This is a genomic window from Streptomyces sp. CoH27 (assembly GCF_020181035.1).
GTDB lineage: Bacteria > Actinomycetota > Actinomycetes > Streptomycetales > Streptomycetaceae > Streptomyces > Streptomyces camelliae.
In genome coordinates, this window is the sequence record NZ_JAIQYY010000007.1 from 102,337 (window position 1) to 157,076 (window position 54,740).

Sequence of the window (54,740 nt, forward strand, 5' to 3'; positions counted from 1 at the left end):
GCCGGTTCACGCTTGAAGCGCCCGTGTCATGGGCACGCACCTCCTACCGGCATCGGCTGCCGGGTCGTACGGACTGGTCGTACGGATTGAGGAGGGCGTCATGGACCGTCGTATCCGGGTGCGTGTCAGCCGGCGTCCCGCCGCTCCGCGTCGCGAGCAGGAGATCGACCGCAGGACCCCGTCCGGGCGGATCCTGCCGTACTGACCCGGCCTGATCCGAGGCGGGGACTCAGGATGCGTGGGCCGTGCGGGCCCTGTGTGCCTCCTGGGTCGCCTGTGCCGCCTGGGTCGCTTCCGGGAGCGGGTCCGCGCGGCGGGCCAGGGCGAGCAGGGCGTGTACGGTGCGCTCGGCCGGGCCCAGGCGGGGATGCCACCGGGCGACGATGCTCACCGGGCGGAGCGGCTCGGCCGGCCGCAGCTCGACCAGCTCGCCTTCCCCCAGCTCCCGCGCGACCGTCAGCTGCGGCAGCACGGTGATGTCGTGCCCGTGGCCGAGCAGGCGCAGCAGAGCCGCCATCGAGCCCTGGAGCAGGGTCTGCTGAGCGCCCGCCAGCATGTCCCGGCCGAACCGGTCCACCAGCATCTCCGAGGTGCAGCCGCGCTCGGCCACCAGGAAGTCGTAGCGCAGGAGCTGGTCGGGCGTCACCCTGTCCTCGTGGGCCAGCGGATGGCCGGGCGCCGTCACCAGCAGGGTCCGGTCATGGCCGACGACCGCGCTCGGGCCGGCCGCGCGGCTGCCGTTGTCGTACTCGAAGACCAGGTCCAACTCACCCGCGCCGAAGGCCCGTTCCAGCGCCTCGCGCGGCGCCACCGTCAGCTCGATGTCCGCGCCGGAGTCCGGGCCGCCCGCGCCGTACTCCAGCGCCGCCAGCACCTCCGGCATCCACGCATGGGCCAGCGACTCCTGCGCGCCGATCCTGAGCCGGGTCCGGTCACCGCGGGCCGCCCGCCGCATCCGCTCCTCCAGCTCCAGCGACTCCCGCGCGTACGGCAGCAGCCGCGCACCGGCCTCCGTGAGCACCGCGCCGGTACCCGCCCGCACCAGTACACTCACGCCCAAGTCGGCTTCCAGACGCTTGAGTTGGGCACTCACGCTGGACTGGGCGTAGCCCAGGGCGTGGGCCGCGGCGGAGATGCCGCCGTTGTCTGCGACGGCTACGAAGGCTCGGAGGTAGCGGGAGTCCACGCAGGGAAGGGTAAGCCGTGGGCGCCGTGGGGGGCTTGTCGTCCTCCGGGCGCGGGCTTCCTCGACCGGGCGCGGGCTTCCTCGACCGGGTGCGGGCTTCCTCGACCGGTCCATCGGACTTTCCGATGCCCCCATCGAACCTACGGCGTCGCCGGGCCGCCCGCCCCCGGGCCACGCTGCCCGCATGACCACAGTCGACTCCGCATGCCGGCCGTCCGCGCCGGCCGACACCGCCGTCCGCCCCGCCTCCCGGCTCGCCTTCGCCGGGATCGCCACCGGGAATCTGCTCGTCCTGCTGGACACCACGATCCTCAATGTCGCCGTGCCCGACATCCAGACCTCGCTGCGGCCCGGTGCCGCCGCGCTGCCCTGGACCGTGGACGCCTACACCGTCGTCTTCGCCGGGCTGCTGCTGGCCGGCGGGGTGTTCGCCGACCGGTGGGGTGCGCGGCGCGTGTACGCCCTGGCGCTCGGGCTGTTCGCCGCGCTGTCCGTGGCCTGTGCGCTCGCGCCCGGTGCGGGTGCGCTGATCGCCGGGCGGGCGCTGCTCGGGGCCGCGGGGGCCGGGCTGGTGCCCGCCTCCCTGGCGCTGCTCATCCATCTGTATCCCGACCCCGCCCGCCGTACCCGCGCCATCGGCTCCTGGTCCGCGGTCGCCGGGCTCGGGGCCGCCGCCGGACCCGTGCTCGGCGGCGCGCTGGTCGAACTCGGCGGCTGGCGGCTGGTGTTCCTCGTCAACCCGCCCCTCGCCCTCGGCGCGCTGCTCCTCGCCCGCCGGCTGCCCGCGCCGCCCGTACGGGCCGCCCGCGCCCTGGACCGGCCGGGACTCGCGCTGTCCACCGCCGGACTGGGCCTGCTCACCTTCGGGCTGGTCGAGGCCGGGACCGAGGGCTGGGCAGCGGCCGTCGCCCTGCTGCCGCTCGCCGCCGCGCTCGCCTGCTTCGCCGCCGTGGCCGTCGTGGAGCGCCGGGCCGCCGCCCCCGTGCTGCCGCCCGCGCTGCTCGCCCTGCCGCGGGTACGGTCCGCGATGGTCGCCGCCGCGGTGTCCTGCTTCGCCTACTTCGGCGGCATGTACCTGCTCGCCCTGTGGCTCCAGCGCACCTACGACCTGACCCCCCTGCGCGCCGGACTGGCCTCGCTGCCGCTGGCCTTCCCGGTGTGCGTGATGCCGTTCTTCACCGGGCGGCTCGTGGCCCGCCACGGCCCCCGTCCCGTCCTGCTGACCGGCATGACCGCCACCGTCGTCGCCGGTGTGCTGCTCGCCTGTGCGATGGGCCGGCCGTCGCTGCCGCTGATCGTCACCGCCGAGCTGGCGCTCGCCGCGGCCGGCACGCTCTCCATTCCCGGTGCCGCCGCCGCGGTCGCCGTCGCGGCACCGCCCGAGTACGCGGCGACCAGCCAGGGCGCGCTCAACGGCATCCGGCAGGCCGGGTCGGCGCTGGGGGTCGCGGTGCTGGGCACGTTGGGATCCCTCAGCGGGGCCGGGTATCTGCTGGCGGGGGTGGGGGCGGTCGCCGTGGTGCTGGTGGCCGGGGCCAGGGAACGATGACCGGGGCTCACCACGCCGGTCGTACCGGGGGAGTACGTGGCTCAGGCTGCCAGCGGGTTCAGCATCAGCGGTTCGATCCGGCCCTCCAGCATTTCGCCGAGGCCCTGGGCGGCGCAGATGTCGGGCCGCTCGGCGATGTGCACCGGCATCCCGGTGGCCTGCCGGAGCATCTGGTCGAAGCCGGGCAGCAGCGCCGAGCCGCCGACCATCATGATCCCGCGGTCGGCGAGGTCGGCCACCAGGTCGGGCGGGCAGGAGCGCAGCACCATGCCGATGCCGTCCAGGACGGCGGTCAGCGGGGTCTGGATCGCGTCCCGTACGGCCGCGGTGTCGACCTGGACGCTGCGCGCGAGCCCGGTGGCCACGTCCCGCCCGTGGATCTCGGTCCGGGCCGGACCCTGCGAGGTCAGCCCGTTGCCGGACAGCGCCAGTTGCAGCGGCCGTACCGACTGGCTGGGGAGCATCAGCTCGTGCTCGTGCCGCAGGTGCTGCACGATCGCGTGGTCCACGGCCTCGCCGCCCACCGGGATCCGCTCGGCGGTGACGATCGAGCCGAGGGAGAGGACCGCGACCTGGGTGGCCGCCGCCCCGCACACCATGATCATGGTGGCCTCGGGGCGTTCGACCGGCAGCCCGCACCCCACGGCGGCGGCGATCAGCGTGTCCACCAGCTCGACCTTGCGCGCCCCCAGCCCGACCAGCGTCTCGATGGTCGCCCGCTGGGCCAGCGGGTCGGCGTCGTGCGGGGTGCAGGCCGCCGCGCGCAGCCGGAGGTTGCGGCGCAGCGTCCGGCGCATCTTGTCGCCGAGCAGTTGGCGCAGCATGCGCTGGGCCATCTCGATGTCGACGACCGTGCCCCCGGCGATGGGCCGTACGACTCTGATGTAGCTCGGCGTGCGGCCCGTCATCTTCTCCGCGAGCTCGCCGACGGCGATCAGCGCCCCGGTACGGGTGTTTATGGCGGCGGCCGAGGGCTGGTCGACGACGAGACCGGCGCCCTTCACGTAGACGCGGGTGCGGGCCGCGCCCAGGTCGACGGCGAAGTGGCAGCGACGCAACTGCTCCAGACTGACGGTCACGGGGAACCTCCCGGGTGCACGGGCCTTGGGGCGCCCGGCCGGTTGGCGGGCCTCTCACACTGCATCCTGTGCGGGCGGCGAGGGCGGGCGCCTGCTGGAGGGGGCCGGGTGGGGTGCCGCTGAATGGGGGTTCTTCCCGGCGTCTGGCGCGTCACAGGCTCTGTGCGGCGCGCAGGAGAGGTAAAAGGCCGAGGCTCGTCAGCGAACCGGGCGGCCGGTGGCCCTCGCCGTCCACGTGGACGAACGGCACCCCGGCGGCGCGGGCGGCCTCGCGTTCGGCGTACAGCAGCGACCGCCTGCCAGGGAGCGCCTCTCATGAGCTGGACACGGGCTCCGGAACGCTCGCCTCCGCGGCCGGCTCGGCGGCGGCCGCAGGCTGCTTCGACCACCCCAGCCGCACCACCAACTGCCCCTCGGCCGCCCCCTTGGCGATGATCGCGCCGGCCTCCGCGGTCAGCTTCACGCCGAACTCCAGCTCCACCGAGTCGGGCCGCAGAGTGCCGTCGCGGAACACCCGCAGCGCGGACTGGGCCGCCGCGCGTACACCGTCCAGGGCGCCTTCGAAGGTGCGGGACGCCTGCGCCACCGGACCGTCACCACGGCCGACGGGACGCGCCCCGCCGCCGCTCTCGACGCTCTCGACAACGACCGCGATGCCGTCCTCCGTGGTGAACTCCACCAGTCTGCCCATGAGTTCATCGCCCCCGTGTCGGTGATGTGCGGCCGCTTCCATTCTGGCCGAAGGCACCTGACGATGTCTCGGGATGCCGCGACCGCAGGGGAGGAGGCGTGGCTGATCACAGGACCAGTCGGACGCGGAGCGGCCATCGCGGTCGAGGGCTTCCGTCCGAGGTTCCTCGCCAGGACCACGATGGCCGGTAAGGCCGCCGACGCCACGCATCGGAGAAGCTGCCGGGGTCCGTGACCAGGGTCAGGATCGCGCGCGCCGAGCGGCGCTCAGGCATCGGCCACCAGCGCGCGCTTCATGATCTTGCCCATGTCGTTGCGGGGGAGGGCGTCCAGGTAGCGGACCACGCGGGGGCGCTTGTGCGGGGCCAGGCGGTGGGCCACGTGATCGGCCAACTCCTCGGCGGCGGGCGGGGTTTCGGGGTCGGCCGGGACGATCCAGGCCACGATCCGCTCGCCCAGGTCGGCGTCCGGCTCGCCGGTGACGGCGGCCTCCCGCACCCCTGGATGCTCCAGCAGCGCGTTCTCGATCTCGCCGGCCCCGATCTTGTACCCGCCGCTCTTGATCAGATCGGTGGCCTTGCGCCCCACGATCCGCACGTACCCGTCGCTCTCGCGCACGGCCATGTCACCGGTCCGGAACCAGCCGTCGGCGGTGAAGGCGGCGGCGGTGGCGTCGGGCCGGTTCAGGTACTCGGTGAACAGGTTCGGGCCGCGCACCTGGATCTCGCCGACGCTCTCCCCGTCGTATGCGGCGATCGGCGTCCCGTCCTCCTCCACGAGCCGCAGCTCGACGCCGGGCAGCGGCACGCCGACGGTGCCGGCCCTGGCCTCGCCGTCGGCCCGGACGCTGGTGTTCATGAGGGTCTCGGTCATGCCGTACCGCTCGATGACCCGGCGCCCGGTCGCCGCCGCGATCCGCTCGTGGTCGTGCACGGGCAGCGCGGCCGAGCCCGACACCAGCAGCCGGGCCCGGCCGAGCGCCTTGGCCAGCTCGGGGTCGTCGGGCAGGGCCTCGGCGATGCGGTGGTACATCGTCGGCACGCCGAACAGCATGGTCGCGCCGGCGGTCAGCTCCCGGGCGACCCCCTCGGTGCTGAACCGCCCCAGGTGCCGGACGCCACCGCCGCGCCGCAGCGGGCCGAGGATGCCCAGCACGAGCCCGTGCACATGGAACAGGGGCAGCCCGTGCACCAGCACATCGTCCTCGGTCCACTGCCAGGCGTCGGCGAGGGCGTCGAGCGTGGTCGCGAGGGCCCGGCGGGACAGGACGGCGCCCTTGGGCGGGCCGGTGGTGCCGGAGGTGTAGACGATCAGGGCGGGGTCCGCGTCGGCGACCTCGGTGTCGGGGGCGGTCCCGGTGGCGGACGCGTCCACATCGATCCGGGTCAAGTGACCGAGCCCGGCCGGGAGTTCGGCACCCGGCGCGGCCAGTACCAGCGTGGGCGCGCTGTCGGAGACGATGTGCGCGAGCTCCTTCTCGCCCGACCTCGGGTTCAGCGGCACGGCGGCCGCCCCGGCGAGCAGCACGCCCGTCACGGCGACGGCGGTCTCCAGCTCCGGGGTGGCCCACACGGCGACCCGGCCGGCTCCGCGCACCCGCCCGGCGAGCGCACCGGCGGCCCCCGCGAGAGCGCCGTACGTCAAAGACCGCTCACCGAACCGCAGGGCGACGCCCCGCTCGCCCGGACCGTCCGCCAGGGCGGGAAAGAGGGAGGACACGCGGAGCACTCCTTACTGTCGGCACCTTTCCTACCCTAGGTACCGGATGGCCAGGGTTGTTAGCCTCACCGGGACCGAACCGTCGTCACGACAGGGAGTCCCGCCGTGCCCCGCATCGCACTCGCCACCTACGACCCCGGGGCCGAGCCGCACCGGGACGACGATCTGCCGGTGCTGGTGCGGGCGCTGCTGGAGCGCGGGATCGAGGCCGAGGCCCAGTACTGGGACGACCCGTGGGCCGACTGGGGCGGGTACGACCTGGTCCTCATACGGTCCACGTGGGACTACAGCTGGCGGGCCGCCGAGTTCGCGGACTGGGTGGAGCGGGTCGGGCGGGTGACCCGGCTCGCCAATCCGGCGGACGTGGTCCGGTGGAGCATGGACAAGCGGTACCTGGGAGAGCTGGCGGCGGCCGGTGTGCCCACCGTGCCCACGTCCTACATAGCGCCCGGTGAGGCCGCCGAGCTGCCCGACGGGCACGAGTACGTGATCAAGCCGACCTCGGGCGCGGGGGCGCGGTTCGCCGCCCGGTACACGCCCGGCGAGCACGACACCGCCGTACGGCAGCTCGCACGGATGCACGCCGAGGGTTTCACGGCGATGGTGCAGCCGTACGTGCGGGGCATCGAGGTCAGCGGGGAACGGGCGCTCCAGTTCTTCGGCGGCCGGCTGCTGCACGCCAGCCGCAAGGGCGCCGTCCTCGCGCCGGGCACGCCGTACGACGCGGAGAAGGTGGCCCATCCCGACCTGACGCGCTGGCAGCCGACGGCGGACGAACTCGCCGTCGCGGAACGGGCGTTGGCGGCCGTACCCGGCGCGCCCGAGCTGCTGTACGCGCGCGTGGACCTCGTGGACGGAGAGGACGGGACGCCCCGGCTGATGGAGCTGGAACTGGTGGAGCCGAATCTGTTCCTGTGGCTGCATCCCGGGTCACTGGAACACGTGGTGAAGGCGGTCCTGGTGGCCGCCGGCGAAGGCGTCACCGGCTGACCGTCTGCCGGCACGCCTCCGCATACGCCCGCACCAGCGGCCGGTGCTCGTCGTCCCGCCGCCAGGCCAGCACATAGCGGCTGGGGCCGATGCCCCGGACCGGACGGGTGACGACCCCGCCCAGGGTGATCAGCGGGGCGTTGCCCTCGGCCACCAGGCAGACCCCGAGACCCGCGACCAGCGCCTCGTACGTCTCCTCCGCCCCGGCGATCTCCGCGCCGATCCGGGGCGGCCGGCCGGCGCGGGCGTCCAGAGCGAGCCAGTGGTCCCGCAGCCGGCCCGCGCTCGCCGGGAGGGCCAGAAACGGCTCGTCCAGGACGTCCGTGAAGTCCAGCTCCGGGCGGGCGGCCAGCGGGTGCGTCTCCGGGAGGGCCAGCAGGCGGGGCTCCTCGGCGACCACCGTCCAGTCGTAGCGCTCCTCGTCCGGCAGCGGCAGCCAGACGAAGGCGACGTCCGTCTCGCCGTCCGCCAGGCCCGCCGTCGGATCGTCCCAGGTCAGCTGCCGCAGCCGGACCGTGACCTCGGGGTGTGCGGCGGTGAAGCGGGAGCGGACGGCCGGCAGCAGCCCACCCCGGCCCGGACTGGTGCTCATGCCCACCACGAGCGTGCTGCGCTGGGCCGCCTTGGCCGCCTCCACGGCCGCCGCGCCCGCCTCCCATGCCGACAGTACGTTCCGTGCGTGGGGCAGCAATGCCTCGCCCGCCGCCGTCGGCGCCACCCCGTGCCGGTCGCGCCGGAACAGCTCCGCCCCCAACTGCCGCTCCAGCGCCCGGATCTGCTTGCTCAGCGCGGGCTGTGAGACGTAGAGCTTCTCGGCCGCGCGCGTGAAGTGCAGCTCCTCGGCGACCGCGACGAAGTAGCGCAGATCGCGGGCATGGACGTCGATCGTCATAGCCGTTGGTTATCACCAAGGGTCTTGGACGGGCAACGGCACGGCGCGGCAGGGTGGTTCGTGTCAGGAAACCAGGAACCGCGGGGAGTTGCGATGAACAAGGTGTGGCTGGTGACCGGGGCGACCAGTGGCTTCGGGCGGGAGATCACCGAGGCGGCCGTCGCCGCCGGCGATGTGGTGGTCGGCGCGGCCCGGCGCCCGGAGGCCCTGGAGGATCTGGTGGCCGCTCATCCCGACCAGGTGGAGGCGCTCCGGCTGGACGTGACCGACACCGCCGCGATCGAGGAGGCCGTGCGGGACGTCGTGGCCCGGTACGGCCGGATCGACGTGCTGGTCAACAACGCGGGCCGTACGCATGTGGGCGCGGTCGAGGAGACCACGGAGCAGGAGCTGCGCGAGCTGTTCGACCTGCATGTCTTCGGTCCCACGGCGCTCGTGCGGGCGGTGCTGCCGCACATGCGGGAGCGGCGCTCGGGCGCGATCGTGCAGTTGAGCAGCATGGGCGGCCAGATGTCCTTCGCGGGCTTCGGCGCGTACAGCGGGACGAAGTTCGCCCTGGAGGGCATCTCCGAGGCGCTCGCGGACGAGGTCGCGGAGTACGGGATCAAGGTGCTGATCGTGGAGCCGGGCGCGTTCCGGACCTCGCTGTTCCAGGCCGGCCGGGCCGGGAGCAGCGACGACAGCGGGGTGTACGCGAAGGTCGGCGAGACGCGGGCGGCCGTGGCCGGCGGTCACGGCGGCCAGCCCGGCGACCCCGCCAAGGCCGCCGCCCTCATCCTGGCCGCGCTGGAGGCGGAGCGGACCCCGCTGCGGCTGCCGCTCGGCGACGACGGGGTGAGCGCGGTCCTCGCCCACCTCGACCAGGTACGGGAGGACGTCACGGCCTGGGAGAAGCGGACCCGGGCGACGGGCTTCGACGACTGAGCTACCTGCCTGCGATTGCCGTCCGCTGGAGCAGCCCCCACGTGAACTCGGCGACCACCTCGTGCCGTACGCCCTCCCGGTCCGGCGCGGTGAAGGCGAGTCCCCAGCGGGTGGGGGCCGTGCCCTCCAGCGGGCGGGCCGGGGCGAAGGCGCGGGCGGCCTCGTCCACCGTGCAGGACCAGGGGGCGAGGTCGTCCAGGGTCTCCAGCGTGGGCGCGGGGGCGCCCGGGGCGCGTACCAGCCACTCGTTCCACACCGCCCCGTCCGGCCCGACCAGCGCCTCGAAGCGCAGGTCGGGCCAGAGGGGCAGGGCCCAGCGGCGGGCTTCGCAGTCGACGTCGCCGAGGCGGCGGGGGAGCACCGACTCGGGCTCGCCGAGGACGGAGCGATACCGGGCGGCGGCGGAGCGGGAGCGGGGGGAGCGGACCATCGCCTGCCACCGCTTGTTGGCCTCCCGCATGTCCGCGAGGGACGCCCCGAGCCGCCGGCGCGCGTCCTCGACCAGATCCGGATTGTGGTCGGCCATGCGGCGCAGCAGCACCAGCTGGAAGTCGACGTACATGCCCTTCATGGTGCCCGGCGTGCTCCGGACCATTGCCCGTACACCTCCCCGTGATTAGCCTGTGTTCGTCATGCCGATCGCCTGTTGATATCTCGAACAACTGAGGGATGTCGACCGGGCGCTTAGACCCAAGGGAGGGGGCCGGACGTGGGACGCCTCGTGCCTGCCGTGACCCGGGCTCTGGACATTCTGGAGCTGTTCCTCGACGGAGACGGGACGCTCTCCGCCCCCGACATCGTGCGCAAGCTCCAGCTGCCGCGCACCACCGTGCACGAGCTGGTCACCACGCTCGCCGCACGCTCGTACATCGTGCCCGTTCAGGGACAGCCCGGACGCTACCGGCTCGGTGTACGCCCGTACCAGCTCGGCAGCCGTTACGCCGAGCACCTCGATCTCGCCGCCGAGGGGCAGCAGGTGGCCCGCTCGGTCGCCGAGACCTGCGACGAGACGGTGCATGTGGCGATCCTGGAGGGCACCGACGTCATCTACATCGCCAAGGTCGACTCCACGCACGCGGTGCGCATGGTGTCCGCCGCCGGCCGACGGCTGCCGGCCCACTGCACGTCGGTCGGCAAGATGCTGCTGGCCTCGCTGCCGCAGCACGAGCTGACGGCGCGGATCCCGGACGACGCCGAGCTGGCCGCGATGACGCCGAACAGCATCACCGACCCGGCCGCGCTGCGCGAGGCGCTGGCGGAGATCCGGCAGCGGGGGCTCGCGGTGGAGAACCGCGAGTCCAACCCGGACGTGAGCTGCGTGGCGGCCCCGGTGCGCGACCGCACCGGCCAGGTGGTCGCCGCCCTGTCCATCTCCGTGCCGATGATCCGCTGGAGCGACGAGCGCCGGGCGGAGCTGGAGCAGCTGGCGGCGAAGGGCGCGGCGGACCTGTCCGAGCGGCTGGGCCACCGGAGCGCGGAATGAGCGCCGGGTACGAGGTCGCGGTGCGGGCGGAGGCGACCCTCGGCGAAGGCCCCACGTGGGACCCGGCGACGGGCCGCCTCCTCTGGCTGGACATCCTGGGCATGCGCCTGCACACCTACGACCCGGTCACGGGCCGCCGTACGACGCGCACGACGGAGCAGCACGTGGGCGCGGCCAAGCCGCGAGCGGGCGGCGGTCTGGTGCTGAACCTCCGGGACGGCGTGGCCCTGCTGGACCCCGACGACAGCTTCCGCTGGCTGCACCACGAGCCGGTCCCGGGGCGCCGCGCGAACGACGCCGCGGTGGCACCGGACGGGTCGCTGTGGGCGGGCACGATGCGGTACGACGAGGCGGCGGGCGGCGGCACGCTGAGCCGGCTGACCGGCGACGGTACGGCGGAGACGATCCTCCCCGACGTCACCGTCAGCAACGGCACGGGCTGGAGCCCGGACGGCCGCCTGATGTACTACGTGGACACCCCGACCCGCCGCGTCGACGTCTTCGACTACGACGGCGGGCGCGCGACCGGCCGCCGCCCGCTGGTGGAGATCGAGGAGGGCGCGGGCTATCCGGACGGCCTGACGGTCGACGCGGAGGGCTGTGTGTGGGTGGCGCTGTGGGACGGGGGAGCGGTGCGGCGGTACACGCCGGACGGCCGCCTGGACCGGGTGATCACCCTGCCGGCTCCGCGTACGACAGCGTGCGCCTTCGGGGGCGCCGCTCTGACCGACCTGTACGTCACGACAGCCCGGGTCGGCCTGGAGTCCCCGGCCCCCCTGTCGGGTTCGCTCCTGGTCATTCCGGACGTGGGTCGGGGCCTGCCCCAACCGGCGTTCCAGGGCTGATCCGCGCCCCCGCCCCCGTCCGCACCGCCTCGATCTCCTCCGGCCTGCGCAGGGCTCGCGAGATCGGGGCGATGTCGCGGAGCAGGCTCGTGGGGTCGGTGCCCGTGGCCGGCTCGGCCGGGTCCGGGGTGCGGCGCTTGCTGTCGATCGCGTCCAGGACGGCCACCGCCGACGCCAACGCCCGCGCTCGCTCCGGGGGATGCCCGAGGGCGAGCGCGGCGTCGTACGCCCTGCGGTCCAGGTCGGCATCGAGGTGGCGGGCCAGCGGAAGCAGGACGTCCCGGACGAACGTCTCACGGCGGGTCAGGCGCAGTTCCGGTGTGGCGCGGAGCATGAAGGGGACGCTGTCGCCGCTCGCGGTGCGCATCAGCCGGTAGAGCGGGCGGAGTTCGCGGTGCGCGAGGCGGACGAGCCAGCGGTCGTGGAGGTACTGGCCGGCGTGCGGGAGGATGAAGCCGGTCGCGACGAGGATCGCGGTGACGGCGGCGACCGGCGGCGCGAGATCCGTGCTCAGCCAGTCCAGATCGTGCCCGGTCCAGCGCGCGCCGACGGCCGTCAGCTTGGCCCCGCTGAAGACCAGGTTGAGCCCGTACCCGGCGCCCAGCAGCCGCAGCCCCCAGCGCAGCCACGCGTCCAGCCCCGCGGAGTGCGCCCAGTTCCAGATCAGCCGGGAGGAGATCAGGCAGGCGGCGGCGTGCGCGAAGAGGTACAGCAGGATCTCCTCGCGCATGAACGGCGTACCGGCGTAGTACGTGTCGAGGTCCCGTACCCGCTCCACCGGCGCGTCGGCGAGCAGGAACAGCACCCACAGCGCCACGATCACCCCGGCGTACACCGAGACCACCCGGCGCACCGCCCGCCGGGTGGCGGCCGAGCGATCGGACAGGCCGTTGCGCCAGGTCACGATCAGCAGCAGGCCGGCCGCGGACATCGCGGTGATCAGCGAGTAGCACCAGGGCGCCGAGATGTTGGGCACCCCGGTCAGCCGGTTGACGCGGTGGATCGTGGACGGTGTGCAGAACACGAACACGGCGCAGGCGAGCAGCAGCAGCCCGCCGACCGAGCGCAGCAGCGGGTCCCGCCACAGCCGGATGATCGTGGGCAGCTTGATCACCAGCGCGGCGGTGAGCACGGCGGTGGGGATCCAGAAGGAGATGTAGAACTCGCTGAGGAATCCCGAGGGGTCGAACGCCGGCTGACTCACCGCGCGGCGTCCTCATCTCCAGGCGCTCGGTTCGCCTCCGGGGCGCGCCCCTTCGGCTCACTCGCTCGCTCACGTCCGCGGTAGCCGAGGACCCGCTGGACGGCGTCCGGCGGGGCAGGGCGGGTGCCGGCGGTGCCGGTGAGCCGGCCGCGGAACAGGGTGGCCAGACGGTGGCCGAAGTCGTCCGCCTCGGCCTCGTCGGCCTCGCGGGAGCCGTTGCGGGCGGCCACCGTGAGCGCCGCCTCCCGCCAGCCGGGCTCGTCGGCGAGGGCACGGGCCGCCGCGTCGCCGGCCAGGTGGTGGTGCCGGTGCCCGGCGTGCAGATGCCACAGCTCATGGCCCAGGATCACCAGTTGCTGCACGGACTCGGCGCGCTCCTCCACGATCACCAGATCGAAGTCGGCGAACTCCACCCACAGGCCGGTGACGTCGAGCTCGTCCGGGAAGCGTTCGAAGCGCAGCTCCACCGGGCGTCCGCCGCGCCGCGCGCTCATCGCCTCGCACAGGGCCCGGCACAACTGCCGTACCCCCTCCGGCGTCTCGGGCCGGGTGCGGACGGCGGCGGCCAGGCCGCGGGCCAGCAACCGCATCTCCGAGCCCGACCGGGAGCGGCGCAGCCATGCCGTCAGGGGGGCCAGGCGTGCCAGCCGCTCGCGCGCGCCCGCGTTGCCCATCGCCTCCCCTTTCCCGCCGGTGTGTGGCCGGTCACGAGCGTACGCGCCTGGATGTGTTCGCGTCATGCGATCCGACGTGTGTGGTTCAAGCCAGAACGACCCTATGAGCTTGTGTCCAAACCATTGACGCGGAAGCGCTTGGAATCTACGGTCCCGTTCGAAGTTACGAGCACTTGTCGAAATGCCGAACGATCTGCGAGGGGCCGAGCAAACTCTGGACAGCTGGGGCGGGGAATGGGACGACCTGGCCTGAATCGCAGGCAACTTCTCACAGCGGCCGGGGGCTTGAACGTGGCCGGAAGCTTCGGCTTCGCCGCACCCTGGCGTCCCGCGGCCGTTACCTGAACCTACCTAGGGGCGCGGGGAACTGCGCGACAAGCCACAACGCACCCGCACCCGCCGACGAAACACAAGCCTCCCACCCCGAAAGGCGAACATGCGCACCGCCCGCTTCACCCTCGACCCCGCTTTCACCATCGGCGAGGTCAACGCCCGTATCTTCGGATCCTTCGTCGAACACCTGGGCCGCTGCGTCTACACCGGCGTCTTCGAGCCCGACCACCCCACGGCGGACGAAGCCGGACTGCGCACCGACGTACTGGAGCTGGTCCGCGAACTCGGCGTCACCGCCATCCGTTACCCCGGCGGCAACTTCGTCTCCGGCTACAAGTGGGAGGACTCCGTCGGCCCCGCCGAGGACCGCCCCCGCCGCCTCGACCTCGCCTGGCACTCGACGGAGTCGAATCGCTTCGGCCTCTCCGAGTACATCGCGTTCCTGAAGAAGGTCGGCCCGCAGGCCGAGCCGATGATGGCCGTGAACCTCGGGACGAGAGGCGTCGCAGAGGCCCTGGAGCTCCAGGAGTACGCCAACCACCCCGTCGGCACGGCCCTCTCGGAGCTCCGCGCGACCCACGGCGACAAGGAACCCTTCGGGATCAAGCTGTGGTGCCTCGGCAACGAGATGGACGGGCCCTGGCAGACCGGGCACAAGACCGCCCACGAGTACGGCCGGCTCGCCGCCGAGACCGCGCGGGCCATGCGCCAGCAGGACCCCGGCGTCGAACTGGTCGCCTGCGGCTCCTCCAGCCAGTCCATGCCGACCTTCGCCGAGTGGGAGGCGACGGTCCTGGCGGAGGCCTACGACCTGGTCGACTACATCTCGCTGCACGCCTACTACGAGCCCACAGACGGCGACATCGACTCCTTCCTCGCCTCGGCCGTCGACATGGAGTCCTTCATCGAGAACGTGGTCGCGACCGCCGACCACGTGGGCGCGCGGCTCAAGTCCAAGAAGAAGATCAACCTCTCCTTCGACGAGTGGAACGTCTGGTACCTCTCCCGCTGGGAGGAGCACGCCAAGACGTTCGAGCAGTCCGACTGGCCCGAGGCCCCCCGGCTGCTGGAGGACAACTACAGCGTCACCGACGCCGTCGTCTTCGGCTCGCTCCTCATCGCGCTGCTCCGGCACGCCGACCGCGTCACCGTCGCGTGCCTCGCCCAGCTCGTCAACGTGATCGCGCCGATCATGACCGAGCCGGGCGGCCCGGCCTGGCGGCAGACGACCTTCTTCCCGTTCGCGCAGGCCTCGAAGTACGGCCGGGGCGAGGTGCTCGACGTGCGGGTGGACTCGCCGACGTACGAGACGAAGAAGTACGGCGAGACGGACCTGCTGCACGCCACGGCCGTCCGCGCGGCCGACGGCACGGTCACCGTGTTCGCCGTGAACCGCAGCCGCACCGACGCCCTGCCCCTCGAAGTCGCCCTGAACGGGCTGGAGTTGACGACCGTCACCGAGCACACCGCGCTCGCGGACGCCGACCCCGACGCCCGCAACACCCTGTCGGAGCCCGAGCGGGTCGTCCCGCACCCGGTGGCGGGCACCGCCGTGGCGGACGGCACCCTCACCGCCGTACTGGAGCCGCTGTCCTGGAACGTGATCAGGCTGGCGTGATCAGACGGAGGTGACCGGCAGCCCGCCGGACGTCCGGCCGAGCAGGGTCAGACGTACGTCCCCGGGGCCCGACAGCGTGGTGAACTCCGACAGGACCGCCAGCGCGAGGGTGTTGGTGCCCCGGGTGCGCAGGACGCCGTTCGGCAGGACGAAGGTGTGCTGCGGGCCGACGTTGTTGATGTACTGGCCCATGTTCCAGCCGTTGAGGAAGATCTGGGCGCGGTACGCCCGGTACCGGTCGTCCTCCAGGGTCAGGCCGATCGACGCGTCGACGTCGGCCGGCACGGACAGCCGGAAGCTGGTCCGGTACCAGGTCACGCCCTGGTACCGGGCCGCCCTCGGGAAGCTCACCGGCTCCCAGCCGTGGTCCGTCCGGTGGCCGGGCAGATGCCAGCCCTCCCGCTCGCCGAACAGACCGCCGTTGTTCATCGCCCCGCGCACGGGGTCCGCGGGCCCCTCGCCCTGGATCCGCCAGCTCACCTTCGGGGACGTCCCCTTGAAGGAGGCCGACACGAGCCCCCGCGCGGCCTTGTGCGTGTCCCGCGCACCGCCGTCCTCGTCGTGCTGCATGCGCCGGACGAGCACGGACAGCACATGCCGGCCGGGCGAACGCAGTGCCTCCCGCACCGGGAAGGCGGCCGTGGCGGACCAACTCCCCCGTCGGGCGGTCGAGTTCTTGTCCGGGACCGGCATCCGGTGGGTGCCCAGCGGCTCCCCGTCCAGCCAGGCCATCAACAGCCCCTGCGTGCCGCTGCTGTAGGCGAGGGAGATCTCCTCCAGGCCGGTGGAGTCGCTGAAGGTGCCCCGGTACCAGACGTCCCCGTAGTGGAAGCCGTAGTCGTCCGCGAAGAGCACCGGGCCGCCGGCGGGGACGGGAGTCGTGCTGGACGACGTCCTCCTGTCGGCGACCTGCCAGCGGGAGTCGTCGAAGCTGGGCCCCACCTCGGGGTTCTCCCGCCGCATCCGCCAGCCGCCCAGCGCGGGCAGCCGCACCTCGGGCACGGCCGGTTGCAGACCGGTGGTCATCAGGCTGCCGGCCAGGGTCACCCGGGTGGGCAGGGTGCGCCCGTTCCACACCAGTGTGTCGGTCCCGCGCGGCCCCCAGACCTCGATGGCCGTCGTGTCGATGACGTCACCGGTCAAGTGGACCGCCGACCCCCGCACTTCGGCGTGGCGCAGCAGCGCCGGGCCGTAGACCAGCAGGGTCCCGGACGGCGTGTCGTACGGGAAGAGGCGTACGGAGGTGTCGTCGTCGCCGAAGAGGAGGACCAGCGGGGTGTCGCTGCCGCCCTTCTGCACCAGGACGCGGGTCAGCCCGCCGCTGCCGAGGGGGCTGGTCACGCGCAGCTCGTCGGCCTCGTCGTAGACCCAGGCGGCCTCCGGGTCCAGGCGCGTGACGGACGGCTCCTCCGGAGTCTTCAGCACCAGCTCGGCCATGTCGTCCGTGCGGCCCGTGAACAGGGCGACGTCCTGTCGCCCGGCGGTCACACAGAAGACCGGCTGGGCGGTGGAGTACTTCAGCGTCCGCTCGCCGAGCTTCAGCCCGGTCGTCAGCAGCCGGGCGTCCTTGCCGGGCACGGTGATCCGCAGCCGGCCGGCGTCCGTGGGCAGCTCGCTGGTGACCGGGTCCGTGCCGTCGTTGCGGGCGACGTAGACATGGGCGCCGGTGTCCGCGTTGGTCAGGTGGTAGACCTTCAGCCCCTCGGCGTGCACGTCCTCCGCCCGGTCCAGCTTGGCGAAGTCCGGTACGCGCTGGAAGAGATGGCCGAGCTGGTGCATCGGCGCGATCTTCGCGGTGACGTTACGGGCCTCGTCGATGGCGGCGCCGTAGTCGTACGACGTGTAGACGACGGGCGCGGGCAGCCAGCCCCAGGAGGTCCCGCCGAAGGTCATGTAGACGTTGTGGAGCGTGAGTCCGTTGGCGAGGTTGGTCAGATAGAACCGCCGCTCGTACGCCGCGTCCCGCGTCCGCCGTGCCTCGCCGTACCCCTTGCCGTCGAACGAGGCCCCGCCCCACGGGTCGAACCAGCCGCCGCCGAACTCGGGCACGAACCCGGGCGTGGACGGCGAGGCCCCGGCCCCGCCCTTGGCGCCACCCGGCCCGAAGGTCCCCCAGTCCGGAGGGGTGCCGGTGGGCGACGGATACCCGTCGAACCCGTACAGCCAGCCGCCCTTCTCCCCACCGGTGTCGAACGACCCGGGCACCCAGTCCCCGTTCCGCCCCTTGTCGTTGTGGAAGAGCGGTACGTCGATGCCGTCGGCCCGGACCTTCTTGAACAGGTGGGACATGTACCGCCGCCCGGTGACGTCGTCCGCGTGGGCGTCGTACTCGTTCTCGATCTGGTAGAGCAGGATCGTGCCGTTGCCCTGGGTGAACAGGTGCCTGCGGGCGATCCGGTCGACCTGCGTGAGCCACTCGTCGACGTACGACAGATAGGCCGGATCGTCGGTGCGTGCCGTGCCCTTCGTGGCCGTCAGCCAGCCGGGGAAGCCGCCGCCGTCGACCTCGGCGTTGATGTACGGCCCGGGGCGCAGGACGACGTACAGCCCGGTCTCGGCGGCCATCCGCAGGAAGAGATCGAGGTCCCGGACGCCGGTGAAGTCGTAGGTGCCCGGCGCGGGGGAGTGGTAGTTCCAGGCGACGTAGATGCTGACGGCGTTGTAGCCGTGGGCCCGCATCTTCTGGAGGATGTCCCGCCACAAGGAGGGACTGGGCAGCCGGAAGGGATGGAACTCCCCGGACCAGAGCACCACCCGCCTGCCGTCCACGAGCAGCGAGTACCGGTCGTACCCGATGGTGTGCTGCTCGCCGTCGGCCCGGGGCGGCAGGGGTGCCGGGCCGGTCGGCACACTGGCGCGCGCCGCGAACGCCGAGGGCGCGCCGGCGCCGCCGCTGCCGCCCAGGCCGAGCCCGAGCGCGGCAGAGCCGGCCAGGGCACTGAAAGTACGTCTGCTGAGCGCCAAGGTGGATCCTCCCGGGCGGCGATCTTACGGGGCGCGGGTGCAGGCCAGTCTCCCCGGAGCGACACACGACAATGGACCCATGAGGATCTCGGCGCGGGCGGACTACGCGGTACGGGCAGTACTGGAACTGGCCGTACGGCAGGGTAACGGCCCCGTGAAGGCAGAGGAAATCGCCGCCGTGCAGGACATCCCGCACAAGTTCCTGGAGGGCATCCTGGGCGACTGCCGGCGTGCCGGGATCGTGGAGAGCAGGCGGGGCGGAGGCGGCGGCTACCAACTGGCGCGGGACGCGGCCGCGATCACGGTGGCGGACGTCGTCCGGGGCGTGGACGGCCCGATCGTGTCGGTACGCGGCGAACGCCCGACCGACCTGTCCTACACGGGCACGGCCCAGTCCCTGCTCCCGCTCTGGATCGCCCTGCGCGCGAACGTCCGCCGCATCCTGGAGGGCGTGACGATCGCGGACCTCGCGGCGGACACGCTGCCGGAGCCGGTCCGGGCGCTGGCGGCGGAACCGGCGGCGTGGGAGAACCCTTAGGCTGCTTGGCATCGTTTCTGATGGCTTGCTTCCCGGCCTCCTAGAGATGCGGCTCAGCTGGCCATGAACCGGTCGAGTTCGCGTGACTTCTGGCGCAGGGCAGCTGCCCATGCCTCCTGATCGGGAGCCGGAGGTGCTGGGACTTGGACGTCTCTGAGTTCGTCACCCGTAGCGCCGTCGCTCGACTTCCAGGCCACCTCAATACCAGCCCTCTCAGCGAGGACCAGCACCGTGGCGACGAACCCTTCGGATAGGGCGATCATGACAGCATGGCGGGTGCTGCGGTGCCGCGCCAGCAGGGCGTCGACGAACGCTTTGAATCCGGTGGGGTCGATCCGGCACTCGTCGGCTTCCATGGGGCCGATTCCGGATGGCAGCCCCAGTTCGGCTTCGTGGAGGGCGACTTGGCGCAGGAATAGCCGAGAGGCGCCGTTGGACGGGTTCCACAGGGTCTGGTCGCCCATGTCGTAGTACTGGCTCACCGGGGCATCTCCCTGCTGATCACGGGGACAGGCTAGTCCGCGGGCGGTCTCGCCGCAGGGCCTCATGAAGCGATGACGGCGACCTGGGCCTGTCGCCCGGCATCGTCTCGGCGCTCCTGGGCACGCGCGCGACGCCGGACGGCCGCCTGGTCGCCGGCGGGCCCGGGGGGCGCCGAGCGCGTCTACGAGGCGTCGGACAGCATCATGGACCCGCGCTACGTAGGCCTGCGGCCTGCTCACCTGATCCGCGCGGTCACCGGGTCCCCCCTCGGTTACGACCCCGAGCGTGCGACGGGCGTGGTGCTGCACATGATGAGCGCCGCCGCCGAGGACGGGAAGTTCGGCGCGGTGTGCATCGGGGCGGACCGGGCCGAGGCGGCGGCGTTGCTGCGGGGGCTGCGGGAGCTGGTGGACGAGCTGGTGCGCGTGAAAAGCCGGATGTGAATGGCCGGAGTTCGCCCTGCCGGGCCGGAGCGTGGCTTCCTACGATGCTCACGCCTCCCGTCCTTCACAGGTCCCACACAGTTTCTTCAAAGCTGAACGAGCGGTACGCACTGCACGACGGACGGACCGGAGGCGCACCCCCCACTCGACGACATGGGAGAAACCATGGCTGGTGGACTCCTCCTGAGCGGCGCCGTAGCCGCTCTGCTCACCACGGCGCTGCCTGCCCAACACACGCCCGCATCGGGCGTGTTCGACAACCCGCCCCCGGACAAGATCGTCATCGACGTCGCCACGGTGAACGGCTCCGGCTGCCCCGAGGGCACCGCTGCGGTCGCCGTCTCGCCGGACAACACCGCCTTCACGGTGACCTACAGCAACTACCTGGCGCAGGCCGGCGGCAACTCCGACCCCACGGCCTTCCGCAGGAACTGCCAGCTCAACCTGATCGTCCACGTCCCCCAGGGCTTCACCTACGCCATCGCCAGCGCCGACTACCGCGGCTTCCTCTCTCTCCAACCCGGCGCGAGCGCCACCCAGAAGGCCTCGTACTACTTCCAGGGCTCCCCGACCACGGTGCCCAAGAGCCACCCCTTCAGCGCCCCCTTCAACGACAACTGGGAGGCCACCGACAGCACGGACTGGGCCCAACTGGTCTGGGCCCCCTGCGGGGTGCTGCGCAACTTCAACATCAACACCGAACTGAGAGTCAACGCCGGGACGCAGAACCCGGACAAGGTCAGCTTCATGACGATGGACTCGACGGACGGCAGCATCAGCACGGTGTACCACATGGCGTGGAAGGAGTGTCCGGCCACGTGAGGTAGGCGATCAGTGGCCGTGGGGCCGTCCGCTTCTCGGCCAGTGTCGTGCCTCCGCGAGGTGAGTCAAGGGCGCATCCACTCCGCTGCGCCGCGTTCCGCGTCGGCTGCGCCGATGGCCCTCCGGGCCACCCTTGACACACCTCGCTCCAGCACGGGTGAGAAGCGAGCGGGCAGCCCGGGGGAAGTGCCGGTGGGTGGATGGTGCGCCGGGGAGCCTCGTCCACCACCTCACCCCGACCGACTGCCCAAGCAGCCCATGGCCCAAATCATCCAAATGCCGCCCAAGAGGCCTCGATTGGGCCTGCCCTACGGTCACTTCCCGGTGTGCGTGACGAAGGCCGACCAGGCGGTGGGGGAGAGGGTGAGGCGGGGGCCGGTCTTGGCTTTGGAGTCGCGGATGTGGATGGTGGTGGGGCAGGTGGCTATCTCTACGCAGTCGCCGTCACCACTGGTGCTGTACGTCGACTTGCGCCAGTTCAGGGCGACTTCGACGCAGTCACCAGAGCCACTGCTGCTGTAGCTGCTCTTGAACCAGGCCAGTTCGGAGGTGTTCATAGGTCCCCTCGCATCCGTCGCAGCAGGCTCACCGAGTCCTGAAGCGGCAGAGCCTGTGAGCGCATCCTGGCATACCGGCCGTAGAGCTTGCTGACCACCTTTGCGTCAGAGAGGAGCATCCCGCACTCCGGCGCTTCCAAGTAGGCGAACCACTTGTTATTCGGGTCCTCAAGCAGCTGCATGGGACCGTGCAGCCCAGCGTGCGACTCCCGCGCCAACGGCATGATCTGGATCTCGACGTTCCGCAATTGCTCGATCTCCAGCAGGTGGTCTATGGCATCCCGCGTGACGTCCAATCCGCCGGTACGGCGTAGAAGCACCTGCTCCTCGATGATGAAGCTGAAGGCGGTGTTCGGCCGATCCCGCAACGCTCGCTGACGGTTGGCCCGAGCGGCCCAGTTGGCCTCGATCTGTTCGTCGGCCAGGATCGGCAGTTCGTCCAGGAACAGCTGACGTGCGTACGCCTCTGTCTGCAACAGCCCCGGAATCATCCGGCACTCGTACGTGTAGAGACTGACCGCTTGCTTCTCCAGGGCGGCCCACCGCCGGAACCAGGAAGCCAGCCCCGGCTCCCGCTCCAGGTGCTCCGCCGCCTTCCTCAGCGCCCCCGTGTTCCCCAGCGCAGCCTCCGCCGGTTCGATGAAGTCGGGATCCGGCATCCGCCTGCCCAACTCGATGGACGCGATGGTGTGCTTGGAGTAGCCCACCAGGTCCCCGAGTTCCTCCCTGCTCAGCCCGTGATACTCCCGGAGGGCTTGCAGAACCGCTCCGAACGTCCGCAAACTGCCCGACGACTCCGGCTCAGCGCCGTTTCCCGTACCCATGGAGCCTAGAGTCACGGGCAGTCACAAGTACTGTCCAGTCCGTAACCGCGTACGCTCGCGCAGCGTACGCGGCCCGGCGCTGGTGAAGTGCCCTCCCCGCCCGCCACATTGGGCCCATGGCCGCACCACCCCCCTTCGCTCAGCGCTTCAGCTCAACTCCCCGAGGCGCCCGCCTGGCCAGGCATCTTGCCCTCTCTCAGCTCGCTGAATGGGGTATCCCGTACGGCTCCGAGACCGCCGAAGCCATCGCTGTGATCGTCGCCGAGCTGGCCGCCAACGCCGTCACCCACGGTCGCGTACCCGGGCGGGACTTCGAACTGCGGCTGGCTCTGGTGACCGGGAGTGTGCGCGTCGAGGTGACGGACACCCACGCCGAGAGGCCGCCCGCGCCCAGAGGCGTACCGACACCCGCCCCTCTCGCCGAAGGCGGCCGCGGGCTCGTGCTGGTGGACGCACTCGCCGACCGCTGGGAGGTCGTGGACCGCGACCCGCCCGGGAAGACCGTGCGGGCCGAGGTCGACGTGCCGCGCTGGCTGGCGGTGACGCGGTCCCAAGTGCCCAGTGGAACATATGAGTTGTTGTGAGAAACGTTGACTCGTAAACTCTTCGATTCTACGTCGGTGTCAACCTGCTGAACTGGTCGACGGGTTGGCCGGTGGCCTACTGAGCGGCCGCCGTGACCGCCGCGACGAGAGCGTCCCCGGTGTAGGTCTGCCCGCCGAGGCCCCAGCCTCCGTCCAGGGCGTTGAGGATGTTCACCCAGGTGTCGCGGCGGTCATGGGCCGGGACCGTGAGGGCGTCGACGATGTCGGTCGCGGCGGCGATGAACGCGGTGCGTGACTCCAGTGACGGCAGGCCGATGTCGGGCAGCTTGAGCTCGACCATCACCAGCGGCCGGTTCACCCCGCCCCCGTAGATGTGCTCCGGCTCCAGGACATGGACCGTGCCGCCGACGACCGACGTGAAGAAGGTGTTGCCCTTGAGGCCGCTGGCCTCGATGAGGGCGTCGGTCAGGCGGGGCAGGATCTCGCGCTCGCCCTCGGCGGTCAGGACGCCTCGGGGTGCGGTGACGGTGATGGGCATGGGTGGACCCTTCTCTCGTTGCATGACCAGCGATTCGCTAGGACGTACGTACTAGTGCGCTGCCAGCTTGGGGTAGGATGCCCGTACTAGTCAACCCTGCAGGTCTGGAGGTCGGTGATGCCGGGTGACACCCGTGGCCGGATGATCGAGGCGACCATCGAGGCCCTGGAGCGGCGCGGGGTGGCCGGGATGTCGTTCACCGAGGTACTGCGCGCCAGCGGCGCCGCACGCGGCGCGATCTACCATCACTTCCCGGACGGCAAGGCCCAGTTGGTCGCGGAGGCGGCCGCGCTCAAGGGTGAGCAGGTGGACGACCGGCTGGCCGCGCTGCCCGCCGACGACCCGGCGACCGTGGTCTCCGCCTTCCTGGACCTGGTACGGCCCGTCCTGGAGCTGTCCGCCTGCGGCGGAGGCTGTGCCGTCGCGGCCGTCACCGTCGGCACGGAGCCCGGTGACGACACGGCCCTGCGGGCGGTGGCGGCGACGGCGTTCACCTCCTGGATCGACCGGCTCGCCGGCCGTCTTGTCACGGCGGGCCTGTCGTCCGCCGCGGCGGCCGACCTCGCCACCACCTTGATCACGCTGCTTGAGGGCGCCCATGTGCTGTGCCGCGCCACGGGCACGCTCGACCCCTTCGATTCGGTCGTGCGTACGGCGGCGGGCCTGACTGCGCAGTACGGCTGAGCGCCCCGCGGCGAGGAGTCCTCCCTTGCTCATGCCAGCCTTGTGTCCTTGACCGCCAGCTCCCGGTCGCCCTGCCGGTAGCCCACGGTGCGAACGCCCAGCGCGGCCTTGAGCTGTCGGGCGGGCACGACCTGGGGAGTGGGGGCGGCGGCCCGTCCCGGCTTCGGCAGGGGGTAGGCGGTGGTGGTGGCGGAGTGGAAGGTGATGTTGCCCTCCGTCTTGGTGAACAGCTGGTGGACGTGTCCGTTGAGACAGGTCACCGAGGAGAAGCGGCGCAGGAGCGCGATCACCTTCAGCGCGTCGTCCGTGCTCCAGCCCCACCGGGGGTACATGGCGAACAACGGGATGTGGCTGAAGACCACGACCGGGGTGTCCGATGGCAGTCCCGCCAGGTCCTTGCGTACGAAGTCGATCTGCTCGGTGCCGAGATGGCCCAGCTTCTCCAGATGCAGCGTGTTGACCAGGGCGATGAAGTGCACTCCGTGGGTGTCGAAGCTGTACCAGCCGTCGCCGAGCGTGCCCTTGCCGAAGATCTGCCGGTATGCGCGGCCCGTGTCGCCGATGGAGTCGTGCTCGCCGGGCACGGTGAAGACGCGGTCCGTCTGGAGCCCGGTCATCATCTGCCTGACCTGGTCGAACTGGGCGGCCGTGGACAGGTGCGTCAAGTCGCCGCTGTGCATGACGAAGTCGGGCCGGAAGCCGAGGGCGTTGACCTGGCCGATCGCTTCGGTGAACGAGCCGGCCACGTCCAGGTTCGCCGGCCCGTGGAAGCCGATGTGGCTGTCGGAGACCTGTACGAACCGCAGGGCGCCGCTGGTTTCCGCGGCGGCCTCGGCGGTGGTGCCCCGGGGGCCGGCGATGTGGCTCATCACCTCTCCGCCGGCCACGGTCAGCACGACGGCCCCACCGAACCACCCTGCGTGCCTGATGAGTTGACGCCGTGTCATGTCGTGAGGGTCGCGGTACCCGGTCATCGGGTCACCTCCACCTTGGCCGTCATGAAGGGATGGATGGTGCAGAGATAGGCGTAGGTGCCCGGCTCGGTGAACCGGTAGCTGTAGGTGGCGTGGGTGGCCAGAGCGGGCGAGTGCAGCGGCCCGCCCGAGCCGGCGCTGGTGACGGTGTGGGCGTCGGTGTCCTGGTTGGTCCAGGTCACCGACGTGCCCGCGGTGACCTTCAGTGTGGTCGGGGAGAACGCGAAGTTCTTGATCGCCACGGCGTCTGCGGTCACCGGCGCATCGGCTGCGCCCGTCTTCGGCGAGCTCGTGGGCGTGCTCATGCTCATATCCGGCATCGGCGAGGCGCCGGGCATCCCGGCCACCTGACGCTGGCCGGGACCGGGCGTGATGGCACCGGCCGCGGTGGAGTGCGGGGACTGGCCGCACGCGCTCAGGACCCCCAGGGCGGCTGCCGTCGTGGCTGCGAGCCCGGCCGCGACGCGTGATCGCCGGCCGGCATGGCCAAAGTTCGGGTACATGGTGTTCGTTCCTCGTGTGTCGAAGCTCTTGTCCGACTCCACGGGTGACGGTTTCGACCGGTTCAGTCGATATGCGACTTTCTCTGCCTCGTCGCACGTGATACGACAAATATGCGTTCATGGGTAATGATCGACTTATGCCCTGGAGTGCCCGTAAACGTGGTCAAACAGCCGATACGGATCGCTCCGCGCGCCGTGTCTCTGGTGAAGGGACCATTTCGGCCACGGACGAGGAGCTGATCCGCGCCCTGTACGCCGAGCACGCGGGTCCCCTGTTCCACTACGCGCTGCGTCTGACGTCAGGAGACCGGCAGTGGGCCGAGGATGTCGTACAGGAGACGCTGCTGCGGGCGTGGCAGCACCCGGCCGCGTTCGAACCCCGACGCGGACCTGCCCGGGCGTGGCTGTTCACGGTCGCCCGGCACCTGGTCATCGACGCCCACCGGGCCCGGCGGGCCAGGCCGGCGGAGACCGGTGGCGAGGCTCTGGAGCGGGTCGCCGAGCAGACGGTGGGCGAGGACCAGATCGAGCAGGCGCTGCAGAGCTGGGCGGTGGCCGACGCCCTGCGGACGCTGTCCCCGGACCATCGCGCCGTACTGATCGAGACGTACTACCGGGGTCGCACCATGGCGGAGGCCGCGGGCGCGCTGGGCGTCCCGCTGGGCACGGTCAAGTCGCGGACGTACTACGCCCTGCACGCCCTCCGGCTCGCGCTGCAGGAGCGAGGCATCGAGCCATGACCGAGGCATGGAGGAGGTGCCGGCCATGAGCACGGACCATGACGCCCTGCGGATGGCGCTGGGAGCGTACGTCCTGGGCGCGCTGTCCCCGGCCGAAACGGAACAGGTACGCGCTCACCTGGAGACATGCGACGCATGCCGGGCGGAGTACGAGCAGCTGGCCGGACTGCCGGCGCTGCTCGCGATGGTCACGGCGACCGAAGCGGCAGGCCGGGCGGTGCCCGCCGACAACGAGGACCTGGCCGACGGCTTGGTGCGGCGGGCGGCCGAGAGTGCGCGGGGCGCATCGCAGGCACCGTCCGGCAGGTCCGCGACGCCTCAGGCTCCCGAGGCAGGGCTGATCGAGAGGATGCTCCAGCAGGCCGCGGCCAGGCGCCGCAGGACCTGGCGGTGGCAGCTGGCCGGCGCGGCCGCCTCCCTGATGCTGGTCGCGGCGGCGGCCGTCGGCGGAACCTGGCTGGCGGTCGGCACCTCCGTGACCAGTCAGGGCAAGCAGCCCGGACCTGTCACGCCGACTCCGTCGCGCACCTTCTCCGGGAGCGACACCACCACCGGTGTCACCGCCTCCGTGAAGGTCTTCCCCTCGGCCTGGGGCAGTGTCCTGGAGGTCTCGGCCCATGGTGCGCCGGCCGGCATCGTCTGCCGATTGCGGGCGATCGGTCCCGGTGGGACCAAGGCGGACGCGGCCACCTGGCGGGCCGGCACGTATCCGGCCGGTACGAAGATTCCAGGGGCGATCCCCATGCGTCCGGGAGCCGTCGAGCGCTTCGAGATCGTCAACGCCGGGACCGGCCAGAAGCTGGTCACGATCCGGGCGTGAGGCCGGTCGGAAGCGGAAGAATCGGGAAAAAGGTGCGAAACGCTCGAACCATATGCCACTCGTCGTGCGTATAACCAGATGAGCGCTCACACGCAGGTTCCGCACCCACACAGAAGAGCCAGAAGACCATGTTTGTGACCGATTCCGAGTGCACCAGCTCACGGCCCTGCTCCCATCGGGCGACGCTGACCCTGCCCGCGCAGGAGGCGCATGTGTCCGCCGCGCGTCACTTCACCGCGGATCTGCTGGAGTGCTGGAGCGTTCCCGAGCGCGAGCGTGACTCCGCCGTTCTCATCGTCGACGAACTCACCGCCAACGCCGCCCAGTACGGCCGCGAGTGCATGACGTTGGTACTCGTCCTCGACCACGGCGCCTTGTCCATCGTGGTCAGTGACTCGGGAACCGCGGTGGAGCATGGTGCGCACGACGTCGCCCCGGACGAACACGGCCGCGGCACCGGCATCGTCAGGTACCTCGCGCAGTCGACCGAGATCCGCCAGACGCGCAGCGGCCGGGAAGTCCGCGCCTGCCTCCGCTGCCCGGCCTGACCGGCCCCGGAAGACCGCCGTCCGGTCAGGCGACCCACAGCCCCCGCCGGCTAGGCCCCCGCCGCGTTCGGCCAGCTCTGCGCGTTCGGCCAGCCCGTCGCCGGCGCCGGGGTCAGGCCGGCCGGCGGGGCCGTCATGCCGCGTACCTGGGCCGCCGTGAGGCCGCCGCGCGCCGGGACGCCGGGCGGGGTGGGAGCTACGGCGGCCGCGGGGGCCGGTACGGGTACCGGCACCGGAGCGGGTACGGGGGTGGGCGCCGGTGCCGGCAGGGGGGTGGGCGGTGGCAGGGGAGCCGGGACCGGGACCGGGGCCGGGGCCGGCTGGGGGACGGGCATCGGGGCCACCGGCTGCTGCAGCGGGGCCATGGGCTGCGGTACCGGTGCCGGCTGGGCCACCGCCGGTGCCGGCTGGGGCGCTGTAGGCAGCGGCTGGGCCGCCGCCACCGCCGGTATCGGGACCGGAGCCGGCACCGGAGCAGGGGCCGGCTGAGGCGCCGCGGGCAGGGGCAGGGGCAGGGGCTGGGCTGCCGCCGGCATCGGCATCCCGGCGCCGGGTGGGGGTACGGCGGCGGGGAGCGGCATGCCGGTGCCGGCGGCCGGAACGGGGGCGGGCACAGCGGCGGCACCGGCTCGCGCGACGGAAGCCGCACCGGCGGCCATGGCCTGGGCCTGAGCGGCAAGGCCCGGTACGCCGCCTCCGTTGGTCTCGCTGACCAGCCGGTCCACGGCCGCCGTACCCGAGCTGTAGCTGGTCCCTGTGCTCAGCTCGGGCACGGCGGCTCCCCTCCTGGTCCCGTAGAGCACCTGCTCCAGGCCGGACACCAGGCGACGCACGTCGACCTGGGGGCGCACCACGAGTCTCAGGAAGCGGCTGGAGGAGCCGATCTTGTTGCCGCACTCGCGGACCAGGATCCGGTGCTCGGCGAGCATCCGGTCCCGGACCACCGTGCCCTCGGCTCCTACGGGCAGTCGTACGAAGAGGAAGTTCGCCTGGGAGGGGTACACCGTCAGCCCGGGCAGGGCGGACAGGTGGCTGGACATCTCCAGGCGGTCCCTGCGGATCTGCTGGAGGCTCTGCGCGTACTCCGCACCGTGCCGGCGCAGCATGAACACCACATGCTCGGCGAAGGAGTTGAGATTCCACTTCGGGAGCATCGAGCGGACCCGGCCGGCCAGGGCCGGGTTGGCCACCAGGTAGCCGAAGCGGACGCCGTGCAGGCCGAAGTTCTTGCCGAGGCTGCGCAGGACGATGACGTTCGGGCGGAGCACGGCCTCCTGGACGACGCTCGGGTCGGTCTCGGCGTCGGCGAACTCCAGGAAGGACTCGTCCACGACCACCAGGTCCAGGTCCGCCATCGCGTCCATGAACTGGACCACCTGCTGCTTGCGCAGATAGCCGCCGTCGGGGTTGTTCGGATTGCAGATCACCGCCACGCGCGTGCCCCTCGCGCGGATGAAGTCGGCGTACTGGGCGAGGTCCAGCGCGAAGCCGGCCGCCTCCTGGAGCGGGAACATGTCGACCCGCTTGCCGGTCTCCATCGGCTGGTCCGTCCAGCGGCCGAAGGTCGGCACCGGGATCGCCACGGACTGGCTGACCAGCAGATGGTCGATCCAGGTGATCAGTTCCGTCGAGCCGTTGCCCATCGCCACGCACTGCGGCGGGAGCTGGAGCAGGCTGCACAGCTCGCCGGTGATGGTGTCGGCGCTGCTCGGGTAGTACGTGATGATCTCGCGCAGCCGGGCCGCCAGCTCGTCGAACATGGCCGGGGTCGGGAAGTACGGGTTGCACGGGACGCAGAAGTCCACCGGACCCGTCCCGTCCCCGCCCTCCCGGGTCAGCGCCGCCATCGAAGGGCTGTGCGCGGCCGTGCCGCGGAACAGCGAGGTGACGTTGCCGGCCAAGAGAACCTCCGTTCAAGGCGGCCCGTGCGGGGGAGCACGGGCCGCCCATGAGTACGGAGACTCAGGCGCCGGCGTTCAATTCATGTGACCGGCACGTGGTTTCACGCGCTGAACTTGTGGATCGTCGTCGTCCGGTACGTCTGGCCCGGCCGCAGCACCGTCGAGGGGAACTTCGGCTCGTTCGGGGAGTCCGGGAAGTGCTGGGTCTCCAGGGCCAGACCGTCGCCCTGCCGGTAGGTGTGGCCGGAGGGGCCGACGAGGGTGCCGTCGAGGAAGTTGCCCGAGTAGAACTGCACACCGGGCTGGTCGGTGAGGATCTTCAAGGTGCGGCCGGACTTCGGGTCGTGCAGCGTGACCACGTGCTCGGGCTCGGCGGTCACGCCCTTGTCGAGCACGAAGTTGTGGTCGTAGCCCTTGGCGGTGACCAGCTGCGGGTGGCCGATGCGGATGTCCCGGCCGATCGGCTTGGGGTGCGTGAAGTCGAAGGGGGTGCCCTTGACCTTCGCCAGTTCACCGGTGGGGATCAGGCCCGAGTCGGTCGGGGTGAACCGGCCGGCCGCGAGCCAGAGTTCGTGGCCGTAGATGCTGCCGCTGCCCTCGCCGGCGAGGTTGTAGTACGTGTGGTTGGTGAGGTTGACGACCGTCGGCTTGTCGGTGGTGGCCTCGTAGTCGATCCGCCAGTCGCCGTGCCGGGTGAGGGTGAAGGTGACCTTCGTCTTCAGCGTGCCGGGGTAGCCCATCTCGCCGTCGACGCTGGTGTAGTACAGGTGCAGGCCGACGTCGGAGCCGGCGACGAAGGGCTCGATGTGCCACACCTTGGTGTTGAAGCCCAGCTTGCCGCCGTGCAGGCTGTTCACGCCGTCGTTCACGGACAGCTGGTACTTCTTGCCGTCGAGGGTGAACTGGCCCTTGGCGATGCGGTTGCCGTAGCGGCCGATGGTGGCGCCGAAGAAGGTGGTGCCCTTCACGTAGGCGTCGAGGGTGTCGTAGCCGAGCGAGACGTTCGCGTAGCGGCCGTGCCGGTCCGGGATCTCCAGGGACTGGATGATGCCGCCGTACGACAGCACCTTCAGGCGCGTGCCGCCGTTCTCCAGCGACCAGCGGTAGACCTTCGTGCCGTCGGCGAGCGTGCCGAAGTACTCCTTCACCGGCTTCCTGCCTCCGGACGAACCCGTCGAGCCTGTGGCGGCCTGGGCCGTGCCCGAGCCGAGGGTGGTGGCGGCGATGCCCGCTGCCGCGGCGCCTGCGATGACCGTGCGTCTGTTCAGTTCCATGAATGCGGCTCCCGCATAACGGAGGGGCCCCGCCGGCTGTTCCGGCGGCCCCCGGTCTGACTTACGAACCGGACTTGCGCTTGTTCCACACGTCGAACCCGACCGCCGCCAACAGGGCCAGGCCCTTGATGACCTGCTGCCAGTCGGTGCCGACACTGAGGAGGTTCATGCCGTTGTTCAGCACGCCGAGGACGAGACCGCCGATGATGGCGCCGAGAACGGTGCCGACACCGCCGCTCATGGAGGCGCCGCCGATGAACGAGGAGGCGATGGCCTCCAGTTCGAAGCCGTCGCCCGCCTTCGGCGAGGCCGCGTTCAGGCGGGCGGCGACCACCAGACCCGCCAGGGCCGCGAGCACGCCCATGTTCAGGAACACCTGGAAGGTGATGCGCTTGTCCTTCACGCCGGACAGCTTGGCCGCCGGCAGATTGCCGCCGATGGCGTAGATGTGGCGGCCGAAGACCGAGTTGCGCATGACGTAGCCGTAGCCGCCCACCAGGACGCCGAGGATGATCAGGACGATCGGCGCGCCGTCGTAGCTGGCGAGCAGCATCGTGAGCGTGAGGATCGCGGCGACCAGGGCGACGAGCTTGAGCAGGAACAGCTTCATCGGTACGACGTCGAGGGAGAACTCCTGCTGGCGGCGCCGGTCGCGCACCTCCTGCCACACCACGGAGGCGATCAGGACGATGCCGAGGAGCAGGGTGAGGTTGTGGTAGTTGGTGTTCGGGCCGACCTCGGGCAGGAAGCCGTTGCCGATCTTCTGCAGGCCGTTCGGGAACGGGCCGAGGGTCTGGCCCTTGAGGAGGATCTCCGTCAGGCCGCGGAAGAGCAGCATCCCGGCGAGGGTGACGATGAACGACGGTATGCCGAAATACGCGATCAGGAAGCCCTGTACGGAGCCCGCCACCGCGCCCACCAGCAGGCACAGCACCAGGGCGAGCGGCCAGGCCATGTGGTGCTGCACGGTCAGTACGGCCGCGAACGCGCCCACGAACGCCGTGATCGAGCCGACCGACAGGTCGATGTGCCCGGCGATGATCACCAGCATCATGCCGATCGCGAGGATCAGGATGTAGCTGTTCTGCAGGACCAGGTTCGAGACGTTGCGCGGCAGCAGCAGGTCGCCGCCCGTCCAGAACTGGAAGAGGACCACGATCAGCCCGAGCGCGATCAGCATGCCGTACTGGCGCATGTTGCGGCGCAGGCCGCCGAGCACCAGCTGCAACAGGCCCTCGCCGGCGGCCGATCCGTCCTTGCCCGGCGGCGCGGCCGCGGGGGTCTTGTCGGTGACGTCCGTGCTCATCGGGTTACCTCTTCGTCCTTTGCGTTGTCTGTCGGCGCCTTGTCTTTCGTCATCTGGCGCATGAGCACTTCCTGCGTGGCCTCGGACCGTGGCACCTCACCGGTCAGCCGCCCCGCGGCCATGGTGTAGATGCGGTCGCACATGCCGAGCAGCTCCGGCAGCTCGGAGGAGATGAAGACGACCGCCTTGCCCTGAGCGGCCAGTTGGTCGATGACCGTGTAGATCTCGTACTTGGCGCCCACGTCGATGCCGCGGGTCGGTTCGTCCAGGATCAGTACGTCGGGACCGGCGAAGATCCACTTGCTGAGGACGACCTTCTGCTGGTTGCCGCCGGACAGCTTGCCCACCGGTTCGAAGACCGTCGGCGCCTTGATGTTCATGGACTTGCGGAAGCCCTCGGAGACCTGCCGCTCCGCCTGCTCGTCCACCACGCCCCGCTTGGCGACCTTCTTCAGCGCGGTCAGCGAGATGTTCCGGTTGATGGTGTCGATGAGGTTAAGGCCGTAGTGCTTGCGGTCCTCGGTGACGTACGCGATGCCGTGGGCCACCGCCTCCGCGACGGACTTCGTACGGATCTCGACACCGTCCTTGAGGACCGTGCCGCCCGCGTACCGGCCGTAGGTGCGGCCGAAGACGCTCATCGCGAGTTCGGTGCGGCCGGCGCCCATCAGGCCCGCGATGCCGACGATCTCGCCCCGGCGGACGCTGATCGACACATCGTCCACGACCTTGCGCTGCTGGTCGATGGGGTGATGGACGGTCCAGTTGCGGATCTCCAGCGCCGGTGCCGCGCCCTCCTCCGCCTCGTGCGGGGTGCGCTCGGGGAAGCGGTGGTCGAGGTCGCGGCCCACCATGCCGCTGATGATCCGGTCCTCGGTCGTCTCCTCCGCCTTCACGTCGAGCGTCTCGATGGACCGCCCGTCGCGGATGATCGTCACCGAGTCGGCGACCTTGCGGATCTCGTTGAGCTTGTGGGAGATGATGATCGAGGTGATGCCCTGGTTCTTCAGTTCCAGGATGAGATTGAGGAGTTTGTCGCTGTCCTCGTCGTTCAGCGCCGCCGTCGGCTCGTCCAGGATGAGGAGCTTCACCTTCTTCGAGAGCGCCTTCGCGATCTCCACCAACTGCTGCTTGCCCACGCCGATGTCGGCGACGCGGGTCTCCGGGTGGTCCGTGAGGCCGACCCGGCGCAGCAGCTCGGTGGCGTGCCGCAGAGTCTCCCGCCAGTCGATGAACCCGCCCCTGGCGTGCTCGTTGCCGAGGAAGATGTTCTCCGCCAGGGAGAGGTACGGGGAGAGCGCCAGCTCCTGGTGGATGATGACGATGCCGTGCTGCTCGCTCGCCCGGATGTCCTTGAACCGGACGACCTCTCCCTCGAAGAGGATGTCGCCCTCGTAGGTGCCGTGCGGATGGACGCCGGAGAGGACCTTCATCAGGGTCGACTTGCCGGCGCCGTTCTCCCCGCAGATGGCGTGGACCTCGCCCTGGCGGACGGTCAGCGTGACGTCCGACAGCGCTTTGACACCGGGAAAGGTCTTGACGATCGAGCGCATTTCCAGGACGGGTCCCGCCATGGTCGTGCCTTCCAATCAGTGTGGGGTCGGGCAGATGGGCGGGATCACTTGAGCTGGGAGTCGGTGTAGTAGCCGCCCTTGACCAGCACGTCCTCGTAGTTGGTCTTGTCCACGCTCACCGGCTGGAGCAGGAAGGCGGGGACGACCTTGGAGCCGTTGGTGTAGGTCGTGGTGTCGTTGACCTGCGGCTTCTTGCCGTGCAGCACATCGTCGACCATGGACACCGCGACCGCGGTCTCCTTGCGGCTGTCCTTGAAGACGGTCTGGGTCTGCTGACCCGCGATGATCGACTTCACCGAGGCCAGCTCGGCGTCCTGGCCGGTGATGACCGGCAGCGGCTTGCTCGCGGAGCCGTAACCGTCCGACTTCAGGGCGGCGATGATGCCGATGGAGATGCCGTCGTACGGCGAGAGCACCGCGTCGACCTTGCCGCTCGTGTACGTGGAGGTGAGGATGTCCTCCATGCGCTTCTGCGCGGTGGCACCGTCCCAGCGCAGGGTGGTGACCTGGTTGAGCTTGGTCTGCCCGGACTTGACCACCAGCTGCTTCTTGTCGATGTACGGCTGGAACACCTTCATCGCGCCGTTGAAGAAGTACTGGGTGTTGTTGTCGTCGTTCGACCCGGCGAACAGCTCGATGTTGAACGGGCCCGTCTTGCCGCTGTCCAGGCCGAGCTTGTGCACGATGTAGGTGCCCTGGAGGGTGCCGACCTTCTCGTTGTCGAACGAGGCGTAGTAGTCGACGTTCGGGGTGCCGAGGATCAGCCGGTCGTAGGCGATGACCGGGATGTTGGCCTGCTTGGCCTCCTGGAGCACGTTGTTCAGGGACTTGTTGTCGATGGCCGCGATGATCAGGCCCTTGACGCCCTGCGTGATCAGGTTCTCGATCTGCGAGACCTGGGTGCTCGGGTCGTCCTCGCCGTAGACGAGCTTGGTCTTGTACCCCTTGGCCTCAAGGTTCTTGACCATGTCGTTGCCGTCGTTGATCCACCGCTCGGAGGACTTCGTCGGCATCGCGATGCCGATGGTGGCGCCCTTGACGTCGCCGGTCTTCTCCTTGCTTCCGCCCGAGCTGCTCTGACCGCAGGCGGTCAGGGTGAGGGCGAGGGCTGCGGCTCCGGATATGGCGGTGAGTGCGGCTCTGCGGTTGCGCATGATGAGTGTCCTTGGTCGTCTCGTCGTTGAGAAGTCACGCAGTGACGGGGAAGCGGTTGAGCGTTCCGGGCAGCCGGGAGCCGAGCGGCGCCATGTCGCCGTCCGCACCGTGCCGGGCGAGCAGGTCCAGGGCGAGCCGGCCGCGCCGCACCCGCTCCCGGGCGGTGTCCAGGGTCACGTCCCGCAGATGGGTGCCCCACGGGTAGATGCCGGGCGCCTTGGACAGGCCGAACTTCAGGTAGAGCGGTGCGCCGCGCCGGATCAGCTCGGCGACCTCGTACATCCGTACATAGCCGCCGAGATCGTCGGGGGCCTCGATGTACATGTCCATGGGAGCCGCCGACACCCGGCGGATCTCGGTGAGGTGATCCAGCGTCAGATCGCTGGGCACGTTGACGGAGTCGGCGCCGAGCCGCTCGTAGACGGCGTACGAGGCCGGGTTCACGGGGCCGATGAGCGCCGAGACCTTCAGCGTGGTGTCGGCCGGGATGATGCCGCTCTCGCGGGCCCGGTGCAGTGTCCACAGCACGCCCTCGTCCGCGACGAGCAGGCACTTGACGCCCAACTCCGTGGCCCGGACGGCGTCTTCGAGGCAGCCGGCGACGGCGTCGTGGCCGCGAGCGCGCAGTCCGGCCCCCCGCGAGTCGGAGCGCACCGAGCCGCCGATGTCCCAGGTGCCGCGCGGGCCGGTGAACAGGCAGAGTTCGATGTCGCGTTCGGCGGTGGCCTCGACCATCTCGGTGATCTCGGCGTCGGTGAGCATCCATACGCCGCTGCCCTGGCTGATCCGGTGGATCGGCACGTCGAGGCGCGAGGATTCCTTGAGCACGACCGCCAGCGCCTCGGGACCCTCGCACGAGGGGATCTCGGTGCGCCAGCGGCCGCCGCCCGGGAAGCTGTGGGCGGATGCGTCGGCGGGGTCGAGGGCGGGCGCGCTGAGGCCGAGCGCGGCGAGCACCTGCTCACCGGGCCTTCGGGCTGCCGGGGCGGAAGCGTCGGTCACAAGCTGTCCTTCGTGTTCGAAGCGTTCGAGATATCGGACAAGGTTCGCGGCTCTGGGTACGAAAAAAGGCCTGGTGGTACGCCGGTCAGGGCGCCGTCAGGTAACGCCCTGACCGGCGTACGTCTCTAGGGGCGGAGCAGCACCTTGCCCACCTTGGGATCGCCGGCCCCGACGAGGTCGATGGCCTCGGCGAACTCGGTCAGCGGAAGCTCGTGCGTGACCAGCGGCAGCGGGTCCAGCAACCCGGCGCCGAAGACCCGTACGGTGTGCGCCCAGGCGTCCGGCGGCGCCCCGAAGACGGTGTGCACCTCCAGCTGCCGTACGACCAGATCGGTCGGGTCCAGCCCGTCCGCGCCCGGCGCCGGGATCCCGGTCAGGACCAGGCGTCCGCCGCGCCTGAGCAGGGCGGCGGCGGTGCGCGCGGCGGACGCGGACCCGGCGGTCTCGATCACGACGTCGAAGTCGTCGGGGAGCTCCTGGTCCTTGACGCGGAAGTCGGTGGCCCCGAACTGCCGGGAGAGCGCCTCCCGGTCCCGCCGGGTGCCGACCACCAGCAGCTCGCCCGGCGAGATCGCCTTCAGGAACTGCACGGCGAACATCCCGAGCGTCCCGGTGCCGACCACCGCGACCCGCTCACCCGGCTGGGCGTTCCCCTTCAGCGCGGCCGCCGCGATACAGGCGGCCGGCTCCAGCAGGGCGGCCGCCGTGAGGTCGGCGTCGTCCGGCAGGGCGTGCAGCAGCCGGGCCGGCAGGGTGAGCGTGGCGGCCATGGCGCCGGGCTGGGTGAAGCCGGTCTCCTCGTAGCCGTCGGTGCACAGCGTGGTCTCGCCCGCGTGGCAGCGGTCGCACACCTGGCAGTTGCGGAAACCCTCGCCGACGACCTTGCGGCCGACCAGGCTCACCGGCACTCCGGCACCCACCGCGCGCACCGTTCCCGACCACTCGTGGCCCGGCGTCAGCGGGTAACGGACGTACCCCTCGGGGCGGTTGCCCTGGTACACCTCGCGGTCGCTGCCGCAGATGCCGACCGCGTGCACGGTGACCAGTGCCTCGCCGGGGCCGGGCTCGCGGGGCGTGTGCTCCTCGACCCGGTGCCGGCCCGGCGCCTCGACGACGACCTGGGAGGCGGGGGAGCTCACTTCGTCCCCTTGGGCTTGCGCTGCTCCCAGCCGTCGGCCCACAGGTCGAACCGGGCCTGCTGCTGCGGGAACTCGGCGGCCGCGTCGACGTCGAGCTCGACGCCGAGGCCGGGTGCGTCGGAGAGGTGGAAATAGCCGTCCACGACCTGCGGTGCGCCCTTGACCACCTTCTTGATCTCCGCGTCCGCGAAGTCATTGAAGTGCTCAAGGATCTTGAAGTTCGGGGAGGTGAAGCCGACCTGGAGGGAGGCGGCGGTGAGCACGGAGCCGCCGACGTTGTGCGGGGCGACCAGCATGTAGTGGGTCTCGGCGGCGGCGGCGAGCTTCCGGGTCTCCCAGATGCCGCCGATGTGGCCGACGTCCGGCTGGATGATGTCCACGGCCTGGCTCTCGAAGAGCTCGCGGAACTCGATCCGGTCGTGGATCCGTTCACCGGTGGCGACCGGGATGTCCACCTTGGCGGCCACCTTCTCCAGCGCCTTGAGGTTCTCCGGCGGCACCGGCTCCTCCAGCCAGGCCGGCTTGAAGGGGGCGAGCTCACGGGCGAGGCGGACGGCGGTGGCGGGGGAGAAGCGGCCGTGCATCTCCAGCATCAGCTCGGCGTCCGGGCCGATCGCGTCCCGCACGGCCTCGATGAGCGAGACGGCGTACAGGGTCTGGTCGTGGTCCAGCTCGAAGTGGCCGGTGCCGAAGGGGTCGATCTTCAGCGCCTTGTACCCGCGCTCCATCACCCCCTGGGCGGCCTTGTGGTACGCCTCGGGCGTTCGCTCGGTCGTGTACCACCCGTTGGCGTACGCCTTGACCTTGTCGGTGACTTTGCCGCCGAGCAGCTGCCAGACCGGCACGCCCAGCGCCTTGCCCTTGATGTCCCAGCACGCCATCTCGATCACGGCGATACCGGACATGACGATCTCGCCCGCGCGGCCGTAGTCGCCGTACTTCATCCGGCGGACGAGGTCCTCGACGGCGAAGGGATCCGAGCCGGCGATGTGATTGGCCTCGGCCTCCCGCAGATAGCCGATCAGCGCGTCGGTGTGACCGAGCATCCGGGTTTCGCCGACGCCCGTGATCCCCTCGTCGGTGTGCACCTGGACGTAGGTCAGGTTGCGCCACGGCGTGCCGACCACGTGCGTGCTGATTCCGGTGATGCGCACGGCAATTGCCCCTCAGCTGTTCGATATTTCGTCACACGTTCGAAATGCTGGCGTGACAGTAAGGACGGGGCGGTAGGGGTGTCAATGGGTCGAACAGGTAACGGTTTCGGCAAGGCTTTCGAGAATTCTTTCGCTGATCCACCAAACCTTCACAGCCACCCCTAGGAACAGTACCGGCGGGGAATCTAGTCTTCCCGCGTCATGGACTACTGCCACCCGTGCCAACGGCACCTCAATGGCGCCCTGGCCTGCCCCGGGTGCGGAACACCGGCCGGCTCCGCGAGCGCGGACGCGACGGCCGCGTACGCCTACGCGGGCGCGGGTGCGGGTCGGACGTCGGGGTACGGCGGTCATGTCCCCGCCGAGAGCGGATACGAGCCGGCCGGCCACGGTTACGACCACGGTGACGACGGCGGTCACGTCCCGGGCGAGGAGTACGGCGTCCGGGTGCCCGTCCAGGGGCAGGGCCCGTCGGTGGAGTACGCGCCGGAGGAGTACGAACCGGAGGCGTACGAACCGGAACCGGAACCGGAAGCGCATGCGGAGTCCGGACCCGAGGACGAACCGGAGGCCGCTTCCGGGCCCGCCCCCGTGCCGGGTGGCCGGGCCGCCCGGCGCAAGGGCCGTGGCGCGGCGACCGTGAGTCCCGCCTCCGCCGACGGCAGCCGGCGCGACCGCAAGGCCGCCGTCCACCGCCGCCGGCGCCGCCGTACCGTACTGATCGCCGCGGGCCTGGTCCTCGGCGCCGGCGGACTCAGCATCGCCACCCTGGGCACGGACGCGCCCTTCTCGCCCTTCTCCGGCGGCGGTCCGGCCACCTCCGGGGACACGGCGGCGGACGGCACCGCGGCTTCCGCGACGCCGGGCGGCACGGCCGCGCCGGTGAACGACACCTCGGGCGCCGCCCCGGGCGCCGGTGCCTCCCCGCACGCCTCGGCCTCCGCGTCGGCCTCCAAGTCCCCCAAGGACAAGGCCTCCGCGTCGCCGAGCGCCAAGGAGACGGGCAAGGAGGGGCAGTCGGCCCCGGCCGGTACCACTCCCGTCGCCCCGGCCCCCACGGCCACCGCCCACCCCTCCGCCAGGCCGACCGGCGCGCCGACGACATCCGGCCCGACGCCCACGCCGTCACCGACCAAGACCTGCACCCGCTTCCTGTGGTGGTGCACCTGAGCCACCGGTCCGCTGCCACGCACCACCCCGCGCCATCGGCCATCCGGGGCATCGAAGTGACACCCACCGGCCTCCCTGGTGGTTGAGTCGAACAGGCACTTCGCGCCGTACCGGTCTGGGGAACGTCCGGAGCGGGAACGGACGTTGTGCGAGGGGGAGCAGCGAGAGCGGCTCAGGTTGAGGAGAGCGGATGAGTCAGCAGATCACCGTCCACGGCACGGTCGCCGAGGGCTTCGAGGCGGTGCGCGAGGAGTTCACCGCGTTCGTCGCCGGGGAACGGGACGACTACGAGGGCCAGTTGTGCGCATATGCGAACGGGCGCCGGGTCGTCGACCTGTGGGCGGGCGGCGAGGCGGACTCCCTGTACGGCGTGTTCTCGTCGACCAAGGGTGCCGCGCATCTCGTGGTCGCGCTCCTGGTGCAGGACGGCACGCTGGAGCTGGACCGCAAAGTGACCTACTACTGGCCGGAGTTCGCGGCCGAAGGCAAGGCTGCGATCACCCTCCGTGAGCTGATGGCCCATCGTGCGGGGCTGATCGGGATCGACGCCGGGTTCTCGGCGGAGGAGATGGCCGACGACCGGGCGATCGCCGAACGGCTCGCGGACCAGAAGCCGTTCTGGCGGCCGGGCACGGCGTTCGGCTACCACGCGCTGGTGATCGGCGCGCTCACCGGCGAGGTGGTCCGCCGGGCCACGGGACGCACGCTCCAGGAGGTGTTCGAGGAGCGGATCCGGGCGCCGTACGGCATGGACTTCTATCTGGGGCTGCCCGAGTCCGAGGAACCCCGCTTCCGCTCCGTGCAGCCGATGCTCCTCACGCCGGAGCAGCAGGCACTGTCGGCGGCCCAGCAGCCGGGTCCGCACTCGCTGTCCTCGATCGCCTCCAACAGCCATGTGCCGGAGCCGCAGACGCTGGAGGACCACGCCAACTCCCGCCGGGTGCGCGCCAAGGGGCCGGCGTCGGCGGGCGGGGTCGCCTCCGCGCGCGGGCTCGCGACGATGTACGCGGCGGCGATCAGCGAACTGGCCGACCGCCCCCCGCTGCTGAAGCCGGACACGGTCGCCGAGGTGGGCCAGATCCACTCCGTGGGCTACGACCTGGTGTCCCGCGGCCACCGGGCGTTCGGCCTCGGCTTCCAGGCGACGGCCGTCGTGGCGTACCCGGTCCTGGGCGCCGGTGCCTTCGGCCACAGCGGCGCCGGCGGCTCCCAGGCCTTCGCCGACCCGCGCAGCGGCCTGGCGTACGGCTACACGCGGCGCAGGATGGCGTTCCCGGGCGGGGCGGCGCCGGAGAACGAGGGGTTCGTGAGAGCGGTGCACCAGGCGGTCCTGGCCGCCTGAACACGACGGCAGCCGCACCCCACGTCCAAGGGTGCGGCTGCTGTAGTCGAGAACGACGGTCTCAGACCAGCGTCACGGTGATGTTGCCGCGGGTCGCCTTCGAGTACGGGCACACCTGGTGCGCCTTCTCGACCAGTTCCCGGGCCGCCTCGGCGGAGACGTTCGGGATGTTCGCCGAGATCTCCACGATGATCCCGAAGCCGTCGTCGTTCTTGCCGATGCCGACCTTCGCGGTGACGGTCGAGCCGGAGACGTCGGCGCCCTCCTGCCGGGCGACGACCCCGAGCGCGCCCTGGAAGCAGGCGCTGTAACCGGCGGCGAACAGCTGCTCCGGGTTGGTCCCGGCCCCGTTGCCGCCCATCTCCTTCGGCGGGTTGACGACGACGTCGAGACGGCCGTCGTCCGTGGCGACCCGGCCGTCCCGGCCGTTCTCGGCGGTGGCGACAGCGGTGTACAGGACATCGGACTGCGTGATGGGCATGCGGTTGTCTTCCTCCTCGGTCCGCCGCGACTCGCGCCCACGATCGACGGCGGATTTCGGAAAGAAGTTACCGCATGCCGGAGAAAATGGCGGGGATGGCCCGCCGGAGGCTCAGAGCTTGACGATCATCTTGCCGGTGTTGTCGCCGCGCAGGACCCCGAGGAACGCCTCCAGGTTGTTCTCGATGCCCTCGACGACCGTCTCGCGGTACTTCAGCTGCCCCGAGGCGACCCACGGCCCGACCTCCCGGACGAACTGCGGCTGAAGGTCGTAGTGGTCGCCGACCAGGAAGCCCTCGATACGGCCGCGGGTCTGGATCAGCCGGGCCAGGTTCTTCGGGCCGGGCGCGGGCTCGGTGTTGTTGTAGACCGAGATCATGCCGCAGACCGCGATCCGGCCGCCCTCGCGGAGCGAGCCGATGGCGGCCTCCAGGTGGTCCCCGCCGACGTTGTCGAAGTACACGTCGATGCCGTCGGGCGCGGCCTCGCGCAGCTGGTCGCTCACCGCGCCGTTCTTGTAGTTGAACGCGGCGTCGAAGCCGTACTCCTCGACGAGCAGCTTGACCTTCTCGTCGGACCCGGCGGAGCCGATGACCCGCGAGGCGCCCTTCAGCTTGGCGATCTGCCCGACCTGGCTGCCGACGGCGCCGGCCGCGCCGGAGACGAAGACGACGTCGCCCTCCTTGAAGGAAGCGGTGCGCAGCAGGCCGGCGTAGGCGGTCAGGCCGGTCATGCCGAGGACACCGAGGTACGTCGACAGGGGCGCGGCCTCGGGGTCGACCTTGACGGCGTTCTTCGCGTCCATGACCGCGTACTCGCGCCAGCCGAAGAAGTGCAGGACGTGGTCGCCGGCCGCGATGCCCTCGGCGTTCGACTCGATCACCTCGCCGACCGCGCCGCCCTGCATGACCTTGCCCAGCTCGAAGGGGGCGGTGTAGGACTTCGCGGCACTCATCCGGCCGCGCATGTACGGGTCGACGGAGAGGTACTTGTTCCTCACCAGCACCTGGCCCTCGCGGGGGGTCGGGACCTCGGTCTCGACGAGGGCGAAGTCCTCGGGCTTCGGCCAGCCGACGGGACGGCTGAGCAGGTGCCACTCGCGGTTGATCATGACGGGCCTTTCTGTGTACTACGACTGCAAATACTTCAGTACCTGAAACAACCATGCTCCTGAATATTTCAGGATGTCAAGTAACGCGGTATCCTGGAGCCCATGTCCACTCCGTCCAGTCCATCGAACACCCGCCGGCCCGACGCCCTGACCCTGGAGGTCGTCGAGCTGATCGGAGACGTCGTGGCCCGCTTCTACGCGGACTACGAGAAGGCGGCGGGCGAGCACACGCTGACCGGCCCGCAGGCCCGGCTGCTCAGCCTGCTCTCGCTGGAGCCGCTGCCCATGCGGAAGCTGGCGCAGAAGCTGAAGTGCGAGCCGTCCAACGTGACCGGGATCGTCGACCGCCTGGAGTCCCGCGGCCTGGTCGAGCGGCGCCCCGACCCCGCCGACCGCCGGGTGAAGCTGGCCGCCGCCACGGAGGACGGCCTGCGCATGGCCAAGGACCTGCGCGAGGGCCTGCGCTTCGCCCGCGAACCGCTGGCCGGGCTCTCCGAGGAGGAGCGGCGCTCGCTGCGCGATCTGCTGCGGCGGATGCTGGACGCGTAAAGTTTTCGCCATGCGTGATCTCGGGGTGGGGTTCGGTCATCTGCTGAAGGGCCAGCGCTGGGTGAGCCGGCACGGCAAGCAGTACGGCTTCGGACTGCTGCCGGGGCTGATCACGCTCGTGCTGTACGTCGCGGCGCTGGTCGCGCTCGCCGTGTGGGGCGAGGGCGCGGTCAGCTGGGCGACGCCCTTCGCGGATCACTGGTCCAGCCCCTGGCAGGGCCTGTTCCGCGGCTTCCTGACCGCCGTCCTGTTCGCCCTCGGCCTGCTGCTGGCCGTGCTGACCTTCACGGCCGTCACCCTGCTGATCGGCGACCCCTTCTACGAGAGCCTGTCGGAACAGGTCGACGCCGACGTCTCGCCCGACGGCACCGCCCCGCGCTCGGACCTCCCGCTCTGGCGTGAGCTGTGGATCTCGGCGCGGGACAGCCTGCGGGTGCTGGTGCGGGCCGCGCTGTGGGGCGTACTGCTCTTCGCCCTGGGCCTCCTGCCGTTCGTCGGCCAGACGGTCGTCCCCGTGCTCGGCTTCTTCGTCACCGGCTTCTTCCTCACCGAGGAACTGACCGCCGTGGCCCTCCGGCGCCGGGGCGTCGACCTGCGCGCCCGCCTCACCCTGCTCCGCTCCCGCAAGACCCTGGTCTGGGGCTTCGGCACCCCCCTCGGCCTGGCCTTCCTGGTGCCGTTCGCCGCGGTGTTCCTGATGCCGGGGGCGGTGGCGGGGGCGACGATGCTGGCGCGGGAGTTGTCGGGGGAGGACGCGGAAGAGAGCGGGGAGGGTTTTGCCCGGGTCACTGCCGACGGCGAGTTCCGTCCCGGGGGCGTCACCCCGGGATCCGTGCCGCCGCCTCCCGCAGCGCCCCGATGAAGGCCTGCGCCGCCGGCGTCAGGGAACTGCCCCGCACCGTCGCCGCGTAGACCGCCCGCCGTGGGGCGTCCTGCGGGTGTACGGGGAGCAGGGCGACGTCCGGCCGCAGGGACGCGGCGGCCAGCGCCGGGACCAGGGTGACGCCCAGGCCGGCGGCGACGTACCCCTGCTTGGCGGTCCACTCGGCGACGACGTGCGCGACGCGCGGCCGGAAGCCCTGCCGTACGGCCGCGTCGAGCAGCGTGCCCTCGGGGCGGGAGCTGCCGGCGATCCAGTCGGCGTCGGCGAGCCGGGCCAGCCGTACCGGGCCGTCGGCCGCGGTGAGCGGATGGTCCGCGGGGACAGCGACGTACAGGGTCTCGTCGAGCAGATGGTGCAGCGCGTACGTCTCCAGCGGGGCGCGGCCCGTCGTGGAGACCACCGCGAGGTCGAGATGGCCGGCCGTGAGCCGGTCCAGCAGGACGGGGGAGAGGCCCTCCTCGCGGGAGACGCGGACGTGCGGACGGCGGGCGCGGAAGGCGGCCAGCGCATGCGGGACGAGGGCCGCGTCGGCGGTGGCGAACGCGCCGAACCGCAGCCGCCCGCCCGCCGCCGCGCGCAGCTCGGCCAGCTCGCGCGCCGCGCCCCGCAGCGACTCGGTCACGGCCTCGGCGTGCGGTACGAGGGTCCGGCCGGCCTCGGTGAGCCGTACGCCCCGCGGCAGCCGGTCGAAGAGCGGACCGCCGCCGAGTGCCGACTCCAGCGCGGAGATCTGCCGGGACACCGCGGACTGGGTCCAGCCCAGCGTCCGCGCGGCCACCGTGAACGAACCGTGCCGCGCCACCTCCAGGAACACGCGCAGCCAGACCGTGTTCAGGTCGGGCGGCTCGGCGGCAGGAACTGCGGTATGCAAATTCGGCATGACAGCAATGCTATTGATTCGCTTGTCGCATCGCAGGGCGGGTCCTAGCGTCGACGGCATGCAGAAGATCGCCTTTCTGGGGCTGGGGCACATGGGCGCCCCCATGGCCGGCCGGCTGCTCACGGCCGGGTATCCGCTCACCGTCTGGAACCGCACCCCGGCCAGGGCCGAACCGCTCGTCGCCGAGGGCGCCGTGCTCGCCGGGTCGCCCGCGCAGGCCGTGCGGCACGCGGACGTCGTCCTCACGATGCTCGCCGGGCCGGACGCGCTGACCGCCGTGGCCGACGCCGTCGTACCGGAGCTGCGGCCCGGCGCGGCCTGGGTCGAGATGTCCACCGTGGGTCCGGACGCCGTGAGGGAGGTGGGCGGGCGGCTGAAGGACGGCGTGCTGCTGGTCGACGCGCCGGTCATGGGCAGTACGGACCGGGCCGCCGACGGCACGCTCGGCATCCTCGCGGGCGGTGACGTCACGGCCGTCGAGCCGGTCCTCGCCCATCTCGGCACGGTCACCCGCACCGGACCGCTCGGCTCGGGCGCGGCCCTGAAACTCGTCGTCAACACGGCGGTGATCGGTGGCGTCGGCATCGTCGCGGAGGCGCTCCGGCTCGCCGACACGCTCGGCCTCGACGGCGACACCGCCCGCGCGGCCCTGGCGGCGAGCCCCCTCGGCGGCGTGGTCGGCCGTGCCTTCGCCGAGGACGTGCACTTCGCCACCGAGCTCGCCGTGAAGGACCTGGGGATCGCGACGGGCGCCGCTCGGCTCCCGGTCGCCGAAGCCGTGTCGGCGCACTTCCGGCAGGCCGCCGAGGACCCCGCGCTGACCCGCGCCGACATCGCCCGAGCCGTCACCCGCATCCGGAAAGGCCCCCGATGAACGTCACCCTCACCAACCCCGCCGGCGCCCCGCAGCCCGCCAACGCCTACTACTCCCAGATCGCCCGCGTCGAACAGGCCGACGGCAGTGTCCTGTTGTTCCTGTCGGGCCAGATCGCGGCGGGGGAGACCCTGGCCGAGCAGACCCGGGGCGTCTTCGAGACGATCGACGCCCTGCTGGCGTCCCAGGGGGCGAGCCTCGCGGACGTCATCAACATCCGCACCTATCTCACCGACATCACCAAGCTCGACGAATACGGCTCCGTGCGCCGCGAGTTCCTCACGGGGACCGCGCCGACGAGCATGACGTTCGAGGTGCCGCGGCTGTTCCGGCCGGAGGCGCAGGTGGAGATCGAGGTCGTGGCGGCCGTCGTACCCGCCTGAGCGCTCCGCTCGAAGTGCCGCGACGCGCCGAACCGCAGTGGACTTCACCCGACCTGCAGAGCGCAGGACGCGGCCTCGGTCCGCCCGCTCACCCAGGAGCCGGAGAAGGTCCCGGAACGCGCCGGGCATGTCCACCGACTCCGGGGCCGGCAGCCACCGGTACGGGAGTCCGTCCATCACGGCGACCAGCAGCGGGGCGGTTCGCTCGGGGGTGAGGCCGTTCGGCAGCCGGTCGCCGTACTCCGCCCACCGCGTCCCACCGGTCCCGCCCTTGGAGCACGGCCGACCGAGGCAGGATGGAGGGGCCCGTGGACTTCAGCGAGGAGGCACAGCGATGGTGGGAACCTCGGCCGATCAGGCGCGCGAGGCGGTCGTGGAGGCGGCGCTGCGGCGGCTCGACCTCGACGCCAAGGCTCGGCTGCTGGCCGGACAGGACATGTGGACTCTGCCCGCCCTCCCCGAGATCGGCCTGGGGCCGCTGGTCATGTCCGACGGGCCGATCGGTGTCCGGGGCGTGCGCTGGAGCGCCGACGACCCCTCCGTCGCCCTGCCCTCGCCGACCGCGCTCGCCGCCGCCTGGGACCCGGAACTCGCCCGCCGTGCAGGCGTGCTGCTCGCCCAGGAGGCCCGCCGCAAGGGCGTGCACGTCCTGCTCGCCCCCACGGTCAACCTGCACCGCTCACCGCTCGGCGGACGGCACTTCGAGGCCTACAGCGAGGATCCGTACCTGACGGGCCGGATCGGGGCCGGGTACGTCACCGGGGTGCAGTCCGGCGGAGTCGGCACCACCGTCAAGCACTTCGTCGCCAACGACGCCGAGACCGACCGCTTCACCGTGAACAACCTGGTCTCCGAACGCGCCCTGCGCGAGCTGTATCTGGCCCCCTTCGAGGCGATCGTCGCAAGCGCCCGGCCCTGGGGCATCATGACCGCCTACAACACGGTCAACGGCACGACCATGACCGCGCACCACCACCTCGTCGACGAAGTCCTGCGCGGGGAGTGGGGCTTCGACGGCGTCAACGTCTCCGACTGGATGGCTGCCCGCGACACCGTCGCCGACATCAACGGCGGCCTGGACGTGGCGATGCCCGGCCCGCGCACCGTCTACGGCGCCGCCCTCGCCGGGGCCGTCCGGGACGGCAAGGTCGCCGAGGCCACCGTCGACGCCGCCGTACGGCGCGTGCTGCGGCTCGCCGCCCGCGTGGGGATCCTCGACGGCGCCGAGCCCGTCGTCACCGAGCCGCCGGAGACCGTCGACGGCATCGAACTGGCCCGAGAGATCGCCCGCCGCTCCTTCGTCCTCGTCCGCAACGAACGCGGCGCCCTGCCGCTGAAGCCGAACGGCACCGTGGCCCTGATCGGCGCCGCCGCCCGCGACGCCCGCGTCCTCGGCGGCGGCTCCGCCACCGTCTTCCCTGCCCACGTCGTCTCCCCGCTCGACGGCCTCACCGCCGCCCTCCCCGAAGGCGCGCTCAGCTACGCCGTCGGCGCCGACCCGGCCACCGAACTCGCCGTCGCCGACGGGGGATTCACCCTGACCGCCGTGTGCCGCGACACCGACGGCCAGGTCATCGGCACCCGGCCGACCCCCGGCGGGCTGATCCAGTGGATGGGCTCGGACCTCCCCGACGGCGTCACTCACGACACCCTGCACACCGTCGAGCTGACCGGCACCTTCACCCCCCGCGAGTCCGGCGCGCACACCTTCGGCATCAAGGGCATGGGCGCCTTCACGCTCACCGTCGACGGCACCACCTACTTCGACGACGTCCAGCGCCCCGACCAGGACGACCCCTTCGAGGCCTTCTTCGGCGCCCCCGTACCCCGCGCCCAGGCCGAACTCACCGCCGGCGAAACCGTCGACGTCTCCCTCACCTACGTCGTCCAGCTCCCCGACGACATCCCCATGCGGGTCGTCACCTTCGCCCTCGCCCACGCCGAGCCCGAGCGCGCCGCCGACGCGCTGATCGCCGAGGCCGTCGAGGCCGCCCGCGCCGCCGACACCGCCGTCGTCGTGGTCGCCACCACCGACCGCGTCGAGTCCGAGGGCTTCGACCGCACCGACCTCCACCTGCCCGGCCACCAGGACGACCTGGTCCGCGCGGTCGCCGCCGCCAACCCCAACACGGTCGTGGTCGTCAACTCCGGCTCCCCGGTCGAGCTTCCCTGGCGGGACGACGTCGCCGCCGTCCTGCTGACCTGGTTCCCCGGCCAGGAGGGCGGCGTCGCCCTCGCCGACGTCCTCACCGGCGCCCACGAGCCCGGCGGCCGCCTCCCCACCACCTGGGGCTCCCTCGCCGACGCCCCGGTCACCCAGGTCGTCCCGGCCGACGGCGAACTGCGGTACTCCGAGGGTGTGTTCATCGGATACCGCGCCTGGGAGAAGGCCGGCCGCACCCCGGCATACCCCTTCGGCCACGGCCTCGGCTACACCGACTGGACCTACGAGTCCCTCGACATCTCCCCGGCGGCCGACGGCACCACGGCCCGCGTCCGGCTGCGCAACACCGGCGAGCGGCCCGGCCGTGAGGTCGTCCAGATCTACGTCTCCCCGGCCGGGCCCGACCCCGAGCGCCCGGCCCGCTGGCTCGCCGGCTTCGCCTCCGCGGAGGCCGGGCCCGGCGAGAGCGCCGAGGTGACGGTCACGCTGCCGCGCCGCGCCTTCGAGGTCTGGGACGAGGAGGCGAAGGCGTGGGCGCTTGTGAAGGGTTCGTACGAGATCACCGCGGGACGCTCGATCGCCGACCGCAGGCTCGCCAGGCCGATTAACGTCTGATCCGGGACAAGTCCCCCTTCAGCAGCCCCGGTCCGGGACCTGACCTCCGGACCGGGGCTCATGGCGGCCAGGAGGGTGTGGCAGACTCCCGGCCCGCGAGAACACCGGACACACCGGGCACGGGCACGGGGGAGAGACAGCATGTATCCAGGGCAGCAGCCGGGGCCGTACGGGCAGCAACCGCCGGCGGGGCCGTACGGGCCCCATGGGCAGCCGCCGCAGTATCAGCAGCCGTACCCGCCTGGGCAGCAGCCGCAGTATCAGCAGCCGTACCCGCCGCACCAGCCGTATCCGCAGCAGCAGTACCAGCCTCAGCAGCCGTACCCGCCTCAGCAGCTTTATCCGTCCCAGCAGCACGCCCAGCCGCACGCGCCGTCCCACGACCAGGAGGCCGGTGAGGGGGGTATGCGGCTGGATCCGAACCTCACCCCGGCCCAGCGCGAGCTGGCGCAGAAGATCCAGGAGAAGTCCAAGCCCATGGCCTACGGCATGGTGCTCGGCCTTCCACTCACCTTCGGCGGTGTGCACTACGGCATCACGCAGAAGCCCTTCGGCTTCGCCGCCGCGCTCGTCGGGCTGGGCCTGCTGGCCTTCGGTGTCTACTCGCTGCTGCAGATGCAGGGCCTCAAGCGGCAGCTGCGGCTCATCACGGCGGACGCCTGGCGTTCCCCGGCCGCGCATCTGCCGGGCGCCCGCAAGGCCGCCACCCAGGCCGCCTACCTCACCGGCCTGCTGGTCCTGCTGTCCCTCGCCGTGACCGGCTATCTGCTCTACCGGGGCGCCGCCTGGGGCGCGTACGGCAACTCCTTCGGCTTCGGCGCGCTGATGACCGCCGCGGCGTTGCCCTTCGGCATGGCCCTGGCCGCCGCGACCACGATCCCGCAGCTGCTCCAGGTCATTCCGGCCGGCGCGAAGGTCGGCCGGAGCCTGTACTCGATCCTCTTCGTGCTGGCCACGACGGTGACGGGGGAGGGCATCAAGGGGCACGCCGTGGGACCCGCCGTGGGCGGGGGCGCGGCTGTGCTGGTCTGCTGGGGGGCGATGACCTTGCTGGGCAAGGCGGCGAAGAGGATGCGCGGGGAGCGCGTCTAACGAGCCGAGAACGCGTACACCGTCTCCGACCGGAACACCTCGCCCGGCCTCAGCACCGTGCTCGGAAACTCCGGCCGGTTCGGGGAGTCCGGGAAGTGCTGGGTCTCCAGGGCGATGCCGTCACCGGGGGCGAAGGGGGACGGGAGGTGGTCGGCGGTGTAGAGCTGGAGGCCCGGTTCGGTGGTCGAGACCGTCAGGGTGCGGCCGGAGGCCGGGTCGTACAGCTCGGCGACCTGCTGAGGGGTCTCGGTGACGCCCTTGTCCAGGACGAAGTTGTGGTCGTAGCCCGAGCCGGTCTTGCGGGCGGTGCGGAAGTCGAAACGCGAGCCGGTGACGTCCTCCAGCACCCCGGTCGGGATCAGGTCGGCGTCCACCGGAGTGAACCGGGACGCGGCCAGCCGCAGTTCGTGCCCGCCCGCGTGGCCGGAACCGGCCAGGTTCCAGTACCCGTGATGGGTGAGGTTGACGACGGTCGGCGCGTCCGTGACCGCCTCGTAGATGAGGCCCAGCGCGCCCGACGCGTCGAGCGTGTACGTCGCCGTCACCTCCAGCCGTCCGGGAAACCCCTCCTCACCGTGCGGGCTGACCCGGCTCAGGCGGACGCCGTGCCGAATCGGCGTCACCTCCCACACCCGCTTGTCGAAACCACGCTCACCGCCGTGCAGCGAGTTCGGGCTGTTGTTCGGTGCGAGGGCGTAGGTGTAGCCGTCGAGCGGGAAGCGGGCGCCCGCGATGCGGTTGGCGTACCGTCCCACCAGCGCCCCCAGATACGGCTCCGGGTGCTGCAGATAGCCGTCCAGGTCGGAGAAGCCCAGCACCACGTCGGCGGTCCGCCCCTCCCGGTCCGGGACCTCGACCGACTGCACGATCCCGCCGTACGACAACACGCGCACGCGCACACCGCCCCGCTCCAGCGTCCAGCGGTGCACGGGGGTGCCGTCGGAAAGTGTGCCGAAAAGTTCATTCATGTGGGAAACCCTAGGTCACGGACGTGATCGCCTTGTAGGCGATCTCCGCGAGCCGCGCCTGGCCGTCCTTGCTGGGGTGGAACCAGTCCCAGTGGCTGAGCTGGTCGGTGCCGAAGTCGTAGTCGTAGACAGCGTTGTCGTCGAAGCGGCAGCTGCGGTCCTTGGCGCAGACCTCCTTCAGCACCTTGTTGTACTCGACCACCCGCCGCTGCACCTGGTCCCGGCGCTGGGTGGCCGCGCTCGTCAGGTCGTCCGCGTCGGACAGCATCGACGGGCAGATGCCGAGCTTCCACACCTGCTTGCCCAGCGGATTGGTGCGGCCCTCGGACCACAGGCGCTTCAGGTTCGGCACGCTCGCCACGTACACCTGCGTCTTCGGTGACTCCTTGCGCAGCGTGCGCAGCGCCTCCTCGAAGTCCGCGCGGAAGGCGGCCACCGGGGTCATCGCCGACGCCGAGGCGCGGCAGGCGTCATTGGCGCCCGCCATGACCGTCACCAACTGGGGGCTGTGCGCCGCCGCCTGGGTCATCTGCTCCGGCAGGTCCGCCATCCGGGCCCCCGTCACCGCGTAGTTCCAGCTGCGCTCCGCCGCGCCCGACACGCCCAGCAGCCGCACCGCCAGGCTGTCCACCTCGGCGTCGCTGCCCGTCGCCCACGACACCTCGGGGCAGTCCGACAGCACCGTGCACGCGTCGAAGCCGCGCGTGATGGAGTCGCCGACCGCGGCGATCGAGGCCGGGCTGCGGTCCCACACCGGGGCGGGCCGCACGGCACGCGCCTTGGTGCTCTCCGGCGCGGGCACGCTGCCGCCGCTCGTGTCGCATCCGGCGGCTCCCAGCGCGGCGGCCGCCACCAGGGCGAGAGCGGCTCGCGTACGGCTGCTCGGCTTCCGCATCCCCTGCCGGTCCCCTCGTCGTCCGGCCCGGTGCCCCCGGGCCTTCGTCAGTGCTGCCTCTGTACTGCCTCTGTGCTTCCTTCCATAACAACGTGCGAGGGTTCCCGGCCGGGCGCGCTGGAACGGCGCACCCCCGTACAAGCGTCCCCCTGGGTGAATGGCAGAGGTTTCCTGGCACTGGGACCGACGGTACGTCACACTCCTTGCGCCGCCGCAAGGTAGCCTCGCCATGAACGCGGCCGTCGCGCCACTGCCGCCAGCCAGTCCGCAAGATGTCCCGCTCTGTCCGGAGGTTCCGGTGACGACACGTGGAGTTCTGTACGTGCACTCCGCGCCGCGCGCGCTGTGCCCGCATGTCGAGTGGGCGGTCGCCGGGGTGCTCGGCACGCGCGTCAACCTCGACTGGATCCGGCAGCCCGCGGCCCCCGGCACCTGGCGTTCGGAGTTCTCCTGGCAGGGCGAGGCGGGTACGGCGTCCAAGCTGGCCTCGGCCCTGCGCGGCTGGCATCTGCTCCGCTTCGAGGTCACGGCCGAGCCCTGCCCGACCGCCGAGGGCGAGCGCTACAGCTGCACCCCCGACCTCGGCATCTTCCACGCCGTCACCGGCATCCACGGCGACATCCTCATCCCCGAGGACCGCCTGCGCGCCGCCCTCCAGCGCAGCCAGCGTGGCGAGACCGACCTGGAGGCCGAACTCGCCAAGCTCCTGGGCAAGCCGTGGGACGACGAACTGGAGCCGTTCCGGTACGCGGGCGAGGGAGCTCCGGTGCGCTGGCTGCATCAGGTGGTGTGAGCATCAGCAGTGGTGTGAGCATCAGCACATCCAGCACATTCAGCACATGAGGAAGGGCCCCCACCAGCCGGTGGGGGCCCTTCCTCTGCCGTGTGTCAGATGGTGCGGAACGCCAGCACCACGTTGTGACCGCCGAAGCCGAACGAGTCGTTCAGCGCGGCGATGCGGCCCTCGGGCAGCTGACGGGCCTCGCCGCGGACGACGTCCGCGTTGACCTCGGGGTCGAGGTTCTCCAGGTTGATCGTCGGCGGAGCCGTACGGTTCACGAGCGCCAGGATCGACGCGACCGTCTCGATACCGCCGGCGCCACCGAGCAGATGCCCGGTCATCGACTTGGTCGCGGAGATCGCCATGTGGTCGACGTCGTCGCCGAACACCTTGCGCAGCGCCTTGATCTCGGCCACGTCACCCTGCGGCGTCGAGGTGGCGTGCGCGTTCACGTGCACGACCTCGGCCGGCTTCAGGTCGGTGTTGTCCAGCAGGTTCTGCAGCGCGTGCGCGATGCCGTTGCCGGACGGCTCGGGCTGCGTGATGTGGTGGGCGTCGGCGGAGATGCCCTGGCCCACCGCCTCGACGTAGATCCGGGCACCGCGGGCCTTCGCGTGCTCCTCGGACTCCAGGACGATCACACCGGCACCCTCGCCGAGCACGAAGCCGTCGCGGCCGGAGTCGTAGGGACGCGAGGCGCCCTGCGGGTCGTCGTTGTTCTTGCTCATCGCCATCATGTTGCCGAACGCGGCGATGGGCAGCGGGTGGATGGCGGCCTCGGTACCACCGGCCACGACCACGTCCGCACGCCCGGTGCGGATCATCTCGATCGCGTACCCGATGGCCTCCGCGCCCGAGGCGCAGGCCGAGACCGGGGTGTGCACGCCCGCGCGGGCGCCCAGCTCGATGCCGACGTTGGCCGCCGGGGAGTTGGGCATCAGCATCGGCACGGTGTGCGGGGAGACGCGGCGTACGCCCTTGTCCTTGAGGACGTCGTACTGGTCCAGGAGGGTCGTCACGCCGCCGATGCCAGAGGCGACGACCGCACCCAGCCGGTCGGGGTTCACGGACGGGTCCTCACCGGCCTTGGCGGTGAAACCGGCGTCCTTCCAGGCCTCCTGAGCGGCGATCAGCGCGAACTGCGCGGACCGGTCCAGCTTGCGGGCCTGCGGGCGGGGGATGATCTCGGACGGGTCGACGGCGATCTGCGCGGCGATACGGACCGGCAGGTCGGCCGCCCACTCCTGCTCCAGGAGGCTGACGCCGGACGTGCCGGCGACGAGGGCCTGCCAGAACGACGCTGCGTCGCCACCCAGCGGTGTGGTTGCGCCGATACCGGTGACGACCACGGTGCGATTGGTCGGGCTCACGGGAATTCTTTCTCCAACGGATGCGGGAATCTACGGCGAAACACCGCCGGGTGGCGGGGCCTAGCAGCGGGACTGAGGGGTGGCTCAGGCCTGGTGCTTGAGGATGTACTCGGTCGCGTCGCCGACCGTCTTGAGGTTCTTGACGTCCTCGTCCGGGATCTTCACGTCGAAGCGCTCCTCGGCGGCGACGACAACCTCGACCATGGACAGCGAGTCGACGTCCAGGTCGTCGGTGAAGGACTTGTCCAGCTGGACGTCCTCGACGGGGATCCCGGCGATCTCGTTCACGATCTCGGCGAGACCGTCGACGATCTCCTTCTCAGTGGCGGCCATCTTGGCGCTCCTTCTTGATGTTCCAGACGGTTTGTGGCAGTTGTCCCCCTGCCGGATCGCATGATCCGGCACGGAGTGCCTAGGGGAGGGTAACGACCGTGGCGGCGTACACGAGACCCGCCCCGAATCCGATGACGAGCGCGGTGTCGCCGCTCTTCGCCTCCCCGGTCGCCAGGAGCCGCTCCATCGCGAGCGGGATCGAGGCGGCCGAGGTGTTGCCGGTGGTGCGGATGTCACGGGCGACCGTGACGTGCTCCGGCAGTTTGAGAGTCTTCACCATCGAGTCGATGATCCGCACATTGGCCTGGTGCGGGATGAAGACGTCCAGGTCGTCCGGGCTGATCCCGGCCGCGTCCAGCGCCTGCTGGGCGACCTTCGCCATCTCGAACACGGCCCAGCGGAACACCGCCTGGCCTTCCTGCGTGATCGCGGGGAACTTGACGTTGCCGTCGCTGTCCACCGGAAGCTCGGAGACGTCGCCGATCCGGAAGCGGTCCCACGGGATGGTCTGCTTGATGGTCTCCGACTTGTCGCCCTCGGAGCCCCACACGGTCGGGCCGATGCCCGGCTCCTGCGAGGGGCCGACGACGACCGCGCCCGCGCCGTCGCCGAACAGGAAGGCCGTGGCCCGGTCCTCCAGGTCGGTCAGGTCGCTGAGCCGCTCCACGCCGATGACGAGCACGTACTCGGCGGAACCCTCCACGACCATGCCCTTGGCGAGCGTCAGGCCGTAGCCGAAGCCCGCGCAGCCCGCCGAGATGTCGAAGGCGGCGGCCTTGTCGGTGCCCAGCTTGTCGGCGATCTCGGTGGCGACGGCCGGGGTCTGGCTGAAGTGCGACACGGTCGAGACGACCACGGCACCGATCTGCTCGGCGTCGATGCCGGCGTCCGCGATCGCCTTGCCGGCGGCCTCGACGGACATCGCCGCGACGGTCTCCTCGGGGCCGGCCCAGTGCCGCGTCTCGATGCCGGAGCGCGAGCGGATCCACTCGTCGGACGAGTCGATCTTCTCCAGGATCACCTCGTTGGGCACCACCCGGGTCGGCCGGTAGCCGCCGACACCGAGGATGCGCGCATACGGGGCGCCCTTGCTGGGCTTGATCTTCGCCATCTACGGCTCCTTAGGCGTCGGCGCCGGCGTGCTCGGAGATGAGCTCGCGGGCCGCGTCGAGATCG

55 protein-coding genes (1 of these 55 running past the window's edge) are annotated in these 54,740 nt (G+C 71.3%); 23 read left to right on the forward strand and 32 right to left on the reverse strand.

The window, feature by feature from the left end; translation table 11 throughout:
* Positions 1–229: 229 nt before the first annotated feature.
* A complete protein-coding gene (locus LE548_RS12855; protein ID WP_225096916.1) occupies positions 230–1,186 on the reverse strand; it encodes a LysR family transcriptional regulator in 957 nt (318 codons plus the stop codon).
* Between the two features lie 184 nt (positions 1,187–1,370).
* Between LE548_RS12855 and LE548_RS12860 the strand changes: the two genes are divergently transcribed.
* Positions 1,371–2,735 carry an MFS transporter gene (locus tag LE548_RS12860; protein WP_225096917.1) on the forward strand — a complete coding sequence of 455 codons (1,365 nt, stop codon included), beginning with the start codon at positions 1,371–1,373 and terminating at the stop codon, positions 2,733–2,735.
* A 41-nt stretch (positions 2,736–2,776) separates the two neighbouring features.
* Here LE548_RS12860 and LE548_RS12865 read toward each other — a convergent pair whose 3' ends face one another.
* The 3 genes from LE548_RS12865 to LE548_RS12875 all read right to left on the reverse strand — a co-directional run bounded on the left by LE548_RS12865 (position 2,777) and on the right by LE548_RS12875 (position 6,223).
* Entirely contained in the window at positions 2,777–3,814 is a 1,038-nt protein-coding gene (locus LE548_RS12865) for a rod shape-determining protein (protein WP_225096918.1), read from the reverse strand.
* Positions 3,815–4,127: 313 nt separating this feature from the next.
* The gene (locus tag LE548_RS12870; RefSeq protein WP_225096919.1) at positions 4,128–4,505 is read right to left on the reverse strand and encodes a CU044_2847 family protein; all 378 of its coding nucleotides are present in this window, start codon (positions 4,503–4,505) and stop codon (positions 4,128–4,130) included.
* A 266-nt stretch (positions 4,506–4,771) separates the two neighbouring features.
* Complete coding sequence (locus LE548_RS12875; RefSeq protein ID WP_225096920.1) at positions 4,772–6,223, reverse strand: acyl-CoA synthetase; 1,452 nt, start codon at positions 6,221–6,223, stop codon at positions 4,772–4,774.
* Between the two features lie 105 nt (positions 6,224–6,328).
* Here LE548_RS12875 and LE548_RS12880 point away from each other — a divergent pair, with 105 nt between their 5' ends.
* Entirely contained in the window at positions 6,329–7,213 is an 885-nt protein-coding gene (locus LE548_RS12880) for a RimK family alpha-L-glutamate ligase (protein WP_225096921.1), read from the forward strand.
* Here LE548_RS12880 and LE548_RS12885 read toward each other — a convergent pair.
* The gene (locus LE548_RS12885) at positions 7,203–8,105 is read right to left on the reverse strand and encodes a LysR family transcriptional regulator (protein ID WP_225096922.1); all 903 of its coding nucleotides are present in this window, start codon (positions 8,103–8,105) and stop codon (positions 7,203–7,205) included. The two genes, LE548_RS12880 and LE548_RS12885, sit on opposite strands and share 11 nt — an antisense overlap.
* A gap of 93 nt (positions 8,106–8,198) precedes the next feature.
* On the opposite strand from LE548_RS12885, the gene LE548_RS12890 reads away from it, so the two are divergent.
* Complete coding sequence (locus tag LE548_RS12890) at positions 8,199–9,029, forward strand: oxidoreductase (RefSeq protein WP_225096923.1); 831 nt, start codon at positions 8,199–8,201, stop codon at positions 9,027–9,029.
* Position 9,030: 1 nt separating this feature from the next.
* On the opposite strand, the gene LE548_RS12895 is transcribed toward LE548_RS12890, so the two are convergent.
* On the reverse strand, positions 9,031–9,624 hold the full coding sequence (locus tag LE548_RS12895; RefSeq protein ID WP_225096924.1) for a hypothetical protein: 594 nt from the start codon (positions 9,622–9,624) through the stop codon (positions 9,031–9,033).
* 114 nt (positions 9,625–9,738) lie between these two features.
* Here LE548_RS12895 and LE548_RS12900 point away from each other — a divergent pair, with 114 nt between their 5' ends.
* Together LE548_RS12900 and LE548_RS12905 are read left to right on the forward strand one after the other, a co-directional pair.
* Entirely contained in the window at positions 9,739–10,512 is a 774-nt protein-coding gene (locus LE548_RS12900) for an IclR family transcriptional regulator (RefSeq protein WP_225096925.1), read from the forward strand.
* Positions 10,509–11,357 (forward strand): SMP-30/gluconolactonase/LRE family protein, encoded by an 849-nt coding sequence (locus LE548_RS12905; protein ID WP_225096926.1) that lies wholly within the window; start codon positions 10,509–10,511, stop codon positions 11,355–11,357. Before LE548_RS12900 ends, LE548_RS12905 begins: the two co-directional genes overlap by 4 nt.
* On the opposite strand, the gene LE548_RS12910 is transcribed toward LE548_RS12905, so the two are convergent.
* The gene (locus LE548_RS12910; protein ID WP_225096927.1) at positions 11,308–12,561 is read right to left on the reverse strand and encodes an MAB_1171c family putative transporter; all 1,254 of its coding nucleotides are present in this window, start codon (positions 12,559–12,561) and stop codon (positions 11,308–11,310) included. The genes LE548_RS12905 and LE548_RS12910 overlap by 50 nt on opposite strands.
* The gene (locus LE548_RS12915) at positions 12,558–13,235 is read right to left on the reverse strand and encodes a toxin-antitoxin system, toxin component family protein (RefSeq protein ID WP_225096928.1); all 678 of its coding nucleotides are present in this window, start codon (positions 13,233–13,235) and stop codon (positions 12,558–12,560) included. The genes LE548_RS12910 and LE548_RS12915 overlap by 4 nt, the downstream gene beginning before the upstream one ends.
* A 436-nt stretch (positions 13,236–13,671) precedes the next feature.
* Here LE548_RS12915 and LE548_RS12920 point away from each other — a divergent pair, with 436 nt between their 5' ends.
* The gene (locus LE548_RS12920) at positions 13,672–15,186 is read left to right on the forward strand and encodes an alpha-N-arabinofuranosidase (protein ID WP_225096929.1); all 1,515 of its coding nucleotides are present in this window, start codon (positions 13,672–13,674) and stop codon (positions 15,184–15,186) included.
* Here the strand turns inward: LE548_RS12920 and LE548_RS12925 are convergent, their stop codons facing one another.
* Complete coding sequence (locus LE548_RS12925; protein ID WP_225096930.1) at positions 15,187–18,150, reverse strand: beta-galactosidase; 2,964 nt, start codon at positions 18,148–18,150, stop codon at positions 15,187–15,189.
* Between the two features lie 79 nt (positions 18,151–18,229).
* Here LE548_RS12925 and LE548_RS12930 point away from each other — a divergent pair, with 79 nt between their 5' ends.
* The gene (locus tag LE548_RS12930; protein ID WP_225096931.1) at positions 18,230–18,688 is read left to right on the forward strand and encodes an Rrf2 family transcriptional regulator; all 459 of its coding nucleotides are present in this window, start codon (positions 18,230–18,232) and stop codon (positions 18,686–18,688) included.
* Between the two features lie 53 nt (positions 18,689–18,741).
* Here LE548_RS12930 and LE548_RS12935 read toward each other — a convergent pair whose 3' ends face one another.
* Positions 18,742–19,170 carry a DUF6086 family protein gene (locus tag LE548_RS12935; protein WP_225096932.1) on the reverse strand — a complete coding sequence of 143 codons (429 nt, stop codon included), beginning with the start codon at positions 19,168–19,170 and terminating at the stop codon, positions 18,742–18,744.
* 204 nt (positions 19,171–19,374) lie between these two features.
* Between LE548_RS12935 and LE548_RS12940 the strand changes: the two genes are divergently transcribed.
* Positions 19,375–19,614 carry a peptide ligase PGM1-related protein gene (locus LE548_RS12940; protein ID WP_225096933.1) on the forward strand — a complete coding sequence of 80 codons (240 nt, stop codon included), beginning with the start codon at positions 19,375–19,377 and terminating at the stop codon, positions 19,612–19,614.
* Positions 19,615–19,779: 165 nt separating this feature from the next.
* Positions 19,780–20,436 carry a DUF4360 domain-containing protein gene (locus tag LE548_RS12945; protein WP_225096934.1) on the forward strand — a complete coding sequence of 219 codons (657 nt, stop codon included), beginning with the start codon at positions 19,780–19,782 and terminating at the stop codon, positions 20,434–20,436.
* A 314-nt stretch (positions 20,437–20,750) separates the two neighbouring features.
* On the opposite strand, the gene LE548_RS12950 is transcribed toward LE548_RS12945, so the two are convergent.
* Both LE548_RS12950 and LE548_RS12955 read right to left on the reverse strand, forming a co-directional pair.
* Positions 20,751–20,993, reverse strand: coding sequence for a DUF397 domain-containing protein (locus tag LE548_RS12950; RefSeq protein WP_225096935.1), 243 nt, complete (start codon positions 20,991–20,993; stop codon positions 20,751–20,753).
* Entirely contained in the window at positions 20,990–21,817 is an 828-nt protein-coding gene (locus LE548_RS12955) for a helix-turn-helix transcriptional regulator (protein ID WP_225096936.1), read from the reverse strand. Before LE548_RS12955 ends, LE548_RS12950 begins: the two co-directional genes overlap by 4 nt.
* A gap of 116 nt (positions 21,818–21,933) precedes the next feature.
* Between LE548_RS12955 and LE548_RS12960 the strand changes: the two genes are divergently transcribed.
* Positions 21,934–22,401: an ATP-binding protein gene (locus LE548_RS12960; protein WP_225096937.1), complete on the forward strand. Its 468-nt coding sequence runs from the start codon at positions 21,934–21,936 to the stop codon at positions 22,399–22,401.
* Between the two features lie 76 nt (positions 22,402–22,477).
* Here the strand turns inward: LE548_RS12960 and LE548_RS12965 are convergent, their stop codons facing one another.
* On the reverse strand, positions 22,478–22,900 hold the full coding sequence (locus tag LE548_RS12965) for a hypothetical protein (protein WP_225096938.1): 423 nt from the start codon (positions 22,898–22,900) through the stop codon (positions 22,478–22,480).
* A gap of 117 nt (positions 22,901–23,017) precedes the next feature.
* On the opposite strand from LE548_RS12965, the gene LE548_RS12970 reads away from it, so the two are divergent.
* Positions 23,018–23,584: a TetR/AcrR family transcriptional regulator gene (locus LE548_RS12970; RefSeq protein WP_225096939.1), complete on the forward strand. Its 567-nt coding sequence runs from the start codon at positions 23,018–23,020 to the stop codon at positions 23,582–23,584.
* Between the two features lie 29 nt (positions 23,585–23,613).
* Here the strand turns inward: LE548_RS12970 and LE548_RS12975 are convergent, their stop codons facing one another.
* Together LE548_RS12975 and LE548_RS12980 are read right to left on the reverse strand one after the other, a co-directional pair.
* The gene (locus LE548_RS12975) at positions 23,614–24,531 is read right to left on the reverse strand and encodes a metallophosphoesterase (protein WP_225096940.1); all 918 of its coding nucleotides are present in this window, start codon (positions 24,529–24,531) and stop codon (positions 23,614–23,616) included.
* Between the two features lie 23 nt (positions 24,532–24,554).
* Positions 24,555–24,863 (reverse strand): plastocyanin/azurin family copper-binding protein, encoded by a 309-nt coding sequence (locus LE548_RS12980; protein ID WP_225096941.1) that lies wholly within the window; start codon positions 24,861–24,863, stop codon positions 24,555–24,557.
* A gap of 335 nt (positions 24,864–25,198) precedes the next feature.
* Between LE548_RS12980 and LE548_RS12985 the strand changes: the two genes are divergently transcribed.
* The 3 genes from LE548_RS12985 to LE548_RS12995 all read left to right on the forward strand — a co-directional run bounded on the left by LE548_RS12985 (position 25,199) and on the right by LE548_RS12995 (position 27,169).
* Positions 25,199–25,801 (forward strand): sigma-70 family RNA polymerase sigma factor, encoded by a 603-nt coding sequence (locus LE548_RS12985; protein WP_225096942.1) that lies wholly within the window; start codon positions 25,199–25,201, stop codon positions 25,799–25,801.
* A 25-nt stretch (positions 25,802–25,826) separates the two neighbouring features.
* The gene (locus LE548_RS12990; RefSeq protein WP_225096943.1) at positions 25,827–26,621 is read left to right on the forward strand and encodes an anti-sigma factor; all 795 of its coding nucleotides are present in this window, start codon (positions 25,827–25,829) and stop codon (positions 26,619–26,621) included.
* Between the two features lie 128 nt (positions 26,622–26,749).
* Complete coding sequence (locus tag LE548_RS12995; protein WP_225096944.1) at positions 26,750–27,169, forward strand: ATP-binding protein; 420 nt, start codon at positions 26,750–26,752, stop codon at positions 27,167–27,169.
* 50 nt (positions 27,170–27,219) lie between these two features.
* Here LE548_RS12995 and LE548_RS13000 read toward each other — a convergent pair whose 3' ends face one another.
* From LE548_RS13000 to LE548_RS13035, 8 genes are all read right to left on the reverse strand, one after another.
* Entirely contained in the window at positions 27,220–29,070 is a 1,851-nt protein-coding gene (locus tag LE548_RS13000) for a histidinol-phosphate transaminase (RefSeq protein WP_225096945.1), read from the reverse strand.
* A gap of 101 nt (positions 29,071–29,171) precedes the next feature.
* Complete coding sequence (locus LE548_RS13005; protein WP_225096946.1) at positions 29,172–30,344, reverse strand: aldose epimerase family protein; 1,173 nt, start codon at positions 30,342–30,344, stop codon at positions 29,172–29,174.
* Positions 30,345–30,405: 61 nt separating this feature from the next.
* Complete coding sequence (gene mmsB / locus LE548_RS13010; RefSeq protein WP_225096947.1) at positions 30,406–31,650, reverse strand: multiple monosaccharide ABC transporter permease; 1,245 nt, start codon at positions 31,648–31,650, stop codon at positions 30,406–30,408.
* The gene (gene mmsA, locus LE548_RS13015; RefSeq protein WP_225096948.1) at positions 31,647–33,224 is read right to left on the reverse strand and encodes a multiple monosaccharide ABC transporter ATP-binding protein; all 1,578 of its coding nucleotides are present in this window, start codon (positions 33,222–33,224) and stop codon (positions 31,647–31,649) included. Before mmsA ends, mmsB begins: the two co-directional genes overlap by 4 nt.
* A 44-nt stretch (positions 33,225–33,268) precedes the next feature.
* The gene (gene chvE / locus LE548_RS13020; protein ID WP_225096949.1) at positions 33,269–34,378 is read right to left on the reverse strand and encodes a multiple monosaccharide ABC transporter substrate-binding protein; all 1,110 of its coding nucleotides are present in this window, start codon (positions 34,376–34,378) and stop codon (positions 33,269–33,271) included.
* Positions 34,379–34,412: 34 nt separating this feature from the next.
* Positions 34,413–35,381, reverse strand: a complete 969-nt coding sequence (locus tag LE548_RS13025) for a hypothetical protein (protein ID WP_225096950.1) — start codon at positions 35,379–35,381, stop codon at positions 34,413–34,415.
* Positions 35,382–35,506: 125 nt separating this feature from the next.
* Positions 35,507–36,520: a zinc-binding dehydrogenase gene (locus LE548_RS13030; protein WP_225096951.1), complete on the reverse strand. Its 1,014-nt coding sequence runs from the start codon at positions 36,518–36,520 to the stop codon at positions 35,507–35,509.
* Entirely contained in the window at positions 36,517–37,674 is a 1,158-nt protein-coding gene (locus LE548_RS13035) for a mandelate racemase/muconate lactonizing enzyme family protein (protein ID WP_225096952.1), read from the reverse strand. The genes LE548_RS13030 and LE548_RS13035 overlap by 4 nt, the downstream gene beginning before the upstream one ends.
* Before the next feature lie 201 nt (positions 37,675–37,875).
* Between LE548_RS13035 and LE548_RS13040 the strand changes: the two genes are divergently transcribed.
* Positions 37,876–38,844 carry a hypothetical protein gene (locus LE548_RS13040; RefSeq protein ID WP_225096953.1) on the forward strand — a complete coding sequence of 323 codons (969 nt, stop codon included), beginning with the start codon at positions 37,876–37,878 and terminating at the stop codon, positions 38,842–38,844.
* Positions 38,845–39,034: 190 nt separating this feature from the next.
* Positions 39,035–40,186 carry a serine hydrolase domain-containing protein gene (locus tag LE548_RS13045; protein WP_225096954.1) on the forward strand — a complete coding sequence of 384 codons (1,152 nt, stop codon included), beginning with the start codon at positions 39,035–39,037 and terminating at the stop codon, positions 40,184–40,186.
* A gap of 61 nt (positions 40,187–40,247) precedes the next feature.
* Here the strand turns inward: LE548_RS13045 and LE548_RS13050 are convergent, their stop codons facing one another.
* Both LE548_RS13050 and LE548_RS13055 read right to left on the reverse strand, forming a co-directional pair.
* Entirely contained in the window at positions 40,248–40,667 is a 420-nt protein-coding gene (locus tag LE548_RS13050) for an organic hydroperoxide resistance protein (RefSeq protein ID WP_225096955.1), read from the reverse strand.
* A 111-nt stretch (positions 40,668–40,778) separates the two neighbouring features.
* Positions 40,779–41,777, reverse strand: a complete 999-nt coding sequence (locus tag LE548_RS13055) for an NADP-dependent oxidoreductase (RefSeq protein ID WP_225096956.1) — start codon at positions 41,775–41,777, stop codon at positions 40,779–40,781.
* A 102-nt stretch (positions 41,778–41,879) separates the two neighbouring features.
* Here LE548_RS13055 and LE548_RS13060 point away from each other — a divergent pair, with 102 nt between their 5' ends.
* On the forward strand, positions 41,880–42,326 hold the full coding sequence (locus LE548_RS13060; RefSeq protein WP_225096957.1) for a MarR family winged helix-turn-helix transcriptional regulator: 447 nt from the start codon (positions 41,880–41,882) through the stop codon (positions 42,324–42,326).
* 10 nt (positions 42,327–42,336) lie between these two features.
* Positions 42,337–43,188 (forward strand): EI24 domain-containing protein, encoded by an 852-nt coding sequence (locus LE548_RS13065; RefSeq protein ID WP_225096958.1) that lies wholly within the window; start codon positions 42,337–42,339, stop codon positions 43,186–43,188.
* On the opposite strand, the gene LE548_RS13070 is transcribed toward LE548_RS13065, so the two are convergent.
* The gene (locus LE548_RS13070) at positions 43,145–44,089 is read right to left on the reverse strand and encodes a LysR family transcriptional regulator (protein ID WP_225096959.1); all 945 of its coding nucleotides are present in this window, start codon (positions 44,087–44,089) and stop codon (positions 43,145–43,147) included. The genes LE548_RS13065 and LE548_RS13070 overlap by 44 nt on opposite strands.
* 58 nt (positions 44,090–44,147) lie before the next feature.
* Between LE548_RS13070 and LE548_RS13075 the strand changes: the two genes are divergently transcribed.
* The 4 genes from LE548_RS13075 (at position 44,148) to LE548_RS13090 (ending at position 49,217) form a co-directional block, all read left to right on the forward strand.
* Complete coding sequence (locus LE548_RS13075; RefSeq protein WP_225096960.1) at positions 44,148–44,963, forward strand: NAD(P)-dependent oxidoreductase; 816 nt, start codon at positions 44,148–44,150, stop codon at positions 44,961–44,963.
* The gene (locus LE548_RS13080; RefSeq protein WP_225096961.1) at positions 44,960–45,346 is read left to right on the forward strand and encodes a RidA family protein; all 387 of its coding nucleotides are present in this window, start codon (positions 44,960–44,962) and stop codon (positions 45,344–45,346) included. The genes LE548_RS13075 and LE548_RS13080 overlap by 4 nt, the downstream gene beginning before the upstream one ends.
* A 334-nt stretch (positions 45,347–45,680) precedes the next feature.
* Positions 45,681–48,125, forward strand: a complete 2,445-nt coding sequence (locus tag LE548_RS13085) for a glycoside hydrolase family 3 protein (RefSeq protein ID WP_225096962.1) — start codon at positions 45,681–45,683, stop codon at positions 48,123–48,125.
* Positions 48,126–48,266: 141 nt separating this feature from the next.
* On the forward strand, positions 48,267–49,217 hold the full coding sequence (locus LE548_RS13090; RefSeq protein WP_225096963.1) for a hypothetical protein: 951 nt from the start codon (positions 48,267–48,269) through the stop codon (positions 49,215–49,217).
* On the opposite strand, the gene LE548_RS13095 is transcribed toward LE548_RS13090, so the two are convergent.
* Both LE548_RS13095 and LE548_RS13100 read right to left on the reverse strand, forming a co-directional pair.
* The gene (locus LE548_RS13095; RefSeq protein WP_225096964.1) at positions 49,214–50,185 is read right to left on the reverse strand and encodes an aldose epimerase family protein; all 972 of its coding nucleotides are present in this window, start codon (positions 50,183–50,185) and stop codon (positions 49,214–49,216) included. The two genes, LE548_RS13090 and LE548_RS13095, sit on opposite strands and share 4 nt — an antisense overlap.
* Positions 50,186–50,195: 10 nt before the next feature.
* Positions 50,196–51,080, reverse strand: coding sequence for an SGNH/GDSL hydrolase family protein (locus tag LE548_RS13100; protein ID WP_225096965.1), 885 nt, complete (start codon positions 51,078–51,080; stop codon positions 50,196–50,198).
* 298 nt (positions 51,081–51,378) lie between these two features.
* Here LE548_RS13100 and LE548_RS13105 point away from each other — a divergent pair, with 298 nt between their 5' ends.
* On the forward strand, positions 51,379–51,873 hold the full coding sequence (locus tag LE548_RS13105; RefSeq protein WP_225096966.1) for a DUF3145 domain-containing protein: 495 nt from the start codon (positions 51,379–51,381) through the stop codon (positions 51,871–51,873).
* Between the two features lie 95 nt (positions 51,874–51,968).
* Here LE548_RS13105 and fabF read toward each other — a convergent pair whose 3' ends face one another.
* The 4 genes from fabF to LE548_RS13125 form a co-directional block, all read right to left on the reverse strand.
* Positions 51,969–53,231 carry a beta-ketoacyl-ACP synthase II gene (gene fabF / locus LE548_RS13110; protein WP_225096967.1) on the reverse strand — a complete coding sequence of 421 codons (1,263 nt, stop codon included), beginning with the start codon at positions 53,229–53,231 and terminating at the stop codon, positions 51,969–51,971.
* A gap of 84 nt (positions 53,232–53,315) precedes the next feature.
* Positions 53,316–53,564 (reverse strand): acyl carrier protein, encoded by a 249-nt coding sequence (locus LE548_RS13115; protein WP_225096968.1) that lies wholly within the window; start codon positions 53,562–53,564, stop codon positions 53,316–53,318.
* Between the two features lie 79 nt (positions 53,565–53,643).
* Entirely contained in the window at positions 53,644–54,675 is a 1,032-nt protein-coding gene (locus LE548_RS13120; protein ID WP_225096969.1) for a ketoacyl-ACP synthase III, read from the reverse strand.
* A gap of 10 nt (positions 54,676–54,685) precedes the next feature.
* Positions 54,686–54,740, reverse strand: the end of a protein-coding gene (locus LE548_RS13125) for an ACP S-malonyltransferase (RefSeq protein WP_225096970.1). It continues 878 nt past the right edge of the window; 55 of the gene's 933 nt are visible here — the last part of the coding sequence; the start codon falls outside the window, past its right edge — the gene reads right to left on this strand; the stop codon is at positions 54,686–54,688.

What these genes read in the sequence shown, in the direction of transcription:
- LE548_RS12860 (WP_225096917.1), top strand. Translation starts at nt 1,371, where the DNA reads ATGACCACAGTCGACTCCGCATGCCGGCCGTCCGCGCCGGCCGACACC.
- LE548_RS12870 (WP_225096919.1), bottom strand. Translation starts at nt 4,505, where the DNA reads ATGGGCAGACTGGTGGAGTTCACCACGGAGGACGGCATCGCGGTCGTT.
- LE548_RS12885 (WP_225096922.1), bottom strand. Translation starts at nt 8,105, where the DNA reads ATGACGATCGACGTCCATGCCCGCGATCTGCGCTACTTCGTCGCGGTC.
- LE548_RS12890 (WP_225096923.1), top strand. Translation starts at nt 8,199, where the DNA reads ATGAACAAGGTGTGGCTGGTGACCGGGGCGACCAGTGGCTTCGGGCGG.
- LE548_RS12895 (WP_225096924.1), bottom strand. Translation starts at nt 9,624, where the DNA reads ATGGTCCGGAGCACGCCGGGCACCATGAAGGGCATGTACGTCGACTTC.
- LE548_RS12905 (WP_225096926.1), top strand. Translation starts at nt 10,509, where the DNA reads ATGAGCGCCGGGTACGAGGTCGCGGTGCGGGCGGAGGCGACCCTCGGC.
- LE548_RS12915 (WP_225096928.1), bottom strand. Translation starts at nt 13,235, where the DNA reads ATGGGCAACGCGGGCGCGCGCGAGCGGCTGGCACGCCTGGCCCCCCTG.
- LE548_RS12920 (WP_225096929.1), top strand. Translation starts at nt 13,672, where the DNA reads ATGCGCACCGCCCGCTTCACCCTCGACCCCGCTTTCACCATCGGCGAG.
- LE548_RS12930 (WP_225096931.1), top strand. Translation starts at nt 18,230, where the DNA reads ATGAGGATCTCGGCGCGGGCGGACTACGCGGTACGGGCAGTACTGGAA.
- LE548_RS12940 (WP_225096933.1), top strand. Translation starts at nt 19,375, where the DNA reads ATGGACCCGCGCTACGTAGGCCTGCGGCCTGCTCACCTGATCCGCGCG.
- LE548_RS12945 (WP_225096934.1), top strand. Translation starts at nt 19,780, where the DNA reads ATGGCTGGTGGACTCCTCCTGAGCGGCGCCGTAGCCGCTCTGCTCACC.
- LE548_RS12950 (WP_225096935.1), bottom strand. Translation starts at nt 20,993, where the DNA reads ATGAACACCTCCGAACTGGCCTGGTTCAAGAGCAGCTACAGCAGCAGT.
- LE548_RS12955 (WP_225096936.1), bottom strand. Translation starts at nt 21,817, where the DNA reads ATGGGTACGGGAAACGGCGCTGAGCCGGAGTCGTCGGGCAGTTTGCGG.
- LE548_RS12960 (WP_225096937.1), top strand. Translation starts at nt 21,934, where the DNA reads ATGGCCGCACCACCCCCCTTCGCTCAGCGCTTCAGCTCAACTCCCCGA.
- LE548_RS12965 (WP_225096938.1), bottom strand. Translation starts at nt 22,900, where the DNA reads ATGCCCATCACCGTCACCGCACCCCGAGGCGTCCTGACCGCCGAGGGC.
- LE548_RS12970 (WP_225096939.1), top strand. Translation starts at nt 23,018, where the DNA reads ATGCCGGGTGACACCCGTGGCCGGATGATCGAGGCGACCATCGAGGCC.
- LE548_RS12975 (WP_225096940.1), bottom strand. Translation starts at nt 24,531, where the DNA reads ATGACACGGCGTCAACTCATCAGGCACGCAGGGTGGTTCGGTGGGGCC.
- LE548_RS12980 (WP_225096941.1), bottom strand. Translation starts at nt 24,863, where the DNA reads ATGAGCACGCCCACGAGCTCGCCGAAGACGGGCGCAGCCGATGCGCCG.
- LE548_RS12985 (WP_225096942.1), top strand. Translation starts at nt 25,199, where the DNA reads ATGCCCTGGAGTGCCCGTAAACGTGGTCAAACAGCCGATACGGATCGC.
- LE548_RS12990 (WP_225096943.1), top strand. Translation starts at nt 25,827, where the DNA reads ATGAGCACGGACCATGACGCCCTGCGGATGGCGCTGGGAGCGTACGTC.
- LE548_RS12995 (WP_225096944.1), top strand. Translation starts at nt 26,750, where the DNA reads ATGTTTGTGACCGATTCCGAGTGCACCAGCTCACGGCCCTGCTCCCAT.
- LE548_RS13005 (WP_225096946.1), bottom strand. Translation starts at nt 30,344, where the DNA reads ATGGAACTGAACAGACGCACGGTCATCGCAGGCGCCGCGGCAGCGGGC.
- mmsB (WP_225096947.1), bottom strand. Translation starts at nt 31,650, where the DNA reads ATGAGCACGGACGTCACCGACAAGACCCCCGCGGCCGCGCCGCCGGGC.
- mmsA (WP_225096948.1), bottom strand. Translation starts at nt 33,224, where the DNA reads ATGGCGGGACCCGTCCTGGAAATGCGCTCGATCGTCAAGACCTTTCCC.
- chvE (WP_225096949.1), bottom strand. Translation starts at nt 34,378, where the DNA reads ATGCGCAACCGCAGAGCCGCACTCACCGCCATATCCGGAGCCGCAGCC.
- LE548_RS13040 (WP_225096953.1), top strand. Translation starts at nt 37,876, where the DNA reads ATGGACTACTGCCACCCGTGCCAACGGCACCTCAATGGCGCCCTGGCC.
- LE548_RS13045 (WP_225096954.1), top strand. Translation starts at nt 39,035, where the DNA reads ATGAGTCAGCAGATCACCGTCCACGGCACGGTCGCCGAGGGCTTCGAG.
- LE548_RS13050 (WP_225096955.1), bottom strand. Translation starts at nt 40,667, where the DNA reads ATGCCCATCACGCAGTCCGATGTCCTGTACACCGCTGTCGCCACCGCC.
- LE548_RS13055 (WP_225096956.1), bottom strand. Translation starts at nt 41,777, where the DNA reads ATGATCAACCGCGAGTGGCACCTGCTCAGCCGTCCCGTCGGCTGGCCG.
- LE548_RS13060 (WP_225096957.1), top strand. Translation starts at nt 41,880, where the DNA reads ATGTCCACTCCGTCCAGTCCATCGAACACCCGCCGGCCCGACGCCCTG.
- LE548_RS13065 (WP_225096958.1), top strand. Translation starts at nt 42,337, where the DNA reads ATGCGTGATCTCGGGGTGGGGTTCGGTCATCTGCTGAAGGGCCAGCGC.
- LE548_RS13070 (WP_225096959.1), bottom strand. Translation starts at nt 44,089, where the DNA reads ATGCCGAATTTGCATACCGCAGTTCCTGCCGCCGAGCCGCCCGACCTG.
- LE548_RS13075 (WP_225096960.1), top strand. Translation starts at nt 44,148, where the DNA reads ATGCAGAAGATCGCCTTTCTGGGGCTGGGGCACATGGGCGCCCCCATG.
- LE548_RS13080 (WP_225096961.1), top strand. Translation starts at nt 44,960, where the DNA reads ATGAACGTCACCCTCACCAACCCCGCCGGCGCCCCGCAGCCCGCCAAC.
- LE548_RS13085 (WP_225096962.1), top strand. Translation starts at nt 45,681, where the DNA reads ATGGTGGGAACCTCGGCCGATCAGGCGCGCGAGGCGGTCGTGGAGGCG.
- LE548_RS13090 (WP_225096963.1), top strand. Translation starts at nt 48,267, where the DNA reads ATGTATCCAGGGCAGCAGCCGGGGCCGTACGGGCAGCAACCGCCGGCG.
- LE548_RS13095 (WP_225096964.1), bottom strand. Translation starts at nt 50,185, where the DNA reads ATGAATGAACTTTTCGGCACACTTTCCGACGGCACCCCCGTGCACCGC.
- LE548_RS13100 (WP_225096965.1), bottom strand. Translation starts at nt 51,080, where the DNA reads ATGCGGAAGCCGAGCAGCCGTACGCGAGCCGCTCTCGCCCTGGTGGCG.
- LE548_RS13115 (WP_225096968.1), bottom strand. Translation starts at nt 53,564, where the DNA reads ATGGCCGCCACTGAGAAGGAGATCGTCGACGGTCTCGCCGAGATCGTG.
- LE548_RS13120 (WP_225096969.1), bottom strand. Translation starts at nt 54,675, where the DNA reads ATGGCGAAGATCAAGCCCAGCAAGGGCGCCCCGTATGCGCGCATCCTC.